Source organism: Pseudobacteroides sp., assembly GCF_036567765.1.
Lineage (GTDB): Bacteria > Bacillota > Clostridia > Acetivibrionales > DSM-2933 > Pseudobacteroides.
On record NZ_DATCTU010000095.1, the window covers coordinates 115,343 to 171,963 of the forward strand.

General features: G+C 36.1%; 48 protein-coding genes and 5 pseudogenes (1 of these 53 cut by a window edge). 10 read left to right on the top strand and 43 right to left on the bottom strand.

Annotated elements, in window-relative coordinates; translation table 11 throughout:
- From VIO64_RS15105 to VIO64_RS15200, 20 genes and pseudogenes are all read right to left on the bottom strand, one after another.
- Nucleotides 1-183: the 5' portion of a DUF2292 domain-containing protein gene (locus tag VIO64_RS15105; protein ID WP_331919695.1), read on the bottom strand. It extends 9 nt beyond the left edge of the window; only the first 183 of its 192 coding nucleotides appear in the window; the start codon lies at nucleotides 181-183; the stop codon falls past the left edge of the window.
- A 154-nt stretch (nucleotides 184-337) separates the two neighbouring features.
- The gene (gene cysK / locus VIO64_RS15110) at nucleotides 338-1,270 is read right to left on the bottom strand and encodes a cysteine synthase A (RefSeq protein ID WP_331919697.1); all 933 of its coding nucleotides are present in this window, start codon (nucleotides 1,268-1,270) and stop codon (nucleotides 338-340) included.
- A 99-nt stretch (nucleotides 1,271-1,369) separates the two neighbouring features.
- A pseudogene (locus tag VIO64_RS15115) lies at nucleotides 1,370-1,752 on the bottom strand (RrF2 family transcriptional regulator).
- A gap of 28 nt (nucleotides 1,753-1,780) precedes the next feature.
- Nucleotides 1,781-2,110, bottom strand: coding sequence for a hypothetical protein (locus tag VIO64_RS15120; protein WP_331919699.1), 330 nt, complete (start codon nucleotides 2,108-2,110; stop codon nucleotides 1,781-1,783).
- Between the two features lie 198 nt (nucleotides 2,111-2,308).
- Nucleotides 2,309-3,124, bottom strand: a complete 816-nt coding sequence (locus VIO64_RS15125) for an ABC transporter ATP-binding protein (RefSeq protein ID WP_331919701.1) — start codon at nucleotides 3,122-3,124, stop codon at nucleotides 2,309-2,311.
- Nucleotides 3,118-4,149 carry an ABC transporter permease gene (locus VIO64_RS15130; protein ID WP_331919703.1) on the bottom strand — a complete coding sequence of 344 codons (1,032 nt, stop codon included), beginning with the start codon at nucleotides 4,147-4,149 and terminating at the stop codon, nucleotides 3,118-3,120. The genes VIO64_RS15125 and VIO64_RS15130 overlap by 7 nt, the downstream gene beginning before the upstream one ends.
- 86 nt (nucleotides 4,150-4,235) lie before the next feature.
- Nucleotides 4,236-5,309 (bottom strand): ABC transporter substrate-binding protein, encoded by a 1,074-nt coding sequence (locus tag VIO64_RS15135; protein WP_331919705.1) that lies wholly within the window; start codon nucleotides 5,307-5,309, stop codon nucleotides 4,236-4,238.
- A 34-nt stretch (nucleotides 5,310-5,343) separates the two neighbouring features.
- A complete protein-coding gene (locus VIO64_RS15140) occupies nucleotides 5,344-6,639 on the bottom strand; it encodes an O-acetylhomoserine aminocarboxypropyltransferase/cysteine synthase family protein (RefSeq protein WP_331919707.1) in 1,296 nt (431 codons plus the stop codon).
- 218 nt (nucleotides 6,640-6,857) lie between these two features.
- Nucleotides 6,858-7,091 carry a hypothetical protein gene (locus tag VIO64_RS15145; RefSeq protein ID WP_331919709.1) on the bottom strand — a complete coding sequence of 78 codons (234 nt, stop codon included), beginning with the start codon at nucleotides 7,089-7,091 and terminating at the stop codon, nucleotides 6,858-6,860.
- A gap of 41 nt (nucleotides 7,092-7,132) precedes the next feature.
- Entirely contained in the window at nucleotides 7,133-8,020 is an 888-nt protein-coding gene (locus VIO64_RS15150; protein ID WP_331919711.1) for a 4Fe-4S binding protein, read from the bottom strand.
- A 63-nt stretch (nucleotides 8,021-8,083) separates the two neighbouring features.
- Entirely contained in the window at nucleotides 8,084-8,635 is a 552-nt protein-coding gene (locus VIO64_RS15155) for a hypothetical protein (RefSeq protein ID WP_331919713.1), read from the bottom strand.
- A 339-nt stretch (nucleotides 8,636-8,974) separates the two neighbouring features.
- Entirely contained in the window at nucleotides 8,975-9,286 is a 312-nt protein-coding gene (locus VIO64_RS15160; protein WP_331919792.1) for a uroporphyrinogen decarboxylase family protein, read from the bottom strand.
- A gap of 393 nt (nucleotides 9,287-9,679) precedes the next feature.
- Nucleotides 9,680-11,008, bottom strand: a complete 1,329-nt coding sequence (locus tag VIO64_RS15165) for a nitrogenase component 1 (RefSeq protein WP_331919715.1) — start codon at nucleotides 11,006-11,008, stop codon at nucleotides 9,680-9,682.
- Nucleotide 11,009: 1 nt separating this feature from the next.
- A complete protein-coding gene (locus VIO64_RS15170; RefSeq protein ID WP_331919717.1) occupies nucleotides 11,010-12,542 on the bottom strand; it encodes a nitrogenase component 1 in 1,533 nt (510 codons plus the stop codon).
- 580 nt (nucleotides 12,543-13,122) lie between these two features.
- Entirely contained in the window at nucleotides 13,123-14,091 is a 969-nt protein-coding gene (locus tag VIO64_RS15175) for an acetylxylan esterase (protein ID WP_331919719.1), read from the bottom strand.
- A 289-nt stretch (nucleotides 14,092-14,380) separates the two neighbouring features.
- A complete protein-coding gene (locus tag VIO64_RS15180; RefSeq protein ID WP_331919721.1) occupies nucleotides 14,381-14,956 on the bottom strand; it encodes a nitroreductase family protein in 576 nt (191 codons plus the stop codon).
- Between the two features lie 25 nt (nucleotides 14,957-14,981).
- Nucleotides 14,982-15,500, bottom strand: a complete 519-nt coding sequence (locus tag VIO64_RS15185) for an N-acetyltransferase family protein (protein WP_331919723.1) — start codon at nucleotides 15,498-15,500, stop codon at nucleotides 14,982-14,984.
- Nucleotides 15,501-15,566: 66 nt separating this feature from the next.
- Nucleotides 15,567-16,463: a MetQ/NlpA family ABC transporter substrate-binding protein gene (locus VIO64_RS15190; protein WP_331919725.1), complete on the bottom strand. Its 897-nt coding sequence runs from the start codon at nucleotides 16,461-16,463 to the stop codon at nucleotides 15,567-15,569.
- Between the two features lie 88 nt (nucleotides 16,464-16,551).
- Nucleotides 16,552-17,157: pseudogene (locus tag VIO64_RS15195) on the bottom strand (methionine ABC transporter permease); the annotation flags it as partial.
- Between the two features lie 2 nt (nucleotides 17,158-17,159).
- A pseudogene (locus VIO64_RS15200) lies at nucleotides 17,160-17,522 on the bottom strand (ATP-binding cassette domain-containing protein); the annotation flags it as partial.
- Between the two features lie 414 nt (nucleotides 17,523-17,936).
- On the opposite strand from VIO64_RS15200, the gene VIO64_RS15205 reads away from it, so the two are divergent.
- Nucleotides 17,937-19,220: a B12-binding domain-containing radical SAM protein gene (locus tag VIO64_RS15205; protein WP_331919728.1), complete on the top strand. Its 1,284-nt coding sequence runs from the start codon at nucleotides 17,937-17,939 to the stop codon at nucleotides 19,218-19,220.
- Between the two features lie 68 nt (nucleotides 19,221-19,288).
- Nucleotides 19,289-20,479 carry an MFS transporter gene (locus VIO64_RS15210; protein ID WP_331919730.1) on the top strand — a complete coding sequence of 397 codons (1,191 nt, stop codon included), beginning with the start codon at nucleotides 19,289-19,291 and terminating at the stop codon, nucleotides 20,477-20,479.
- A 222-nt stretch (nucleotides 20,480-20,701) separates the two neighbouring features.
- Here VIO64_RS15210 and VIO64_RS15215 read toward each other — a convergent pair whose 3' ends face one another.
- Both VIO64_RS15215 and VIO64_RS15220 read right to left on the bottom strand, forming a co-directional pair.
- Entirely contained in the window at nucleotides 20,702-22,360 is a 1,659-nt protein-coding gene (locus VIO64_RS15215) for an extracellular solute-binding protein (protein ID WP_331919732.1), read from the bottom strand.
- Between the two features lie 240 nt (nucleotides 22,361-22,600).
- Nucleotides 22,601-24,601, bottom strand: coding sequence for a glycosyl hydrolase family 18 protein (locus VIO64_RS15220; RefSeq protein ID WP_331919734.1), 2,001 nt, complete (start codon nucleotides 24,599-24,601; stop codon nucleotides 22,601-22,603).
- A gap of 321 nt (nucleotides 24,602-24,922) precedes the next feature.
- Between VIO64_RS15220 and VIO64_RS15225 the strand changes: the two genes are divergently transcribed.
- Both VIO64_RS15225 and VIO64_RS15230 read left to right on the top strand, forming a co-directional pair.
- Complete coding sequence (locus tag VIO64_RS15225; protein ID WP_331919736.1) at nucleotides 24,923-25,819, top strand: carbohydrate ABC transporter permease; 897 nt, start codon at nucleotides 24,923-24,925, stop codon at nucleotides 25,817-25,819.
- A gap of 168 nt (nucleotides 25,820-25,987) precedes the next feature.
- Nucleotides 25,988-30,640, top strand: a complete 4,653-nt coding sequence (locus VIO64_RS15230) for an endo-1,4-beta-xylanase (protein ID WP_331919738.1) — start codon at nucleotides 25,988-25,990, stop codon at nucleotides 30,638-30,640.
- A gap of 429 nt (nucleotides 30,641-31,069) precedes the next feature.
- On the opposite strand, the pseudogene VIO64_RS15235 reads toward VIO64_RS15230, so the two are convergent.
- The 6 genes and pseudogenes from VIO64_RS15235 to purR form a co-directional block, all read right to left on the bottom strand.
- Nucleotides 31,070-31,771 (bottom strand): annotated as a pseudogene (locus VIO64_RS15235) (transposase); the annotation flags it as partial.
- A 58-nt stretch (nucleotides 31,772-31,829) separates the two neighbouring features.
- Nucleotides 31,830-32,609, bottom strand: a complete 780-nt coding sequence (locus tag VIO64_RS15240; RefSeq protein WP_331919740.1) for an ISL3 family transposase — start codon at nucleotides 32,607-32,609, stop codon at nucleotides 31,830-31,832.
- Nucleotides 32,610-32,876: 267 nt separating this feature from the next.
- Nucleotides 32,877-33,836 (bottom strand): ribose-phosphate pyrophosphokinase, encoded by a 960-nt coding sequence (locus VIO64_RS15245; RefSeq protein WP_331919742.1) that lies wholly within the window; start codon nucleotides 33,834-33,836, stop codon nucleotides 32,877-32,879.
- 110 nt (nucleotides 33,837-33,946) lie between these two features.
- Entirely contained in the window at nucleotides 33,947-35,332 is a 1,386-nt protein-coding gene (glmU, locus tag VIO64_RS15250; protein ID WP_331919744.1) for a bifunctional UDP-N-acetylglucosamine diphosphorylase/glucosamine-1-phosphate N-acetyltransferase GlmU, read from the bottom strand.
- Nucleotides 35,333-35,637: 305 nt separating this feature from the next.
- Nucleotides 35,638-35,901 (bottom strand): septation regulator SpoVG, encoded by a 264-nt coding sequence (gene spoVG / locus VIO64_RS15255; protein WP_036942665.1) that lies wholly within the window; start codon nucleotides 35,899-35,901, stop codon nucleotides 35,638-35,640.
- 271 nt (nucleotides 35,902-36,172) lie between these two features.
- Nucleotides 36,173-36,982, bottom strand: a complete 810-nt coding sequence (gene purR, locus VIO64_RS15260) for a pur operon repressor (protein WP_331919747.1) — start codon at nucleotides 36,980-36,982, stop codon at nucleotides 36,173-36,175.
- A 233-nt stretch (nucleotides 36,983-37,215) separates the two neighbouring features.
- On the opposite strand from purR, the gene murC reads away from it, so the two are divergent.
- The gene (murC, locus tag VIO64_RS15265) at nucleotides 37,216-38,604 is read left to right on the top strand and encodes a UDP-N-acetylmuramate--L-alanine ligase (RefSeq protein WP_331919749.1); all 1,389 of its coding nucleotides are present in this window, start codon (nucleotides 37,216-37,218) and stop codon (nucleotides 38,602-38,604) included.
- Between the two features lie 86 nt (nucleotides 38,605-38,690).
- Here the strand turns inward: murC and fabZ are convergent, their stop codons facing one another.
- The 4 genes from fabZ to VIO64_RS15285 all read right to left on the bottom strand — a co-directional run bounded on the left by fabZ (nucleotide 38,691) and on the right by VIO64_RS15285 (nucleotide 41,195).
- Nucleotides 38,691-39,134 (bottom strand): 3-hydroxyacyl-ACP dehydratase FabZ, encoded by a 444-nt coding sequence (gene fabZ, locus VIO64_RS15270; protein ID WP_331919751.1) that lies wholly within the window; start codon nucleotides 39,132-39,134, stop codon nucleotides 38,691-38,693.
- Between the two features lie 80 nt (nucleotides 39,135-39,214).
- Entirely contained in the window at nucleotides 39,215-39,565 is a 351-nt protein-coding gene (locus tag VIO64_RS15275; RefSeq protein ID WP_331919753.1) for a rod-binding protein, read from the bottom strand.
- Nucleotides 39,566-39,600: 35 nt separating this feature from the next.
- Entirely contained in the window at nucleotides 39,601-40,401 is an 801-nt protein-coding gene (locus VIO64_RS15280; protein ID WP_331919755.1) for a flagellar hook-basal body protein, read from the bottom strand.
- Between the two features lie 14 nt (nucleotides 40,402-40,415).
- Nucleotides 40,416-41,195 carry a flagellar hook-basal body protein gene (locus VIO64_RS15285; RefSeq protein ID WP_331919757.1) on the bottom strand — a complete coding sequence of 260 codons (780 nt, stop codon included), beginning with the start codon at nucleotides 41,193-41,195 and terminating at the stop codon, nucleotides 40,416-40,418.
- A 202-nt stretch (nucleotides 41,196-41,397) separates the two neighbouring features.
- Here VIO64_RS15285 and VIO64_RS15290 point away from each other — a divergent pair, with 202 nt between their 5' ends.
- Nucleotides 41,398-42,561 (top strand): metallophosphoesterase, encoded by a 1,164-nt coding sequence (locus VIO64_RS15290; RefSeq protein ID WP_331919759.1) that lies wholly within the window; start codon nucleotides 41,398-41,400, stop codon nucleotides 42,559-42,561.
- Between the two features lie 159 nt (nucleotides 42,562-42,720).
- Nucleotides 42,721-44,745 carry a HAMP domain-containing sensor histidine kinase gene (locus VIO64_RS15295; protein ID WP_331919761.1) on the top strand — a complete coding sequence of 675 codons (2,025 nt, stop codon included), beginning with the start codon at nucleotides 42,721-42,723 and terminating at the stop codon, nucleotides 44,743-44,745.
- Here the strand turns inward: VIO64_RS15295 and VIO64_RS15300 are convergent.
- Together VIO64_RS15300 and VIO64_RS15305 are read right to left on the bottom strand one after the other, a co-directional pair.
- Entirely contained in the window at nucleotides 44,733-46,868 is a 2,136-nt protein-coding gene (locus VIO64_RS15300; protein ID WP_331919762.1) for an ATP-dependent RecD-like DNA helicase, read from the bottom strand. The genes VIO64_RS15295 and VIO64_RS15300 overlap by 13 nt on opposite strands.
- Nucleotides 46,869-47,186: 318 nt before the next feature.
- The gene (locus VIO64_RS15305) at nucleotides 47,187-48,116 is read right to left on the bottom strand and encodes a response regulator (protein WP_331919764.1); all 930 of its coding nucleotides are present in this window, start codon (nucleotides 48,114-48,116) and stop codon (nucleotides 47,187-47,189) included.
- Nucleotides 48,117-48,482: 366 nt separating this feature from the next.
- On the opposite strand from VIO64_RS15305, the gene VIO64_RS15310 reads away from it, so the two are divergent.
- A complete protein-coding gene (locus VIO64_RS15310; RefSeq protein WP_331919766.1) occupies nucleotides 48,483-48,713 on the top strand; it encodes a hypothetical protein in 231 nt (76 codons plus the stop codon).
- Between the two features lie 245 nt (nucleotides 48,714-48,958).
- Here the strand turns inward: VIO64_RS15310 and VIO64_RS15315 are convergent, their stop codons facing one another.
- The 5 genes from VIO64_RS15315 to VIO64_RS15335 all read right to left on the bottom strand — a co-directional run bounded on the left by VIO64_RS15315 (nucleotide 48,959) and on the right by VIO64_RS15335 (nucleotide 50,923).
- Nucleotides 48,959-49,399: a rhodanese-like domain-containing protein gene (locus VIO64_RS15315; RefSeq protein ID WP_331919768.1), complete on the bottom strand. Its 441-nt coding sequence runs from the start codon at nucleotides 49,397-49,399 to the stop codon at nucleotides 48,959-48,961.
- A 187-nt stretch (nucleotides 49,400-49,586) separates the two neighbouring features.
- Nucleotides 49,587-49,739, bottom strand: a complete 153-nt coding sequence (locus tag VIO64_RS15320; protein ID WP_331919770.1) for a hypothetical protein — start codon at nucleotides 49,737-49,739, stop codon at nucleotides 49,587-49,589.
- Nucleotides 49,740-49,817: 78 nt separating this feature from the next.
- Nucleotides 49,818-50,066 carry a hypothetical protein gene (locus VIO64_RS15325; protein WP_331919772.1) on the bottom strand — a complete coding sequence of 83 codons (249 nt, stop codon included), beginning with the start codon at nucleotides 50,064-50,066 and terminating at the stop codon, nucleotides 49,818-49,820.
- Complete coding sequence (locus VIO64_RS15330; RefSeq protein WP_331919774.1) at nucleotides 50,015-50,197, bottom strand: 4Fe-4S binding protein; 183 nt, start codon at nucleotides 50,195-50,197, stop codon at nucleotides 50,015-50,017. Before VIO64_RS15330 ends, VIO64_RS15325 begins: the two co-directional genes overlap by 52 nt.
- A 69-nt stretch (nucleotides 50,198-50,266) precedes the next feature.
- Nucleotides 50,267-50,923: a 4Fe-4S binding protein gene (locus VIO64_RS15335; protein ID WP_331919776.1), complete on the bottom strand. Its 657-nt coding sequence runs from the start codon at nucleotides 50,921-50,923 to the stop codon at nucleotides 50,267-50,269.
- Nucleotides 50,924-51,172: 249 nt separating this feature from the next.
- Here VIO64_RS15335 and VIO64_RS15340 point away from each other — a divergent pair, with 249 nt between their 5' ends.
- Nucleotides 51,173-51,394 (top strand): hypothetical protein, encoded by a 222-nt coding sequence (locus VIO64_RS15340; protein ID WP_331919778.1) that lies wholly within the window; start codon nucleotides 51,173-51,175, stop codon nucleotides 51,392-51,394.
- Here VIO64_RS15340 and VIO64_RS15345 read toward each other — a convergent pair.
- Nucleotides 51,391-52,272, bottom strand: a complete 882-nt coding sequence (locus tag VIO64_RS15345) for a LysR family transcriptional regulator (RefSeq protein ID WP_331919780.1) — start codon at nucleotides 52,270-52,272, stop codon at nucleotides 51,391-51,393. The two genes, VIO64_RS15340 and VIO64_RS15345, sit on opposite strands and share 4 nt — an antisense overlap.
- 169 nt (nucleotides 52,273-52,441) lie before the next feature.
- Between VIO64_RS15345 and VIO64_RS15350 the strand changes: the two genes are divergently transcribed.
- Nucleotides 52,442-53,449, top strand: a complete 1,008-nt coding sequence (locus tag VIO64_RS15350; RefSeq protein WP_331919782.1) for a YeiH family protein — start codon at nucleotides 52,442-52,444, stop codon at nucleotides 53,447-53,449.
- Between the two features lie 109 nt (nucleotides 53,450-53,558).
- Here the strand turns inward: VIO64_RS15350 and VIO64_RS15355 are convergent.
- From VIO64_RS15355 to VIO64_RS15365, 3 genes and pseudogenes are all read right to left on the bottom strand, one after another.
- Nucleotides 53,559-53,750 (bottom strand): annotated as a pseudogene (locus tag VIO64_RS15355) (class I SAM-dependent methyltransferase); the annotation flags it as partial.
- A gap of 197 nt (nucleotides 53,751-53,947) precedes the next feature.
- On the bottom strand, nucleotides 53,948-56,053 hold the full coding sequence (locus VIO64_RS15360) for a M56 family metallopeptidase (RefSeq protein ID WP_331919784.1): 2,106 nt from the start codon (nucleotides 56,051-56,053) through the stop codon (nucleotides 53,948-53,950).
- Between the two features lie 2 nt (nucleotides 56,054-56,055).
- Nucleotides 56,056-56,418 (bottom strand): BlaI/MecI/CopY family transcriptional regulator, encoded by a 363-nt coding sequence (locus tag VIO64_RS15365; protein WP_331919786.1) that lies wholly within the window; start codon nucleotides 56,416-56,418, stop codon nucleotides 56,056-56,058.
- Between the last annotated feature and the right edge of the window lie 203 nt (nucleotides 56,419-56,621).

The window sequence follows — 56,621 nt, forward strand, 5'->3', positions numbered from 1 at the left end:
GCTGCTTTTTAAAAACATTACATCATTTTCCAAAGTTATTTTTTCATTCAAATTAACCTGTATTACAGTATTATCTTGCTTGATTATTGTAACTGAGCCATTTTGAATATCTCCAACTGCTCTTACAATAATTGTACTTAAAGAAATTTTTTCAAATTGTTTACGCCTTCTAAGATTATTCATATGAACCCCTCCATATTAATCAAGTTAGATAGATTATATTTTCCTATTATTCATATTGTTTTAGTAGGTTTTGCGTTTTAATTTAAGGGGGATAATTCCCCCTAAGCTTTATGAAAAGTGTTATTAAGCCAGGTATTTGGTAAAAATATATCTATTAGTCCTGGAAAAGAACTGTAGAAAGATACCTTTCCCCTGTGTCCGGCAAAACAACAACGATTGATTTTCCCTTATTTTCAGGCCTCTTTGCAATTTGAGTAGCTGCAAACACTGCTGCACCTGAAGATATTCCCACCAAAAGGCCTTCCGACTTTGCCAGTTTTCTGGCAGTCTCAAAGGCTTCTTCATTTTTAACCTTATATATTTCATCAATTATTGATTTATTTAGAATATCGGGTACAAATCCGGGGCCAATACCTTGTATTTTATGAGGTCCTGGACTGCCGCCTGACAAGACAGGAGAATCGTTGGGCTCAACTGCTATTATCTTAACATCAAACTTTCTTTCCTTCAGAATCTCTCCTACACCTGTAATGGTTCCCCCAGTTCCAATACCTGAAACGAATATGTCAACCTGCCCTTCAGTATCTCTCAATATTTCTTCTGCTGTAGTTCTTCTATGTATTTCAGGATTTGCAGGATTTTTAAATTGATTTGGCAAAAAGGAATTTGGCGTTTGTGCTGCAATCTCTTCAGCTTTGCGGATTGCACCTTTCATTCCCTCAGACCCTGGTGTCAAAACCAATTCAGCCCCAAGTGCTTTTAAGAGATTTCTTCTTTCTATACTAAATGTGTCCGGTAAAGTTATTATAAGCTTATATCCCTTTGCAGCTGCAACAAACGCAAGTGCAATACCTGTATTCCCGCTGGTTGGCTCAATTATAACCGAGTCCTTATTAATAATACCTTTATCCTCAGCATCTTTTATCATGGAATAACCTATTCTGTCCTTTACACTGGATGCAGGATTAAAGTATTCAAGCTTCGCTATTAGCTTAGCTTCTAAATTGTGAGCTTTTGCATAACTTGCTAATTCCAACAGAGGTGTATTTCCAATCAAATCTGTTAAATTCTTAGCTATTTTTGACATTAGATCCCCTCCACCTAATTTTATTCCCACTATTCTTATATGTTTAATTGATTTTATTTTATTATATATTCTAAAATATGTCAATACAATAAAAAAATATTATTGTTTAAACATATCGGAATAGTAGCATTTATATAATGATATGTCATATAAAAAAAACATTAGACTCTCTTTAATATTTTTTTCCGAATAATTTTTATAATCATTGACAAGGTCTTCCAGAGTAATTGAGTCAACAATCTTATTTATACTCTCATTGATTTTATCCCATACATTTTGCTTAATACAATACTTTATACTATGCTTAAACTCTATACTATCGTCACTACCTTCTTAAGTACTGAGAACACCTGCTCAAGATAATTGCCTGAAACATTTTGCCTTTTTGCTATGCTGTATAATGCCACATGGTCATTATGGGAATTAATTGCCAGATCAACCATTGCTCTTAGACCATATCTTCCTTTTGTTGATAATTTCATAAACTTAGCCTTCCTTGTATATATTTAATCAAAGAAAAAAATTAAATTGAATACCCATAGCCATAGCCTTTTTTACAGCTGTATCTATTGAGCAGTCAAATAATTGAACTCCGAAAATGCCATTAATATTCAGAAGGTTTATTTCATGGTGCTCTATACATTCCGCTACAACCACATAGCAATCTGAGATCGTAATAACAACCCCATAGTACTCATCTACATTATAGCCTAGGTTTCTCGTTTCCAAGTACAGGTAATCATTATCACATACTTCATATATTATAAACTGCTTTGCCAACCGTAAATTTTTATCCAATGATTTGCCATTTATTGATGCAACCGCTATTTTATATTTCATATTTATTACCTCCTGCCTGGAGTTCCCTTTTATTATGAACTGTTATATTTAAAACAGTTTTCTATTGCCATAACTACCTCCCTATTTACTGAGGCATGATTGAAATGTTACTTCCCGTTTTGAGCGTGTGCTCACGAGTTAAGTTAACTTAGAAAGCGGAATTATACGGGAAGTTATATTTTCAACAAGCCTAATTCATCATAAATAATAATTAAGACTTTCTTCCTTTGCGAAATTCAATATCTCCAATATCTTTGATCTGATTCTGAAAAAATCAGGGTCATTCCTTCTTCTTGGCCACCCAAGTGGAACATTGATAATTTTCTGTATTTTCCCCGGCCTTGGAGTCATAACAATGATTCGCTCACTCATATAAACAGCTTCATCAATATCATGAGTAACCAGAACAACTGTAGTTTTCCTTTCTTTCCATATTCGTATTATTTCATCCTGCATATACATTCTGGTAAAGGCATCTAAAGCACCTAGAGGCTCATCCAAAAGAAGTACTTTGGGGTGATTTACAAGAACTCTTGCCAATGCAACTCGCTGAGCCATACCTCCTGATAGCTGGTGTGGAAAGGAATTCTCGAAGCCATCCAGTCCGACAAGCTTAATATAATCCATTACCTCATTATTCTTTTTGTCGTATATTTTCCTTGCAATTAACCCTGATGCAACATTGTTTTTAACACTAAGCCATGGAAAAAGTGTTGGATCTTGAAAGACAAGGCCACGAAGATAGTTCGGTCCTTCTACCACTTTGTTATCAAGTTTTAGAGTCCCTTTAGTGGGTGTATCGAGACCTGCGATAAGCCTAAGAAGTGTTGACTTTCCACAACCACTGGGTCCCACAAGTGATACAAATTCACCTTCATTAATTTCAAGGGATGCATCATTTAATGCTATCACCTCACTGGAATTTGAATCCTTAAATACCCTTGATACTCCTTGTATCTCAATATGCCCACCTGGTGCTTCTTCTGGAAATATTTTTTTTGCTGTTTCTACCATTTAATCAACCCCTTCTGCCAGATGAGAACTCTATCTCTTAGCTTAAACAATAAAGTAAGTAATGTGGAAAATATTAAAGCTATTACAAGTAAGCAAGCATAAACTTTATTATATTCCGCCCACCCTTGTGCCCAGTTTATGTACCACCCAAGACCGGCTTTTACTCCAAGCATTTCTGCTACAATAAGTGTTATGAATGAGTTCCCCATTCCCATGAACAAACCTATAAAAATCATTGGATATGCTGCAGGTATTGCAACCTTAAATATGAGATACTTGCTGTCGGCTCCAAGAGTTCTTGCTACCTCTAAGTAAGAGTTTCTGACATTACCTATTCCCGAGCTTGTCATGACTGTCACAGGAAACCATACTGATAAAACAATCAGAAATATGCTGGAACAAAATGTAGTAGGAAAAACAACCATAGCTATTGGAATCCATGCAGTTGCAGGAATTGGGCCAATTATTTTCAAAATTGGCATTACCCAATAATTTACTGTTTTATTCCATCCCATTGATATTCCGGTTATAAGTCCTAGAGTTGTTCCTATGGCATATGCAACAAACATTAATCTTAAGGAATAAAACAAGCTTTTTAGTATAAGTGACCAATCTTCCTTAAATACTCCCAAAACCTTGTCAGGTCCAGGAAAATAAGGCAATGCCAGCAATGCCAATTTAAGTGTGACAAGATCCCAGACTTCAACGGCTCCCACTACAGCTGTCAGGATTGGAATCAGATGCCTTATCTTATCATATAAGTTCTTTAATCTTACAGATATTGTTAATAAAATTGAATAGACAACTGCTGATACTACCAAAACAGATGCATAAGCATATCTTATATTCATCTCCTGATTGTTTGGAAGATTTAAATGAAGTATAATATTTGTAATCAACATTACTAAAGGTATAATAACTACAAAACTGAACTTATGAGCATTTTGATTTTCAGTTATGGTATCGCTTAATTGAGCATTTTGTACCATGCCGTTTTCGGCTAGCTCTAAATGGTTTATGGACATTGTCATTCACCTCTTTACAGTCGCTATTTATAGATACCGAACTTAGTATAACTATATAGTCCGGTATCTTGGAAGTAACCTCTTGGTTATTCACCTTTATAATCAGGTATTACTTCTGCAAAAATCTTTTCAAATAGCTGTTTTTCATCTGTTGAGGCTTCAAGAATACCTTGTTTTTTCTGTTCAGTTATAAAATATTTGATATTTTCTTTTGCCTTTATTACTGAAGGCTTCCATACATAATCCTTTAACAGCTTTTCAATCTCATTTACATCTGCAGAAACATATTTATTATCAATTTCCAACTGAGCTGTTTCTTTTTGGTTGGTCGCTATCCATCCATCTGCTTTCAATACTGCTCTTGTATAAGCTGCAGCGGTCCCCGGATCTTCCTTGACAAGTTTTTCGCTTACAACAACATAGCAGCAGTAGCCGGATTTATAAGGTTCATCATGCCCAATATTCAATAATTTTGCATACTTCTTTTCCTTTAATGCCTTTTCACCAAATGGATCCCAAACTATGAATGCGTCAATGTCTTTCTTCCCTGCGGCTGTTTCAAGCTGAGGAGGTGGAAATGCCTTCCACTGAACATCTATTTTCGGATCTATACCGAGCTTTTTAAGTTCTATTGACAAAATTATATGTGGTCCTCCGCCTATCGCATCAACACCAATTGTCTTTCCTTTCAAATCCTTTAAAGTCTTTATCCCCGAACTTTCAGGTGCAACAGCCTGAATACAACCTGCATGAAGTCCCGCAGTAAGTTTTACCTTTAGTCCCTGCTCTATTGCTTTAAACCAGGAAAAGTTTCCCACAGATGCATCGATTTTTCCTGATGCTATGCCTGTTTTTAATTCATTGAAATCTGCTTTTACGAAATCAACTTCCAATCCCTCCTCTTTGAAAAAGCCTTTATGATAAGCCACATATTCAGGTGCTTCACAGGTTCCGCCAGCGTATGATACAGTTACCTTTTTTAATTTTTTTGATTCACTAGATGCCTCGCTCGGCTTAGCCCCTTCACTTGGCTTCACACTGTCACTTGCGATCGAACTTGTTCCAGATGTAATACCTATTTTTTCACTATCTCCACAACCTATAAAAGTCGAGCTAATTAACATAGCTATTAATAAAATGACTAAAATTTTATTTTTCATCTTTACTTTCCTCCCTGGAATTGCACATATTTGATTAAATATCAATTTTATGACTCTCTAAAGCCTGATCAAGATCATTGATTAAATCTTCAACATGCTCTATACCGATTGAAACCCTTACCATATCCGGTAAGACACCGGCATTCCTTTGTTCTTCCTCCGACAGCTGTGCATGAGTACTACTTGAAGGATGAATGATTAATGATTTTGCATCGGCTACATTAGCCAGCAAAGAAAATATCTTTACATTGTCAATAAGCCTTTTCGCTGCATCGGTACCTCCTTTTACACCAAATGTAAAAATGGCACCTGGGCCACCCGGAAAATACTTCTTAGAAAGTTCGTAATACTTATTACTCTTTAAGCCTGGGTAATTCACCCATGAAACGTTAGGATGACTTTCTAAAAATCCAGCTATTCTTTGTGCATTATAAACATGTCTCTCTACTCTTAATGAAAGCGTTTCAAGTCCTTGCAGGAAAAGAAATGAGTTGAATGGACTAAGTGCAGCACCTGTATCCCTTAGTAGTTGTACCCTGGCCTTTACTATATAAGCAATTTCCTTAAACCTTTCATAGTATTTTAACCCTCCGTAGCTCCTATCAGGCTCTGTAAACTCAGGAAACTTTCCACTTGCAGACCAGTCGAATTTTCCTCCGTCAACTATAAGTCCTCCAATTGACGTACCATGTCCCCCAATGTACTTGGTAGCTGAATGTACAATGACATCGGCACCATACTCAAAGGGTCTTATTAGATATGGAGTCCCAAATGTATTATCCACTATAAGCGGAATTCCATTCTCATGGGCAATGGAAGCCACTTTCTCAATATCAATTATATTGATTCCTGGGTTTCCAATAGACTCAATATAAATAGCCTTGGTTTTGTCAGTAACTGCTTTTCTGAAATTGTCAGGGTCATCCGGATCAACGAATACAGTGTTAATCCCTAACTTAGGCAATGTCACAGAAAACAGATTATAAGTGCCCCCATACAATGTACCTGCTGCAACTATCTCGTCACCCGCCCTTGCCAGATTTAAGATTGAATATGTAACTGCTGCAGCCCCTGATCCGACAGCTAAAGCTCCCGATCCACCTTCTAAAGCAGTTATTCTCTGCTCGAGAACATCACTGGTAGGATTCACAATTCTGGTATATGTATTACCGAACTCTTTTAATGAAAATAGAATCTCTGCATGTTCCTGACTTTTCATTACATAAGTAGCTGTTTGATAAATCGGTACTGCCCTTGATCCAGTTGTGGGATCAGGTACTTGCCCTGCATGGACTTGAAGAGTCTCAAAGTGAAGCTTTTGTTCGCTCATTTTTATCACTCCTTTAAATTGAAAATCTTATAGACCTAGACATCAAAAAGGCTAAACAAATTACACGATGTGCAATCTATTTAGCCTCCAGTATGCCTAGTCAACTAATTCTTACTATTCATATACGATTTATAAGGTTTATTATAGTTAATATTTATGATGCTGTCAATAGTTTTTATACTTTATTTTAAAGATTGCTAATTTCATTCAAAGATAACTTAACTTTCTATTTTATAAGACTTTTTGCCCCAATTAATCTTGCTTTTTAAATTCTTGTAAATCAAAAAGAAAACCCCTACACCTGCAAAACCAATAATAGTTTGAGGGCAGGAAAACCCGCAGTTCCTGCATGACCCTGTGCAGCGTTCCAACCTAAAAATACTTGTAGCTGATGCTCCCAAGTTTGCTAAAAACACGCTGCTTCCGATTAAAAGTGATTTTAATGTTTTCATAAAGTCCACCCCCACTGTTTTTGCATAAACATTTCTTAAAGTTACAAAGCAGTTAAACTTTTATCCTGTTCTATTACTACATTGTCTTTTGGAACAATCCAACCACTTTTCCCTCTTCCATAGCTAATTGCACTTTTAGGGCATACCTTAGTACATTGATGGCAGGTTATGCATGTGTGTATATTATATTGAATTTCATTTTCCGCACTTTGTATTGCACCTGTCGGACAATCCCTTGCGCATAAATTACATTTCGTACATTTTTCTTTTTTATATTTTAACTTATATGTAAATGGCAGCTTCGAACCAAAATAGTGCATCAAACTTTGTACAGCACCTATGGGACATAAGTAACTGCAATACCCCCTGCCGCCCTTTGCAAATATGCCTAGGACAAATAACCAAATAAAGGCAGTCAGAATTGTTGTGGACCCCAAAACTCCTATATCCAGGTTCACACCACCTAAAACAAGCTTTTCCATTACAGAAAAATTACAAAATGAGCACACAACCGAAAGGCTTAAGGCAGGTGTAAGAAGAAAGCCTGCTAACACTCCATATCTCACGGGTGTTGGGTTCATATGTTTTTGCCAGTTCAGCTTAATCCTATCCGGCAAAATTCTGCTTAAGTACTCAGTAACAGCCCCTGTTGCACAAAATTTGCCGCAGAATATTGGTCCGAAAAAGAATGCCAAAATCAAAATTGAAATGGATATAATTGCTGAAGTAGTAAGTATTTGCACACCTTTTCCAGTAAAAATTCCTTGTACAACCATTCTAAAGCAGGAGCCATGGATATCGGCTCTTCCTTGAAGGTTCAGAATTCCAGTTAAAAGTCTTTGTATCAACGCAAAAGGTGCGTAAATTAATATAAATCCTAACAAATACCATGCTGCTCTTATTATTAAATATCTCTTTGATGTTTTCATAGTAACCTCCTGCTATATATAATTAATTTTCCTTATTTCTTCAGGTCATCTTAGTCATGATCACTATGTGTTTCGTTTAAATTTAGAATTTACAATCTTAAAAGGAACCTTTGCTAAAATTTTTCCACTTCTAGAATCAACAACCAACAAATTCCCTGAACTTATATCATACTTCTTGTTTAGTTTCTCTCTTGGAATATCAAAATTTACACTCACACTTTTTGATAGTCCAGGATTTAAAGCTTCTTTAAAACTTTGGGTCTTATTGTCATATGAAGGATCAGTTGAAACTACTTTTACATCGCTATTGAAACCTTCTGTCTTAAACTTCAGCCATAACGGCAGTTTATCCTTGTTGACTATCCCACCACCGTGTCCTGTAGAAATAGATATCCTTCCCGGCTGCAATACCCTTTTTGGTATTCCCTCATTCTGGATATCATATACAATAGCCTTGGTCTCTTTATTTTCTGCTGTTGGAAAGATACTTATCTTAAATTGACCCGTCTCTTTAGGAATAGCTTTCCTATAAAAACCTGAACCGATGATTAGAAATAAACCTACTGTAAATGCAATAAAATGCAATAAAACCCTTGTAGTATTCAGCTTTTTCATTTTTCGTCCCCTTTATTTATTAATTAAATTTCAAATAGATTTGATAATCTCTAAAAAATAGAAGCTAAGTATATACCCAATGATTGGTTTATGCTTAGCCTCTTGCTTTCAAGTCAGCTTTATTATTTTTTACAATTATTGCAATCTTTAATGTTTTCTAATTATTCCTATTGCTTTACTCGGTTTTTATCATAATATTATAAATTTATTTATTTGTCAACAATTATATATAAAAATTAATCTTCAAGTTGTCTTTTATTCTCATCATCATTTGATTTTGTATCTGTTTTCAAAAGTATTTTAATCTCTTCAATTCTACTTCTTATAGAATTTAAGTCGTCAGTCAAGGATATCGCCCCCTTTGTTATCACCTACACTTTTTATTGAATCAGTAATTTGTGTTAGATAAGGAAGGACAAATTCCTTAAACTGTTTTGAACTTATTAGGTTGCCTGATGCAGAAGTTTCACCTATTCCAATGGACACACCTTTTAGCTTCCCAGCTTCTTTAATAAAAGCAATTGTACTATCAGTTACAATTCTAAGAAGCTTATGTACAAACTGAGGATTAATGTCTCTCATTAATCTTTCTGTTCCGCACAAATTTCCAGCACTCCTAAACGACCCGCATACCCCGCATGAAGCACTCACTTCACCTTTTGACTCTTCTAAAAGTATCTCTGCCGCTTTTAGTACCGTAGGGTTTTCCACTGTAAAAAGCTTCGAGTCTGTCCTTAGAAGTCATTTGATCAGAAATAATTTGATTTGACATTTCCTCACCTCCCTTACTTACCCTCGTTATTTAAACAAAATATAAAAGACAAAGTTTCCATTGGAACTGGATATAAAAATGGATTAATGATTTATAAATAAAAAAGCCGCAACTTATTATTTTATATTAAGTCACAGCCTCTTAATCAGTCAGCTTAATATCTCCATATTTTTCGGAAAAAGTTTGATATAAATTCCCATCATTGATATTTCATACAATATCTCAGCAATAAGAAAGGTAAAAGCATGAAGAATAGAATATATGCCAGATGCTTATAGCGGACCTGCAAATTTACTGATAAAATCTTCCATTAGGCTCAAGCCACCTCTATATCCGGCATAATTACGGTCCATTATCAGCCTGTCATATACCGGAAAAGCTACACTTACTTGTATCGCTCCAAAATCTTCTCCAGCTATATGTTTTTCCAAAGAACTTGCAAATAATGCTATAAAATTTCTATCTTTTAGATTTTGGCGGATCTTATATGAGTCAACCTCGAATATGATGTCAGGCTTTACAGTGCTGTCCAAGTTTTGGGTCAATTCTTTTCTTATCACATCTCTTGCCTCTTCCGGAGGATTATCAGTAATAATTACAATATCAGCAAGATATCCTATTTCATTTGTAAGATATTTTGTAATTCCTATAGCGTTTGGACTGTCGGCTACAACTGCATAATACGCATGTGGCAGCCCTAAAATAACCATGTCACCTAAAAATTCGGTATATCTGTATGCTATTTTTTCTTGCTTATCAATAAAGTCATCTAAAAGATCTTTTGAAATATCAAGTTTATCACCTAAAATCCTAAGTAAGTCGGAAGTCTCCTTCGGCCCCACCGGAACATAAGGAAATACAGCATATGGAGTTTTAAATTTTTCTTCTAAAAGCTTAACTACACTATGTCCATTCCATGGTGATAATACAAGATTCAACTCCGCTGCAGGTATTCTTTTAAAATTATCCAATGCATTTAACTCTCCAAAAATCACATTTACTTTAAGTCCAAGTCTCTCCAATAAGTCTTTTAATACACTAAGGGTTCCTTTCCAAAATACATGCTGATATGGAACTACACCAAATATATTGATCAATCCTTTTTCCTTAGGAACCTCTTCTAATAATTGATTTATTATAGATTCCAAAAACAAATCATATCCAAGATAAGAATTACCGGAAAACCCAGGTGCTTTAACATGAAATATGGGTGCTTTGTGGCTAAACTCCTTTACAACAGAATCTACGTCATCGCCGATAAGAGACGGTACACAACCTGAAATTACAGAAAACAGCTCACCATTCATTAAATCTATACTGGATTCAACAAGATTTCTTAATTTATCATCCCCTCCAAATATTACATGCTCCTCCATAAGGCATGAACATGGCGTACTTGTTCCACCAAGAGGACCCCCCGCATTTTGTCCTCCTGCATATTGCTGACCAAATAATTGTCCTAATCCGCAACCAGCACCTGAATGTAATATCGGAACAGTCCCAAAAGCCGCTACTGCAGTAGAATATGCTCCTCCTAAAGCACACGAATATCTTGGTGCTTCGGCAGCTTCCCCATAATTTACAGAATTCTCATTTGACATTTTATTCTTCCCCCTTTTTTACATAGTATAATGAATCCGGTTGTTCAAACCACCAATCTTTAAAGCTACCTTCGGTCTTTTTCAACATGGTACTCTGAAAAGATTTATTCTTTGTGGATTGAAGTAAGAAGTTACCGCATGCAATGGCTCCGGCATAGCCGCTCTGGGCACTCCATGGCAGTGCATCTCCTCTTAATGCATGGATTCTGGTAACGCTTTTGTCTCTTTTGTATGCTCCCCCTTGAAACGGACATGTCAGGGTTATATCCGGATCCAGCCTTCTGGTAACGTGAGACTGTTCAGCCGCTTGAAATGTATTTACATGGATATTAAAATCTCCAATTCTATCTATCAGTTCTTCAACCTCATTTAGTATTAATTCATCAAAGTCCTGACACATAGCAGCTTTCGCCTCTACACCCAATTCATCAAAGAACGGCATCTGTGCAAGAAGTCTCCCTTGTCCTAAAGAGCCTAATACCTGAACCTTTTCTCCGTTTTTCTTCATGGAAAGAAATTCTTTACGGATAGCTTCCATTTTTGGCTTCCACTTTTCATGTTCTTCTCTAATAACATCTTCAACTATATCTTCCTTGCCTGTATGTTTTGCAATCTGACGCAGCCAATCATCAGTGTTTTGAATTCCCATAGGTGATGGATATAAGAAATACGGCACGCCGTATTCCTGCTCCAATCCCCTGGATAAATAATCCGTATATGTAGGGCAAAGTGGTGCAGTTACTGCAGCTTCTCCCAATTGTTCAAATTGTTCAACCGTTGCAAATTCAGGAATAAAGTTAACCCTAAGTCCCAATTTGGCAAGTAGTCTCTTAATCTCCAGCCTGTCTTGCCATGTATACGAAAGCATACTTGCTACATTAACCAAATCATGCTGCTTCTTTTCGGGCTTTTTGACGAGGTATTTTAACACTGCATGCCAAAAGGCATCATATCCGGTCTGAACTAATCTGGATCTTACTCCTTCACAATGAATAGGAACTATTTTAGCAGTTACATCAGGCTGAATTTCACTTACTGCACCTTCAATATCTTCGCCGATTATACCTGATGTGCAAGATGTCAAAACAAATATTGCCTTTGGAGAGTATCTCTTTTCTGCCTCCAAAATAGTATTTTTCAATTTTTCAGTTGCACCATAGATAGCATCCTTTTCAGTTATATTGGTAGTCATCCATTTAAGGTTGTATTGTGCCGGTCTTCCAAGCTCTACAGGTACTCCACGGTACAGCTCCCTGTAGCCAAGTGCTGATGAAGAGCAGCCAACAGGTGCATGAAATATTACTACTGCATCTCTTATAGTTGTTACTCTTACCGCAAGATAGAAATTCAAAACGCAGCCGGATGCCTGCTGAAATTTCCTTTCACAATTTCTAAGCTTTCCTTCTCTTGCATCTTTTATTATCTGACTAGCTTTTCCAGAATAGACATTAATTCCTCCTGCCCTTTGTTCCCTGTTTGGACACGTGCTACTTGTTAAATCAACTTTATAATCATTTGTCTCGCTGGTACCCATAAACATCACTCCTCTATTTTTTATTTAAACTTCTTAAATCAAATTAATTTTTTAAACCTATATGTTTTTAGATTAAAAGTAATAAAAATAAAAAGGCAGAAAAGCTCTTTATCATAATAATAAAGACTTTTCTGCCTCCAGTTTTCTAGTCGGCTATAGAATTATTTTTCATATAAGTTTAATATGAATTATACCCCTTCTCCCTCTTATTGTCAATAATAAGAAGAAGGGGTATAATATTTTTTCATTTAAGCCTATTTGTTTAGTTGGTGATTATGGACAACACCACATAATCAACAGAATTATCTGCTTTACCTGTACCGTCATCTAAACAATAATTTGACCACTAAGACAATTTATTGGTGCATAAGCTCGGAGAATCAATAAGGTTTCTGGAAAAATAGGCATCCTGAAAAAAGGCAATTTTTCCTGCCGTGATGCTACTTTCTCCAAATATAATGAAATTATTGAAATAGGAAAGGCAGGAGAAACAAATCTTATCGACTGATAGCTCTTTAACAATATATAAGGGTATTGCGACAATAGATCACAATACCCTTTTTATTTCAATATTTAAATACTAAAAATTTGAAAAAATATTATTTACAAATTCGATCATTACTTCTTCGTGAAAAGGGAGAGGTTCATGACCATGGTTGGGGTATACTTTCAGTTGCTTTTCTGAATTAATATGATTATAAGCTGCAAAAATTGTTGATGGCGGACAAACTAAATCAGCTAGACCTATTGCGAATAAAACAGGGCATTTTATATTAGGTGCAAAATTCATACCATCAAAATAGCTAAGTGTATCAAAAACCTGTTCCCTGCTCTTCAATTCAGGATCAAAGAATCTGAAATACTCATATATTTCTCCATATGGGCCTTCTTTGTAATACTCAACCCCTCTTTCAAAATGGCAAAGGTATGGATATATGGGCATGGCAAACTTAACCCTGCTATCAAGACCTGCCACAGCAAGGCTTATTCCTCCACCCTGACTAAGCCCATAAATACCTATTCGTACTTTGTCTATTTCATCTCTTTCATGCAAAAAATCAACAGCCCTCACACCATCCACATATATACTTCTATAGATATATTCATTTTTATCCAAAATACCATTTGTCATCCAACCAGCGACACTGCCCTGGCTGTATTTCCCGTTGTCCGGTGTTTTTCCGCCCTGGCCCTGCATACTGATAGCAACTACTGCATACCCTTGAATCAGCCATTTTAAATACTCATAGACATAACCTTTATTTCTTGTGTATCCGTGATAATATATAATTGCAGGATATTTTCCTCCTTCCGCTTGTTTAGAAGGTAATATATACCATCCATTGACCCTGTTTCCATTAAAACCGTCATAGTTTAAGTCGTAGACCTTAATTTCTTTTATTGGATAATCAACTGGATCAAGAGTATAATTTAAAGGTATAACAGCTGATTTTGTCAAAGTACCTGACCAAAATAAATCAAAATCATTCTTTCTAGTTAATTGAGGTTTATAGGTTTTAAGTTCTTCATAGCTAAGTTCAATCTTCAAATTAAGTCCCCCTTTGCATGCTACTTTTACACTCATATTTTTTAATATATAATTACAATACAAAAATTAATGATTATGTATATCGCACTATTCTTATCGGTTTAGTATGTTTTATATTATATCATAACCTAAATGTCCTTTTCAATAATTCAAAAGAATTTATAGGCATTATTTTCCGAAATAAATAAGGAATAGTCAAGGTGTTACCACCTCAATATTCCTCAATAAAAAATCAATATTATATATGCAAAATTAAAGTATGTATGAGGACTGTTTTTACACTAACAAATCATCTAATTATATTTACAGTTCCTTCTCTTCTTGGTGCAGGTTCAGGTATATCTCCTCCATTATATCCTAATGCGACGGATCCAAAGGGTTCATATCCTTCAGGTATTCCAAGTTCCTTAAAGAGTTTACTGCCTTCATCTGTAGTCTTAAGATGATTTACCGCATGAATCCAAACTGCACCAAGCCCTAAAGACTCCGCTGCAAGAAATATATTGCCAATGGCAAGGGATACATCATTTATAGGTGCAATAGCATTAACATCTCCTGATACGATTATGTAAGTAGGTGCGTGATAAATAAGGCTGAAATTTTCTGCTTTTGCCCTTTCCACAAACCTCTCAACTCCTGAGCTTAAAAAAAACTTTTTACCAAATTCGTTGAACTTACCAATTACTTCTTTATTCTGAATTGCAGTAAAATGCCAGGGCTGCTGCCCCATTGCACTTGGAGCATACTTAGCTGCTTCCAGTATTACCAGAAGCTCTTCATCTTTAATTTGCTCTGGTTTAAAGCTCCTGATGCTTCTTCTCTTTAAAATGGTTTTTAATGTTTCATTCTTTGCAAAGTTTGACATAATTAATCTCCTCCCGTAAATAACATTATATTAAATTTACTACTCTTTTTCCCACAATCACAAGATCTCTTTCAACACCATCAATTTCTGCTACTCCAGGAAACACACCCCAGCTTACAAATCCAAATTTATAAAACAAATTAAGGCTTGCAATGTTATGACCAAATATAAACCCAAGTAGGTTATTAATTTTGAGTCTAGGAGATTCGTCCAAAGCTTTTTTAAGGAGCAACTGGCCAATACCCTTTTTCCTGAAACCTTCTGCAATATAAATGCTAAGTTCAGCCGTCTTATTGTAAGCAGGCCTTCCATAAAATGACTGAAAACTCAACCAGCCAACTATTTCCTCGTCCTTTATAGCTACCCACAGCGGGCGGAAATCAGAACTATGTTCATAGAACCATCTCTTACGGCTTGCAATTGATACAGGCTCGGTATCTGCTGTTACAATCCTCCCAGGTACTGTGGAGTTATATATTTCAATTATAGCCTTTAAATCATTTATTTGTGCATCCCGAATAAATATTTTTTCTAATTTACTCATCACGAACTCCTAAACTAAAAGTAATTACTCATTTACATTTGTTTAATAAAATACTATATATAGTAGTTAAAATGCAGGAACCACAGCAACACCATATTTTTCTTGGATAAATTTCTTAACATCCGGTGAAGTCAGATATTCTCCAAGTTTTTTAATTTCCGGCCTGTTTTCTTCACCTTTTCTTACTACAATAATATTAGCGTATGGTGAATTGGCATCTTCTCTAAAAAGTGCAGTATTTGGGTCTAGCTTTGCTTCCAATATATAATTAGTGTTTATTACAGCCCCATCCACATCCGGCAAGGATCTTGTAAGTTGTGGACTTTCAACCTCAACAAACTTTAATCTTTTAGGATTTTCTGCAATATCCCTTGGTGTCGCTTTAAAATCACTTATTCCTTCTTTAAGCTTGATAAGTCCGTTGGCCTGAAGCAATACAAGTGCTCTAAACTCATTTGAAGGATTATTGGGTATGGCTATCTTTGCCCCTTCCTTAAGTTCCTCCTTTGATTTTAATTTCTCTGAATAAAAGCCAATGGGCTCAACATGAACTTTTGCCGCAACCTGGAATTCATATCCCTTTTCTTTTGTAACCGAGTTCAGATAAGGTACATGTTGAAAATAATTTACATCTATCTGTTTTTCATTTAGGGCAGGATTTAATTGTGCTTCATCATCCAAAGTTACTACTTCCAAATTAATTCCCTCCTGCTTAAGTTTAGGTTTTATGAAATTCAATATTTCGGCATGTGGAACCACTGCCGATCCAACTTTTATGGTAACTTCCTTCCTTGATTCACCTTTTGGTGCTTCCTTAGATGCCTCTTTTCCAGCATCGGATACAATTTCTGGCGGTGCCTCTTTTGTGGGTTTACCTGAATTTTCCTTATCACTAGTGCAGCTTACAAATACGCTAATCCCCAATAACACAGAAATAATCAATAATACAGCTCTTTTACCCATTCTTAGTATCTCCTCTCACTATGTAATATATTAAGGTATGATTATACCTAAATCACTTATTGATGAATGATTAAAGAATTACTTCCACTTAATCATACTTATACCTTTTTTTGTTAATGGACTTTGCCAGTAAATCGCCTCCTAGCTGAATAACTTGAACAAACACTACCAGGACAATAATTGTAGCGAACATTACATCATTTCTGAATCTCATATATCCAAACCTTATCGCAAGACTTCCAAGTCCCCCGGCACCAATTGCACCAGCAGAAGCTGTAAAGCCTGTAATAGTTATTATCGCCAGAGTAACTCCCCTAACCAAAGAAGGAAGGGCTTCTGGTATCAAAACCCTTAAAATTATATTAAAATTAGTTGCCCCCATAGCTAAAGCAGCTTCAATCTTTCCCCTTTCCACCTCTTTAAGACTGTTTTCAATAATCCTTGCTAGAAAGGGTGCTGAACCTATTGAAAGTGGAACAACAGCCGCCGTTGATCCAAGGCTTGTTCCAACAACAATTCTTGATAATGGGAGAAGAATTACAATGAGGATAATGAATGGAAATGATCTGAATATATTAATTATTGTCCCTAAAACTTTATTTATCTTAGGTGACTGAGCTATATGTCCCTTCTCAGTAATCACGAGAAATATACTAAGAGGCAAGCCTAAAATAAGGGCTAAAAGGGTAGAAAGTGTACTCTTTCATTGATTTTACTTTTGCCATAGCCTGCAATTTTAAGGGGAAAAGCAACATTTTGAAATACTGTCATGGAATCTAACAAGTTAAATTGTTGAAAGATCATTCCGATCCTTCTCCTTGCAATCTTTAATTCTGATTCACTCATTTTAGTAATGTCTTTACCTTCAATGATTATAGACCCGGAATCCGGCTCCTCCAGTCTATTTATACACCTTATTAATGTCGATTTTCCTGCCCCGCTAAACCCAATTATTCCATATATTTCACCTTTATCAATCTGAAGATTTACATCCTTTAGAGCTTCAATTCTCGAGTGTGGGGTAATATATGTTTTATTTAAATTCCTAATAGTAATCATGTCTCATCACCTTTTCCCAATAAACAAAAAAGACTACTGCACCAAATTTGTATTGGTTAACAATAGTCTCCATTTTTATGGTCAACTATAACGCTTCACTTATTATTCCTATTGATTTAGTATATTTTAACCCATTATAAACTCATTGTCAATAGACTTCATTATGTTTTTTGATAATCTCTTTATCAACAAATATATAAACAGATATTGAGAAAATATAATTGTTCGATTATCACAGAACTATGAAATCATTAGAATTAGTTAAAATATTCAAAGCGTTAAAAACAGATATTTAGAAAAGAAAGTTCTTGACCTGATTGGATTTTAACATGTATTCAAAAAGCCGTTTATATGTTATATTTATAGCATTACACTTATATCATTTTAATATAGATTTATTTATATAGGATACATATGAAAAATAATTTTAAACTTTTACTTATTACTGCATCAGCCGATGGAATAAAAAAGATAAGAAAATCAAGAGTTATCAGATTCCAGCAAGTCACCATGCCTTACCTTGCTGCTCTTACTCCAAGTAATTGGACAGTTTTTCATTTCGATGAAGAATGTGAAGAAATTGATTATAACTTGGGAGTTGACCTTGTGGGAATAACATTCCATACTCCCAGTGCCAATCACGCTTATGAAATATCTTCAATATTCCGCCAAAAGGGTATTCCTGTAGTATTAGGAGGTCCCCATGTTACACTTATACCTGATGAAGCAATAAATCATGCAGATACAATTATTATCGGAGAAGCAGACGATATTTGGGCACAATTTATTCATGATTTCGAAATGGAAGAATCAAAAAAGGTTTATAAGCCTGAAAATACACCGACACTTGAAAATAGGCCCTTTGCAAGAAAGGATCTTTTTCACCGTAAAGACTTTTCAAATGGAATTTTAGCTGCCACCCGTGGATGCCCAAACGCCTGTGAATTTTGTGCACTTTCAGTTATGTATAAAAACACCTTCAGGAAACGGCCAGTAGACGAAGTGGCACAAGAATACGGTTCATTCAAAGGTAAAGTGATTATTTTTTGGGATGATAATATAACATCAGATATTCAATACGCTAAAGATCTATTTAAAAAAATCACCCCCTATAAGAAATGGTGGAGCAGCCAAGTCAGCATTCATGCCGGTCAAGATGAAGAATTACTTGAGTTGGCAGCTAAAAGCGGCTGTAAACAGTTATTTATAGGTCTTGAATCAATTTCCCAAACAAGCCTTAATAACATTAATAAGTCTTTTAATAGGGTTGAAGACTATTATGAGATTATTAAAAGGATTCAGTCTTTTGGAATCTCAGTCCAAGCAGGAATAGTTTTTGGTTTTGATCATGACAATAAGAGTATCTTTAACGAAACTATAGATTTTCTTGAATCAGCGGGTGTACAGAATGCCACCTTCAACATTCTGACTCCCTATCCAGGCACACCTTTATTTAAACGTCTTGAAGCCGAGAACAGAATTTTAACCTATGACTGGGATAAATACAACGGAAGAGCAGATATAGTATATTTACCCAAAAACATGAGCTGCAAAGAGTTACTTGACGGATTTAACTTGGCCAACAAACGTTTCTATTCATTAAACAGCACAATAAAAAGATTAAGCAAGTCTAGAGCAGGACTATGGTGGACCCTTCCTCTAAATCTTGCTTATCATTTTTCCTATCGTCTCAAATAATACATTCTTTAATAAGTTTAATATTGTTAGATGAATTTTTTTATAAATAATAAGTAAGAGAGGTAAAAATGATGACAGAGACAAACTCAGTTAAAAGAGAATTACTATGGACGAGAAACTATATCATTATATTATTATCCAGTTTATTTACTTACTTGGGGTTTCAGATACTTATTCCAACTCTTCCTGTATATGTCTCCCAGCATTCAGGGAGTAGCTCAGACGTGGGATTGGTAATCGGTATTCTTACGATTTCAGCCTTAATCATTCGTCCTTTTTCGGGCACTGCCTCGGATATAGTAGGCAGAAAAAAGATTTTATATGTCGGACTAGTTATTTCTCTAATTACTATGGTTATCTATTTTTTTGCTACTACTGTTGTGTCAATTTTACTTGTCCGAATTATACATGGAGTTGGATGGGGAATTTCGACAGCAGCATTTGGGTCACTGGTATCAGATATAGTACCAACAAACCGTAGGGGGGAAGGAATCGGCTACTTTGGTTTTTCTACGCTTCTTTCCGGAGCTTTAGGGCCTACAATTGGGATTGGGTTGATGAATTCCTTTAATTTTAGTGCGGTTCTAATTTTTGCAACAATAAGTGCGTTCCTTTCTCTTTTACTAATGTTATGGGTTACACCACCTAAGGTGGAAAGAGGAGAAAGCACAAGTCAGCAAACCCCATTCATAGCAAGACTTATAGAAAAAACATCTCTTTTCCCTTCAACTTTGCTGCTGCTTTTAGGTGTGGTTTATGGTGGAATTGTAAGTTTTATTACATTATTTAGTAACGAAACAGGTATCAAAAATGTAGGATGGTTTTTCCTATTTTTTGCATTAGGCTCATTTCTGGTTCGTACTGTATCCGGGAAGCTATTTGACAAAAAAGGGCATTCCTTTGTGGTGATTCCTGGGACGTTCTTTGTCCTAGCAGGAGTCTTGTCCTTATCATATGCATCATCAACCATTCTTTTATCTATAGCAGCAATTTTATACGGAGTTGGTATGGGAGCCATCCAACCAACATTGCAAGCATGGGTTATTAACCGTGCTGCACCAAATAGACGGGGTGCTGCAAATTCAACTTTCTTCTCGGCATTTGATTTAGGAATTGGTGGAGGGTCTATGATTTTAGGAAGTATTGCAAGGGAGACTAATTACGCTATGATGTATAGAATTTCTAGTGTATTCCTGATCGCTTTTCTTATTGTATATTGTATTTATCTAGTTAAAGTTAAGACACCTAAGCAAGTCTAGAGCAGGGCTATGGTGGACCCTTCTTCTAAATCTTGCTTACCATTTTTAGCTCACTTCTCTTTTCCATAATTATATCTTCCGGTTTTTTACAGCACTCTCAACATCACTATCTAAAATCAAGTACCCACCTGTTATATTTTTAAGGTCCTCAGTCAATAATTTTGTAACCAAATCACTTCCTGTTATAAAAGGCGGTCAAGCCTGCCAATAAAACAATAATATCTATTCAACTACTATTTCAGGGTATAAAATCTGCACATCACTCTTAAATTGTTTAAAAAATTCTTCTTTTGATGATATTTTCCCATCAAGATATGCATTTATATACTGATTAAAATTATTGTTAATATTATCATCGTATTTAGTATAAATACGATAATTAACATCTTTTATTAAGGGCCCGAAAAATTCATGCATGTTGACATCAACAGTCCTATTATTTGGAATTCCTTGGCTCAATAAATATAAATTATTAGGTAAATTCTCATATTTTACTGCCCATTCCTTCATGGCATAAGTATCAATTGTCAGGAATTTCAAAAATCTCCAGGACAAGTCCTTTACCTCTGAGTTGTTACTAATCCCGTACCATGTGCCGCCACATCCAAACGGAATTGGTGGCTTAGCAATCCCCCATCTTCCACCCTCAAAGGCTTTTTTATCATTTTTGTTTATTACCCAATATATATCTGATGAAGGGCAAACAGTTGCAAGAAAATTTTCATCACCGGCTATAGCGGCATTAACGCTGCTAGTACCCTCACTATAGCCAGCCTCATATTTATTTTCTTTTATCTTTTTACTAAAATCAATAAAGTTAAGGACATTTTGGTCAATTGTCAGTTTCCCGTCAATGACCCAGCCTTCTGACCGGCCTCCCAAATACATTTTTTTAAGATCTTCCCATGAAGAAAATAACGCTACCTTTCCCTTACTTTTTACCTTTAGCTTTTTCGCAGTTTCCAGCATATTATCTTCTGAAGAAAGCATGTCTGCTATCTTATTTGAATCGCTTGTCCCCAAATATTTTTCGGCAACTGATTTTTTGTATAAGAATGCCCCCACCGACAATTGATTGGTCAGTACCTTAAGCCTTCCAGTATAGTCCGTACCAATATCAACTGTATATGGTACCATGTTTACTAGAATATCATTTGATATATCACTTAAGTCCGTATAAATTTCTTCATCATCCACAAATTTTTTTACAAAGGAAGCTTCAGACGGAAAAACGTCAGGAACACCAGAACCAGCCTTTATTGCAGAGGTCAATTTGTTTTGATATACCATATCTTTAAGAGGATTAACCGATAAATTTACTTTTACATTGGGGTATCTGTTATTAAACGCCTTAACAATACCAACTGCTTCCTCAGCATTGTAATGCCAAAAGGATATTTCTCCTTGATATTTTGCAAAATCATTTTGGTTAGTTTTTATGGAAATTTTCTTGTTTTTACCATCCCAGGATATCTCAAAACCAAGGCTTTCCGAAACGAAACGTAAAGGTACCATAGTACGCCCGCTTATACTCATAGGCGGAACATCAAAATACCTATCCTCACCGTCAACTTTCATTAGCTTTACATTAAGCCACATTTCAATTTTTCTGTCATTATATTCTATTGTAACCTTTCTGTCCTCATCATCCCAACGAACAACTCCGCCTAAAACCTCGATTACTGGTCTGATTGGCAACATACTTCTGCCGTTCACTATTACAGGGGCTGTATTTTCCCAATACTCTATATCCATTTCATCATTATCTATTACCATTTTAGGATTATTTATTTTCAGAACAAGTTCTGTAGCATTTGTATCTATACTACCCGTAATAATAATTAAAACCAATAAAAGCAATAAAAGAACTCTTCTTTTCATTATTAAATATTACACCCCTAAACAAATTAAATTTTACTTTCTTCATAATTACTAAACCTGATATTCCAAGGCTTCTAAATCCTATATTCCATTGAAATTATATCATATAAGAAACACATGTTACAACTATTTGGCAGCTTCATAATTTGCTGCTAATTTATTAAAACAATAAATGCCGGCTGCCAAATAATCATATTAATTATAGCAAACCGGCATTTTTTAAAATTATTTTATCAGTTCTTACTTATTGAGCTTTGATTTTATGGTGGTCCAGTAATTTGAGTTTTCAAGTCCCAGTCTCCAGATGCCAATACCTTTTATGTCCCTGGCAATTGCAAGATCAAGCTTATATGCTATAGTCTCCCCATCCTCAAACCATACTGTTCTTGCTTCTCCATTAGCTGTATATGTAAAGTATTTGGATTTTGTTGTATTATCAAATTTTATTACAGCACCGTATTGATTTGCTATATTGTAGCATCCATTGATTGAATATGATTTTGTTGCTGTGCCTCCCCAGTCATAACCGTAGGCTGCCAGGCCAAGAATTATTTTTTCCTTTGGAACAATTGAAAGAGCGTAATCAATTACGTTTGTAACCCAGTTTATTGAAGCTACTGCTCCTGGAGTACCGCCTGCGTAGTGTTCATCATAGGCCATAATCATCAGAAAATCTGCATACTGAGCCAGTGCCTTGTAGTCAAATGCGTAGTTCCAAGTTGCATTTGGTGAATCATAAGTTTTTGGCTGAACCGCTACCGAAACCCCGTAGCCCAACGGCTTTAATGTGCTATATATTTCACTCATGAAGGCGGTAAAGTTATTTCTGCAAGCAGCAGGAATATTTTCAATATCTATATCAACGCCTGTATAATTATATAACTTCAATAAATTAAGTATATTATTTTTTAAGGTCTGCCTGTTTACGGGGCTGTCGAGGAGCTGCCTTGCAATATTTACATCGAAGTTGTTGCTTACCATAAGTTTTGTTCTAATGCCATTATTGTTTGCATAATTCATCTGATCCATAGGGGCTGCACCTATAAGATTACCTATACCGTCAATACTGAATGTGGCTGTTGCAATCTCGTTTATAACTGCAGCGTTAGCTGAAAGGGAGTTATACGATGACACATCTGTGGAATAGTTTTTAACTGTATACCCCATTACTGTTTTTCTTATATTCATAACACCAAAGCTTGCTTCCAGACTCCAGTTACCTACCTGATCAGCTGCTCTGGCGTACACTGTTTTATTGGTGTTTACCGAAAAAGGAGCTGTATAATCCATCCAAACACCCATGTCACCAATTTTATGTTGTCTGATTGTTGAATCTGAAGAGAAATCTATTGATACAACCACAGGGTTATCGGTTAAAGCTGTTGTTGAGGCAGCTATGGCAGGCTTTTCAGGAGGATTTGTATCAATATTGCTTATGACAAAGCTCACTTCCTCCGTCCAGTTTCCGGCGTTATCAGAGGCTTTTGCATATACCGTTGTGTTTGAACCTATCAAAATTGATCCGTTATAATCCGTCCATACTCCCTCATCCCCTACCCTATACTGCTTAATATAAGAATCATGGGAATAATCAATTGTTATATCAACCCCTGCATTTGTTGGTCTAACAATGTTCGCGGTGATTATCGGTAAGCTTGGTGGGGTCTTATCAATATTTGAAACGGAATAACTTTCTACAGAAGACCAATTTCCTACACTATCCGATGCTTTCGCATAGATGATACTATTTGCTGTTAGTATAACAGGCTCGGTATAGCTTACCCATTCTGTACTTCCATCTAATTTATATTGTTTGCTTACAGAATCAGTACTGAAGTTTATAGAAATTGATACGTTTTGGTTTGTAGGTGTATTTGAGGATGCTGCAAAAGTGGGATTTTCGGGAGGGGTTTTATCTATATTCTTTATTGGATATCCGCCGAGAGGTGACCAGGCACCTGATTTATTTTGATATCGGGCATAGACATATGCATTGGAGGTCAGGACCACTGGAGCAGAATATGTGGTCCAGATACCTCCGGTACCCAACCTATACTGCTTTAAAACCGCTGTTTTGGGATAATATATTGTGACAGTTACATTTCCGTTTGTAGGAGCCATTGGTGAAAATGAAAGGGTCGGTGCCGACAGGGTTTCAGAAGATGCAAATACATTTACAATATTAATAGATAAAATGGAAATTACAATAAGGGTAAATAACCAAATTCTTTTGTTTCTCATAATTTTTCTCCTTTTGTATTAAAATGTTAATATAGATATGTTTTTAATTCAGAATGGGAGTAGTGATCATTAAGATAAAGTTTACATAATGTTTACATCTTTAATTATATATTATGAGTATTTCAAAATAAATAGTTCCATAGGTTGGTTTGTTGCTAGGTCTTCAGGTCCTATAACCCTCTATAACCCTTATAACCCTGCTATACAATTTACAGAAATCTGTTAATATGTTAACATTAAATAAAATATTCCAAAAGCACTCTTATTCATTAGTTTTATATTAATTGTTTTTCATTTTAATAATGCATGGGGGAAATAATTATGGGAAATACCATTAACGAAAGTACGCCACCTCTAAAAAATCTGCATAATCAGCAACTGAAAAGAAAGAATATGTATATGACGGGCAAAGTATTATCACATATTTTATTAATCGCAGTTTCACTTTTTTGCCTTATGCCGTTTTATTTCATGATAACCTATGCTACTCGTAGCCCTATTGATATAGCTCAAGGCATGGCATTTTTTCCTGGTAGTGAATTTCTTAATAACTTAGAAAGATTAACCACTATTGTAGATGTATTAGGGGGTCTTAAAAACAGTCTTATAGCAGCTATTCCGGCTACTTTCCTGTCAGCTTACTTTGGGGGGATAACTGCTTATGGATTTGCAAAATATAATTTTAAGGGTAAAAATTATTTGTTTGCTGTCGTTTTCTTATCACTGATCATACCTCAACAGATAGGATTTGTAGGATTCTTGAAGGTTTGCACCTTTTTAAACCTCAAAGATACCCTCTGGCCGCTGATCATACCTTACATTGCCAATTCCCTTTTCGTTTTTTTTGTTAAATATTATATTGAAAATACAATCCCTGATTCTTTAATGGATTCTGCCAGAATCGACGGCTGCAGTGAGCTTAAAATCTACCACTTTATTGTTCTGCCTGCTATAATTCCTGCTATTGCAACTATGTCCATGTTTACCTTTTTCTCGGTCTGGAACAGCTATCTTATCCCTACAACGATTTTGGAAAGTCAAAGCTTATATACGGTTCCTATAATGACTGCATTAAGCAAAGGAATTTACGGAAATGATTTTGGTGCAATGTATGCTACCCTTGCGGTATTCACTCTACCTGTTATTTTAGTTTATATCCTATGTTCAAGATTTCTAACAAACGGCGTCAGTTTAAGTTTTGGTCTTATAAAGGATTAAATTTTAATGAAAGTTCAGAAAATTTTAACAAATTTCATATTTTCACATGATACTTAATAATGTAAAATAAATGATGTACACTTTATGGAAAGGAGCAAATTTTAGTTTATTCAAAGAAACACACCATTTTAAAATGAAGAAAAATACTAGTATCAAGGGGGAGTTTTAATGATGTCCAAAAGAAGGATCAACAAGTGTATAAGTCTTACTCTATCAATCATTATGATGCTAAGCCTTATGTCAACTATGAACTTAACGGCATTTGGAGCTGGCACGCAAGACCTCGTTGTAAACGGTAATATGGAAAATGGCACAAACTACTGGCACAGCAATGGCGGTTCCCAACTGGTTTCTGTCACAGATGAAAAGCACAGCGGAAGCTCCAGTGTTAAGACTAACGGAAGAACAAATCCATGGAACGGCGTAGCACAGGTTCTTACAGATAACCCCAATGTTCCTGAAGCAGGAAGTACATATCATGCTTCTGCATGGGTTATGTTTAAGGGAGAGCCTGATACCAAAGTGACTTTTAAGATCACAGTTAAAAGACATGACGGTACTTCAGACAAGTATGATACTGCAGCAGAGCTAAATGTCACAGCAGGACAGTGGACATTACTTGAAGGTGACTATACCCTTCCTGAAGGTACCGATATTTCCAAAGGTGTACAAATTTATGTTGAAACATCCGAATCGGGTTCTTTTACTGACTTCTATGCAGATGATGTAAGCTTTTTACCTGCCGGGTCATCAAGCAATGATAAATTAGTTGCCCTGACCTTTGATGACGGACCGGATAATACGCTTACAGCATTAGTACTTGACAAACTTGATAAATATGATGTTCCAGCCACATTTTTCATGATAGGAAGTAAAATAAATGATTCAACTGCTGCTACAGTGAAGAGAGTAGCTGCATCCGGCCATGAAATAGGTAACCACTCATGGAGCTATGCTGACATGAAAACTATGACTGCAGAACAAGTTAAGAAGTCAGTTGCAGACACTACTTATGCTATAGAGCAGTATTCTGGAACAACTCCAGTGTTTTTCCGTCCACCAAACCTTTCTGTAAGTGATACGATGTTTGATGTAATAGACATGCCTTTTGCAAGCGGTATAACTGCAAATGACTGGACTCAGACAACAACCGCCGAGCAAAGAGCAAATGCCATAATAAGCAGCGCAAAGGACGGCTCAATAATATTGCTTCATGACGTTCAGCCCCTTCCTCATCCAACACCTGAAGCTCTTGATATAATAATTCCTGATCTCTTAAGCAAAGGCTACAAATTTGTAACATTAAGCGAATTATTCAAGAAGAAGGGTGTTGCGATAAACCCCAACGACAAGACCATGTATGTTACTGTAGGCGTTGATGCTCCAGTAATAGAGGGCAAAGACATAGTCAATAACGGTGATTTTGAGAATGGTAAAGAATTTTGGAATGCAAGAGGAGATGCTTCCATTGAAGCTGCCACAGATATAAAGCATGGTGGAAATTCAAGTTTAAAGGTTACAGGTAGAAAGAATGGATGGCAGGGTGCTGTTCAAAATCTTGTTGGAAACGGTAAAGGAGATCCTGTGGCAGGTAAAACTTACACTGGAACAGCTTGGGTCATGTATAATGGTGCATCTGATTCTGAAACCATGACATTTAAATTGAGTGTTCAATGGAATAATGGAGCAGAAGAAAATGGTGATAAATATGATACTGTAAGCGAGGTTACGGTTACAAAAGGTGAATGGACAAAACTCGAAGGTAGTTATACCATTCCTTCTGGTGCAATTTTTGATAAAGGTATACAGCTTTATGTAGAAACAGCAGAAACAGATAATTTACCATCATACATTGATTTCTATGTAGATGATGTAAGCTTCAAATCTCAGGAAAGCAGCGAACCTGCCGGTTATGATTATGATCCTACTCTAACTTCACTTCGCAGCGTATGGGATCAATATTTCCCGATTGGAGCAGCTATAAGACCTGATATGATCGAAGATCCTACATTAAGTCAATATCTTAAAAAACATTATGCAAGCTTAACTGCTGAAAACGTAATGAAACCGGAAGAAATTCAACTTACTGAAGGTATATTTACTTTCGAAAAATCAGATAAAATTGTTGATTTTGCACAAAAGAACAATATGCTTGTTAGAGGACACACATTTGTATGGCATAGCCAAACTCCGGACTGGTTCTTTACCGATCCTGACGATTCAAGCAAACCTGCTTCAAGAGAAAAACTTCTTGAAAGAATGAAAACTCACATTGATACCTTTATGACAAGGTATAATGGTAAATTCCATACATATGACGTAGTAAACGAAGTAATTTCTGATGGAGTAGGGCTCCGTGATTCAAAATGGAAGCAAATTATCGGTGACGTAGATAAAGACGAAGTTGATGACGACTATATCATTGCAGCATTCAAATATGCATACGATAAAGCCACCGAACTTGGCGACAATGATGTAAAACTCTGTATAAACGATTACGGAATAGAGTCCAGTTCAAGAAAATTAGATGCTTTGTATGATACCGTAAAACGCATATTGGATTCTGGAATTCCTAAAGACAGGCTTGTTGTAGGATTCCAGATGCATATAAGCAATTACACTCCATCCATGGAACAAATTAAAAATTCAATTGAGAAAATTGCTTCTTTAGGCGTAAAAGTTCAAATAACAGAACTTGACATTTCCATTTACAAAAATGATAGTGAATCAATAAAACCCGTTACTGAAGAGATATTATTGACACAGGCAAAGAGATACAAGGATTTATTTGACCTTTTAAAAGAACAAGCTGAAAAAGGTGTTATGGACTCTGTTACATTATGGGGTACAGATGACGGAATGACATGGCTTAATGACTTCCCTGTTCCTGAAAGAACAAATGCTCCGCTATTATTTAACAAAAGACTTCAGGCAAAACCTGCATACATAGCACTGACCGATCCTGATAGTTTACCTGTATACAAACAGCAGCTAAATGCTTACAAGGCTTCTCCTGTTTTAGGAAATGATGTTGATATACTTTGGAGCTCGCTAAAAGCTGTTGACGTAACTCAGTCTGTATACGGCCCTGAGAGCACAACTGCAAAGGTTAAAACAATGTGGGATAATGATAAACTCTATATTCTCGCACAGGTGGCTGACAATACTGAAAGCACAAAAGACAGTCTTGAAATATTCCTTGATAAAAACACAGCTTCAGGAAATGATAGTACTCACCTGACTATAGCTTCTGACAATACCGTAACCGGTGAAGTCTATGGCTCAGTAACAAGTGAAGTCTATAGTATTACCAAAAGGGATGAAAACGGATATATGATACAGGTTGCTGTTCCTATCTCAACACTCTCTCCTATAAAGGGTGACAAATTTGAAATTGACTTCAGAGTAAAAGACTACAACAGTGATGATGTATTATCATCAGTAGTTGTTTGGAATGACTATAAGAACAGGATTGATACCGATACAACAGGATATGGATATTTAGCTTTGCAGGGTGAATTAAAGCTCATACAGGTAAAGAAGGGTACTCCAAAAATTGACGGCAAGGTTGACAGTCTTTGGAACGGAGTCGAAGCCAACAACACCGATGTTTGGGTTGCAGGTTCATCAGGATCTACTGCAAAATTCAAGACCTTGTGGTCTGAAAACACTCTTTATGTGCTTGCAGAAGTAACTGACAGTAAACTTAGCAAAGCAAGCTCAAATGCCTATGAACAAGATTCAATAGAAATATTTATAGACCAGAATAATGGTAAAACTTCTTCTTATCAAGCAGATGACTACCAGATAAGAGTAAATTTTGATAATGATGTTTCATATAACCCTGGCCCACTAGAAGGATTCATGTCTTCTGCTAAAACAACGGAAAAAGGATATATTGTAGAGGCTGCAATACCATTTACTGCAATAAAAGCTGAAGCTGGTGACCTTTTAGGCTTTGACCTTCAGGTAAATAATGATGAAGATGATAACGGATCAAGGGATAGTGTAAGTATCTGGTGTGATGCTTCCGGAAACTCATGGCAAAACTTGTCAGGCCTTGGTAATATACTACTTACTGCTGAAGCAGCAATTCCTGTTGAAACTCCTTCACCTAGCAGCACAGTAACACCTACTGCTACAACTAACCCTGGCAATAACAACAACCCAGGCTCTCAAAGCACTGCAACACCAACACCTATTGTGACTCCTACAGTTACTGCTTCAGCATCCACGACACCTACTGCAACAGCAAAGCCAAGTGCAACAAGCATTCCAAATTCACCAAAGCCTGCTGCGGGTGATATATCAAGTCACTGGGCAAAGGAATACATAAACGATCTTATATCAAAAGGAATTATAAGCGGCTATGCAGATGGAACAATCAAGCCGGATCAAAACATTTCAAGAGCTGAACTTGCGGTTGTAATAATTAAAGCCCTAGGACTTAAGCCTTCTGCTGATGCCAAAGTTGATTTTACAGATGCAAAGAGTATCCCTTCATGGGCATTAAGCTACATTGCATTGGCAAAAGAAAAGGGAATCATTCAGGGAAATGCCGACAAGACATTCTTGCCAAATAAGGAATGCAGCAGGCAGGAAGCACTAACAATGATCATGAGAGCATTTAAGCTTGGTGAGTCCACAAAAGAGCTCAAATTCAAGGATGTTAAGGATATCCAGAAGTGGTCATACAATTTTATTGCTAAAGCCACTGAAATGGAACTTATCAAAGGTTACCCAGACAATACATTCAAACCTGGAAACAGCATCACCAGAGCTGAGTTGTTTACTGTATTGTATAAATGCATAAAGAAATAATGTAAACGATGGAACACCCTACGCATTATAAAAAAATCAGCTCAACTGGTCAAACATTTGAGCTGATTTTAAATAAAATCCTTCTTTTGCAATCTTTTTGATGATGGTCGAGTAAACCCCGGGTACTTTCACCCCAAGCTTCTCACAGAACCATACGTGACAGTTGTCCTGTCATACGGCTCTTGTTGTCCGATCGTTGGACATATTCCCATTTGCCAGTGGTAAAACAGGCGTTTTTCTGATTTTGCAAGGCAGGCTAAGCATCTAAATGCTTTCCTCGCAATCTCCTCTTCAGGACACACTTCCACCGTTTACTCTCTATACTTAATCTTGAATTACAATTTCACTACTATCAGACTGTAGATTGTCAAGTAAAATTGGGTTCTTCCGCAATTTTGGGTACCATCGGGTATAAAAAAATGGTCTTGGTATAACCTTTGCTCTCAAAAGTGGCAATTTTGCCCTCCCATACATGAGCCGCTTTATCAACTTAAGTCTATGATTATTTCCTTCTGTAACTCCATTGCTATAAGGACTAATTACAGCTTGCTCTACAGCAGAAATATCTTTAATCAAACCATTAGCAAAGGATTTTAAGTTACTTATACTACACTTTATATATTTTTCAATAAAGTTATGGAGTGAAGAAGTAGTTTTCTGTATAAACACATCACGAAAATCTTTGACACATTCTTCGATAATTAAGGTATCTGGATACTTTTCATATATAATAATTCTATCTTTCTCATCAATTTCTTTACGAGACCAGATATATTTTATTAAATCCTGTTTCTTAACAAACCTCTTGGTTACCTCAGACTTTTTATCTTTGCTAAAATTAATATCTTTCTTTAGACTACCACAGTAACGATAAAGTATTGTTTGCCCACCTGTATATCCACCACTTTTTAAAGCTTTCAAAATATCCTTGTATGGCATTTTATCTGAAAGCATTTTTTGAATTTTATCAGTATATTCATCAAGAATAGAGTATCTTTTAATATTCTTATTTCCATGTTTGCTGAGGTTTTCTGGATCGCCCTGTAAGTATTTTCTCACTCTTTTAGGCCATGTCTTTAAGATCCTAGCTATCTCCTTTTTTGAATATCCTTCTGCAAATAAGGTCTGCATCTGGATAATTTCCTCCTTCCTTCTTCCTTCACTTTCGCTAACCCTAGACTCAGCTTTTTTAGTTTTTTTTAGAGTTATCTTGAATGAAATTTTGATTTTCAGTGTTATCGCTATAGTCCGTTACATCAATTTTTTCAGGCAAAACTCCTTTTAGTGCATCCTTTACTGCTGTCAATAAATTTTGGTGAAGGTGAAACCTATCTGCAACCTGAATTGCATTAGGTAATGCTTCAGATATTGCTTTAGCATAGCTCCCAGCTCGATCCCGATTAACAGTCTTTATGTGTTTGTTACTCTGAAGCCACTTCTTCAGCTCTATCCCGTCTCTTCCATCAAGTAAAGCGACAGGTTTACCAGTTTCGCAATCACATATTATAGTTCCATATTTGCCTCTTTTTTTAAATGCCCAATCATCAACACCGATTACTTCGCCACATTTTGCTTCTATATTAACATTTCTTAATAATATTCTTATAACAGTATCTCCACTAACAGCAATTCCCATATGTTTACATATGGATGATGCGGCTTCACAACTTGTATTTAGTGCTATTGATGCAATTAAATCTTCACAACGAGACGTCATTCTTCTATATTTACCAGTGAATCCGCTTAGTTCTTCACAAAATACTTTTTGATCACACGATTCCCTTTCACAATCATACTTATATGCTGTAATGTTAAGTAATACTGCTTTGCCGAGTAATGGTAAATCAATAATTTTTCTTGTATATGTGCTATGTCTTTTTGTTGATTCACACCCGCATTTAGGGCATATTTGGCTTTTAGTTCTCGACTTCATGTTAATTATAATTTGATTGGACGTTTCAGATTTCATAGTAATTTGGATGTCCGTAGGATAGAAATTCTGCAAATCTACCATTCGTGTCAATGAGCATCACCACCATGTTTTAGTTGCTCATAGTATATCATTGTTAAGAGCAGTATTCAATATATTAGTACCCAAAATTGCGGAAGAACCTAGAATTCACCGTAATTTTTTAGACATAAAAAAACCGATAAAGGTATCAACCCTTAACGGTTTTTAATCTATCTGATATACCGGCATATAGTACATGACAATGGTATATTGAATAGTTGTAAATTATTGCTGTGTAAATAAAGTACTTATGGAGATATCTCCATAAATTCTTTCAATAGCTTCAGCAAATATTTCAGCTACAGAAATCACTTTAATCTTGTCCAATCTCTTCTCAGGCGGAAGAGCAATGGTATTTAACATTACCAATTCCTTAATTGGAGATTTCTCGATCCTTTCGATTGCAGGTCCCGATAAAACAGCATGGGTACAGCATGCATACACTTCTTTTGCACCCATATCCAGTAGTGCCTGTATGCCATTTACCATAGTTCCGGCAGTATCTATAAGGTCGTCCACCAAAACGAGGGTCTTTCCTTTTACATCGCCTATGACGTTCATAATCTCACATTCATTTGCCTTAGGCCTTCGCTTGTCTATTATGGCAATAGGTGCGTCTATCCTTTCCGCAAACTTCCTTGATCTACCCACGCTTCCTACATCAGGAGAAACAACAACAACATCCTCCTGTCCTGCAAACTTTTCTTTGAAATATTGAGCCAATAGAGGCACTCCCAGCAAGTGGTCAACAGGAATATCAAAGAAGCCTTGAAGCTGGGGTGCATGAAGGTCCATTGTTAAGACTCTGTCTGCTCCGGCAACTGTCATAAGGTTGGCTATTAGCTTCGCAGAAATGGGATCCCTCGCCTTGGCTTTCCTATCTTGCCTTGCATATCCAAAATATGGCATAACCGCCGTTATTCTCCCAGCTGAAGCCCTTTTTAAAGCATCTATCATAACCAGCAACTCTACCAAATTATCATTAACCGGATGACATGTAGATTGTACTATAAATACATCCGAACCTCTAACAACCTCATCAATATTTATGGCAGTTTCACCATCGCTAAATTTTCCTACATGAGCAGCACCGAGGGGTAAACCTATCCTCTCGGCTATTTCCTTAGCCAGCCCATAATTGGAACTCCCAGTGAAAATTTTAATATCCTTACCATGCAGATTCATTATTTTTCCCCTTTCAAAGAACAATTAAATGTACATTTAGTTGATAATCATTCACCAACTTTTTATTTTTTAAAAAAATTTATATAAAACACCGTAATATCATAAGGCGTTTATTTTTTCTTAGTCCTTTGCATACCCTTTTTAACAACCCAATCTTCCTTGTTTACCTGCCTGCTTCTGGCAATTGCCAATGAATTCTCAGGCACCTCCTCAGTAATAGTTGAACCCGCTGCGACATAAGCGTTATCTTTAACTGTAACAGGTGAAATCAGATTTACATTGCATCCTACAAACGCATTATCACCAATTATGGTCTTATTTTTATTTTTCCCGTCATAATTTACAACAACAACGCCACACCCCAGGTTTACGTTGTTTCCAACCTCCGCGTCTCCAATGTAAGTGAGGTGGGAGACCTTGGTATCATCACCTATAACAGATTTTTTAACCTCAACAAAATCCCCTATTTTTACATTATTTCCAATTTTACTTCCAGGTCTTAGATACGCAAAAGGACCTATATGAGTGTTGTTTCCAACTTTACTGTCAATAATTACAGAATTGTTAATTTCTGTAATATTACCTATGATTGAACCGACTACTCTACTGTTAGGCCCTATTATAGCTTCTTCCCCAATTATACTTCCAGTTTCTATATATGATCCTGGGTAAATAATTGTATCCATTCCTATCTTCACTCCATCATCTATATAAACGGATTTAGGGTCAATAATTGTAACCCCCGCCCTCATATGCATTTCCAATACCCTATTTCTAATTATTTCTCCTGCCTTAGAAAGCTGTACTCTGTCATTTATACCTAATATTTCTGACGGGTCAGATATTTTTACCGCTCCCACCTTCGATCCTTTTTTAAGAATTATTTCGAGGGTATCGGTCAAGTAATACTCTCCCTGTACATTGTTATTGTTTAATTCCTTGAGGCTGGTGAGAAGATCTTTTATATTAAAGCAATAAATGCCTGAGTTTATTTCCCTTATATTTTTTTCTTCTATATTTGCATCCTTATCCTCAACAATTTTTAATACATTTCCATTTGAATCACGGACAATCCTGCCATACCCTGTAGGATCTTCAAAGTCCGCTGTTATTACCGTTGCACCACATTTATTTCCGATATGAAACTTTATAGTTTTGTCAATTGTATCACTTGTAATGAGAGGTGTATCCCCGCAAAGAATGATAACATGCCCTTCTTTGCCTTCTAGGTACTTTTCTGCCTGCATTACCGCATGACCTGTACCAAGCTGTTTCTCCTGAACTGCATAGGATACACGGTCCTTTAGACAATCCCTCACCTGATCCTGCCTATGCCCCACTACAATAACACTTTCCTTTATTCCGCAACTGCCCGCTGCATCGACTACCCATTCTACAAGTGTTTTTCCACATATCTTATGTATAACCTTTGAATTTTTGGACTTCATCCTCTTTCCTTCACCTGCAGCTAAAACAACCGCCATTATATGCTCCATTTAAATACCCCTTCCATTACATACAGTCAAGAATTAAAGTTATATAATATTATAATAATCATCATGGCACTAAGACATGAATGAAAAATTACTTCCGCTTTTGAGAGGGTGTTGACGAGTTAAGTCAACACATGAGCCAAATTTATAGCGGAAGTTATTTTTTGATCATGACTAAAGGTTTATAGACCAAATATATTTTCTCACTTTTCTATCTATTTTTCAACGGTAATTAAGAACAAGAAAAAAATTTTCTGCAAAATTCCGGGCAAATAAAAAAGACACTTTTTTCAAGTGTCTTTTGCTTTTTACTCGTTTACAGTTGTAGTTTCATATTTTTCCAAAATCGCTGTTTGGATTTTTTCTCTTGTTACAGCATTTACCGGATGTGCAATGTCCCTAAATTCGCCGTCCGGCGTCTTTCTGCTTGGCATTGCGATAAACATACCGTTCTGACTTTCAATAATTTTTATATCATGCACAACAAACTCATTGTCAAAGGTCACAGACACAACCGCCTTCATCTTACCTTCAGCATCAATTTTCCTAATGCGAACATCAGTAATCTCCATTTATGCTTACCACCTTCCGTTAATATTATGGAATAATTAATTGTTTACATCTGATTATTATTTTATATTCGATATAAATTTATTTTTTCCTTCTTGTTTTAATAAATTCCTCTACCTTTTTAAATTTTTTTGACCATTTTTGAATATTTCAGAAATTTTGCCCGAACAATTATCATTCTTCAGCATAGATTAGCTCTATTTTTCAAAATTGGAATAAGGTACTGCATGTAATTATAATCCAATCATCGAAAATTGTGTAAAAAATACTCGTTTATTTGCTGGGGCTTATATTTATTATACCCTTTTCTTCATCGACAGTATCAAGGGTAAGTATTGAAAAATAATCATCTACCAGTTTTTTATCCGGCACTGCGGTCTTTATCAATACCCCTATACCTGCTACCTCGCATTCAAACTCCTTTGCCAGCTCCATGATGCCCTTTGCGGTGCCTCCGCCCTTCATGAAATCATCTATAAATAACAGCTTTGAGTTTCTTTTTAGTGCTTTCAATGATAAAACCATGGTTTGCAGCTTTTTTTTAGACCCTGACACATAGTTTATGTTAACTGAAGCTCCATCAGTGGCCTCATTATTGTGCCTTACTATAATGAGGGGCACATTGAGAAATCTTGCGGTTGCAAAAGCCAGTGGTATACCCTTGGTTTCAACAGTTATTACATAATCGACATCTTTTTTATAAAATTGTCTTGTAAAAATACGCCCAATATTTTCTGTTTTTACGGGATTATATATCACATCGAGCATATAAACAAACCCGCCTGGAAGTATCCTCTCCTTCTTGGAGAGCTCCTCACAAAGAATTCGGGTAACCGAATCAGCCTTTTCGCTGCTGATTGAAGGTATATATCTTATGCCGCCGGAAGCACCCGGTATGGATACTATCATGCCAAGATCAAATTTATCCAATATATCCTGAATTATATCAATATCTTCACTTATGGTAGACTTTGCCGAACCAGTAATTTCCATAAAGTTTCCAAGGGTAAAAATCTTTCCAGGCGAATCGGTTAATAATTTCATTAAAATTCCAATACGTTCGTTTCTTTGAAGTTTATCCATTTTCCCTCTCGTTTTACAAAACATTTTCTTTTAACAGTATTGGTTTTTATTATATAATATTATAGCGAATATTTTAATACTTTTTTTAATAATTATTCGGATTATAATACACTATACTTTCTAAGTACTAATAAAATAATAAAATAGTTCCATTTTGCATATAATAAAACCAATAATTTAAAGAATATGCAAAGTTTTTCACATAATTTATCGATTTTAAAGGAGTGTTAGCATTGACAGAAAAAAATTTACTAGACCCGAAAATCATTAAAAAAATACATTTTGTCGGTATCGGCGGTATTAGCATGAGTGGTTTGGCAGAAATTTTACTCAGCCAGGGTTACGAAATCTCAGGCTCTGATATGAAAGCTTCAAGTATAACAGATAGACTCCAGTCTATGGGAATTAAGTTTTTTAACGGGCATAGCAGCGATAATATAGAGAATCCTGATTTGGTAATTTATACCGCTGCAGTAAAAAAGGATAATCCGGAGCTTGTAAAATCACAAGGGCTTGGTATAAAAACAATTGAGAGATCGGTGCTGCTAGGCCAAATAATGAAGCAGTATCCTTTTAGTATAAACGTTTCAGGAACTCATGGAAAAACTACAACCACATCCATGGTAACTATGATAATGATGGAGGCAGGCATGGACCCGACGGTGCACATAGGCGGGGAGCTGAATGCCATCGGCGGCAATACAAAAATAGGAGGAAATAAGTACTTTATCGCTGAAGCATGTGAATATGTTGAAAGCTTTCTTAAATTCTTTCCCTTCATGGGCATAATACTAAATATCGAAGCAGATCATCTGGATTACTTTAAAGGACTTGATCACATAAAAGAATCCTTTTTAAAGTTTGCCAGACTGATTCCTAATGAAGGTTTTCTTATCGCATGTGCCGATGACAGCAATGTAAAAGATCTCTTAGATAAGATTGACTGCAATATAATAACCTATGGCATTAATTCTGAAGATGCATTATGGCAGGCAAGGGATATAAATTTTGATGAAAACGGCCTTGGATCTTATACTCTGTTTAAATCGAACGAAGAAATCGGAAGAATCAATCTTGGTGTGCCTGGCATTCATAATGTAAGCAACTCACTTGCAGCCGCCGCTGCATGTTTTACTGTGGGCTGCAGCATTGACTTCGTGAAAAGCGGTCTTCAAAAATTCTCGGGAACACATAGAAGATTTGAGTTAAAAGGATTTTCAAATGATATAAAGGTCATAGACGACTATGCACATCATCCCTCTGAAATTGTTGCAACCCTAAATGCTGCGAAAAACGTACCCCATAATAAGCTGTGGTGTATTTTCCAACCACACACTTATACCAGAACCAAAGCTTTGCTAAATGATTTTTCAAACTCTTTTAGTGATGCTGATTATGTAATTGTTTCAGATATTTATGCAGCCCGTGAACCTGATAACGGAGAAATAAACTCCTTAATTCTCAGTGAAAAGATTAACGAAGTTTCCCCAAAAGCAAAATACATAAAACATTTTGAGGATATTGCAAATTACCTTCACGAGAAGGCATCACCCGGAGATCTTATAATCACTATGGGAGCAGGGGATATTTACAAGGTAGGAGAAATCTTCCTTAAGCCATGAGTAAATAATTACAGATTTGGTACTTGTAGTATCTATTGATACTATAAGGGGCTGTTACAAAGTAACAGCCCCATTTTTAAATACTTTTACTTGTTCAGCTTGTCAGGGTCAACCATAGCAAACTTGATTTCGCCTTGTGCTGCAACTTCACCCTCTACTGTTGCAAGAACCTTTGCTTTTCCCATTCCAAGCTTGAATGCAGATAATTCCACCTCAAGCCTGAGTGTGTCACCAGGAACAACAGGTCTTCTGAATTTAATTGACTCAAAGCCGGTAAACATTCCAAGCTTGCCTTTATTCTGGTCGACTAAAAGGCCGGCTACACAGGCAGTTTGAGCAAGAGCCTCAACTATAAGTACACCCGGCATAATGGGATTTCCGGGAAAATGCCCTTGGAAGAAAGGCTCATTTACCGTAACGTTTTTAATCCCAACAGCACTTTTGCCCGGTTCAACCTCAATTATTCTATCAACCAGCAAAAATGGATATCTGTGTGGAATGATCTTTTGAATATCAACACTTGAAAGCATCTTAGCACCTCTTTATATAATTAGTTCCCAAAAACTTCTAACATTATATCACAATGCTTTCAAGTAGAAAAGTTAAAATATTATGTTTTTGCTTTCAAAAGTTTGTATAGTGCATCGCCAAGCCCTATGCCCCCGCTATTCACTGCCGAATCAACAATCTTTTCATCCAGCATTGACTCATACACTTTTTTCCCGTAGTCTTCCTGTATAAAGCCTGATTTTGGAACTGTGGCACGCATTTCCTTATACATCATCTGCAATAGCACTCCCTCAAAATCCCTGCATACCTTCTTAAGCTCCTTATCATCACTTTTCTCCAAAATACTGTTAAGCTGCTTTGCAAAATTATCATCTATCAAGTTTTCTTTGTTAAACCGGTTATTGTTATTGGTTGGTAATTCATTAATGCTTCCCGTACTTTTAATATTCATATGGCATCACCTGACTTCAATTATTTTTTAGAAACTTACTTTCTCAGGTTATTTGCAAGGCCAAGCATTTCATCTGCAGACTGAATTGCTTTGGAGTTTATTTCATATGCTCTCTGTGCAACAATGAGTTTTACCATTTCTTCGACAACTTGAACATTTGACGCTTCAAGATATCCCTGCTGAAGTGAACTCCTATCACCGAGTTCCTCATCTAGAACAGGTGCACCTGAAGCGGAGTTTTGCTTGAATAGATTGCTTCCGATAGCTTCCAAGCCTTGTCTGTTCGGAAACTTAACCATTCCGATTCTCTGTCCTAATGATGCTACTGCCCCAGTTTCATCAATATATGTCAATTCTCCGCTTGATGTAACATTTAGTTTTGACAATTCAATATTTAAAACAATAGGATTACCGGTATCATCAAGCACCTGCAGCCCGTCTGAAGTGGTCAGCATATTTCCCTCATCGCCTAACCCGATCTTGAAGCTTCCATCTTTAGAAAAGACTGTTTCCCCTGTAGGCCCCTTTATCATAAAAAATGCATCCCCATTAATGGCAAAATCAAGTGCATTATCAGTCTTTTCAAGACTTCCTGAACTAAAGTTCTTTACTGTTGCAACGGCAGCGGCACCATGGCCCACTTGAAGGTTCACAGGCTTACCTGTGCCGTTTAGCATATATGCTTTGTTAACTGTTTCATACAAAAGATCCTTGAATTCAGCCCTCTCTTTTTTGTATCCTGTAGTATTTACATTCGCAAGGTTATTGGATATCACATCAACATTAAACTGCTGTGCTGCCATTCCTCCACCTGCTGTCCATAATGCTCTCATCATAGGTTATTCCTCCTCTATCTTACACTTCCAACCTGGTTGACCACTTTTTCCAAGGTACTGTCCTGTGCCTGGAGTAGCCTTTGATTTGCTTCATATGATCTCATAACAGAAATCATATCCACCATTTCCTTCACCACATTTATGTTGGAGCCCTCAAGAAACCCCTGGGATATTATGCCCTGAAAAGGTTGTTCCTCAGTTGCTTCATCTTTTTCGACAAGGTTTGAGCCAATTTTTCTCAGAGATCTTGTGTCAGAAAATTCACTTATCTTAAGCTTATCTACAATAATCCCATCCTGTACGATAGATCCGTCATTATTCACTGTAAAATTATCATCCCTTAAGGTAATGGGTCCATTTTCACCCATTACATAAAAGCCATCCTTAGTAACCAATTGATTATTTGCATCTAATATAAATGCCCCGTCTCTGCTGTAATACTCTGTAATATTTCCATCCTCACCGGGTTTCCCTACTGTAAAAAAAGCAGATTTGGAATTCTGGATGGCAAAATCCAAATTATTTTGAGTCCTTATCATTTTACCCTGCTCATAGTTGGTAAATATTTCTCCTACATCACTTCCAAGCCGCATATTACCTACTTTTGCCGAAGGATTTGATGCACTCTTTGTGTCATTAATTCTCCTTGTCAACATTTCTGGAAAGGTTTCAAAGACAGTAATATCCTCTTTGTATCCATTTGTATCGGCATTGGCCAGATTATTTGATATAACGTCCATTTTTTTGCTGTTCGCCATCAAACTCCATCCGGAAGTATATAGCCCTCGAATCATACTTGTTCTCCTCAATTTCTTTTAAAGCTATGTAGATTTTATAGTTATCCAATTTTTATATCGACCAAATGACAATTCATCTTAATATATAAATTATGATTTTACTTAAATTACCTTAAATTATAATACACTTGAATACTTCTGGTTTTGGTTATAGAATGTATTTATCGTACTAATAATCTAACAAAGGAAGGAAGTCTCTATGATTTTTTTATCTATTATTGCAATACTGCTGGTATTGGGAATGTATACAGGTATCAATTATTATATTGGGGCTAAAGGCCTGCAACTTTTAAATAGTGTATTACCCTCAATCAGTCCTAAAATTTACTGGCCTATTTTCTTTCTCATTGCCTTCTCTTTTATAATTGAAAGGTTTATTTCAAAGTTTATGCCTGAAATTGTAAGCTATCTTTTTTCTCTGGTCGGTTCTTATTGGATAGCAGCAATGGTATACTTTGGCATTATTATACTGATCATTAAGCTTATATTCGCACTTGACAGATGGCTGTCATTCATACCTTCTCACCTTAAAACCAGCCACATGTCAAATATTGTCATAGCGTCTACTTCAGCGTTAGTTGCGTTAATTCTTATTATAGGGACCTGGCAGGCCAGAAACCCTATAACAGTCAAGTACGATATAAGCATTAATAAGGATGGAGGCAGTATAAAAAATCTTCATGCCGTCATGGTCTCGGATATCCACTTAGGTACCTTGGTAAGGAAAGGTCAGCTTGATAAAATGGTAGGTTTGATTAACGATAAAAACCCTGATATTGTATTTATTGCAGGTGATTTGATCAATGATGATATAAAGCCTTTCCTTGACCAAAACATGCCGGAAAGCTTACGTCAAGTAAAATCCAAGTATGGTGTTTATTACTGCCTCGGCAATCATGAGTATTATGGAAGCAGCAGTAACGAAATCGCCAGGGTCCTCACCGAAGCAGGTATAAAAGTTCTAAGGGATAGTTATGTAAACATACAAGACTCCATCTATATAATCGGAAGAGAAGATATGGGATCCGGAAGGCACCTTAATCAACCTCGTGCCACGCTCTCCCAAATAATTTCCGGGTTGGATAAGTCCAAGCCTCTTATCCTATTGGACCATCAACCATCCAACTTAAAGGAGCCTGCTGGAGAGGCAATAGATTTGCAGCTTTCCGGCCACACCCATAGAGGTCAATTTTTCCCATTTAATTTCATTACAAACGCCATTTTTGAAAAAGATTGGGGATATCTTAAAAAAGGGGATTTTCAGCTTATAGTTTCCTCGGGGTTGGGTACCTGGGGACCGCCTATCAGGTTTCTTAACAGCACTGAGTTGGTTGAAATTAACATTAGTTTTAATACAAAATAACAAAATAAATCAAAATAAAATCATTTTATGTAAACATATTACTATTGAGAAATATTTTTCTGCCGATATTTAATATAGGCTAATGAGTACAAAATATCCCTATATTACATTTATATCTAAAAATAAATGAATATCATTTTATTTAATAGGAGATAACCTATGAATTCAGGCAGAAAAAGATTTAATGCAAAATCAGTTATCCAAAGCTTCAACATGAGTGAACATATTTTGAACCATAGCAGGTTGTGGATTATTTTAATCCATAACCTCGTAAGTTTTATAACACTAATAATTCTAAACCGTATGCTTCCGGCTGTCCTTAATTATCCCCCTGACTATCGCGAAGCAAGCAAGATTATAAGCTCTTCCATTTTTCTAAGACAGCTAGTGTGTGTTATTATCGGTTCTTTTTTGGCAAGCGTGCTTCTTATGAAAGTGTTAAAAATTTTAAACAACTTGAGGGATGCGGTAAAAAGCTCTGACTATGAAAAAATAAAAGAAATAAGAAAAACTTGTCTAAGCGCACCAAATAAGATATATTATTTACAAATTGCAGTTGTCACAATTTCTGTAGCAATACTTGTACTGATTTTCACATTAACTAATAGAAGCACCATATATTTTAGAATAGTGTTACTGGTTTTTGCTTTTGTATCTTTGTTTTCATTATTTTCCTATATAATATCAAGTAGAGTATTCAAGCACTTGCTGATCGAAACATTTGATGGCCATGGGCTTCAAGGCATGAGGTTTAGCCTTAGAAGCAAAATATTCCTTCAAATAGTTCCTATTTTTATTTCTGCTGTTTTATTGACTAGTATGATAGGTTACTCCAGACTTATTGAAGAAAAGGGAAACATATATTCCCAGTTATTCATTGATAAGCTTAATTTTTCCTTAAATGATGTTGACAGTACTAATAGCTATGATATTATACACAAAAAACTTTTAGCGATAAATTACAGCGAAAGCAATTTTTCTACATTTCTCATCACTTCCGACAATAAAGCCTTCTCATCTGACAATGAAGAACTTAGCAAAATAAATTATTACTACATAAACAAGTCTTCTGAGGGAAGATTTTATGACGTAACCTGTGAAAATCAGGGGGTATTTAAAAAGATTCCTCTAGAGAACGGGACTGCCATTGCAGGCATAAAGTTTAAAGTAGCTTCAGAAAAGACAGTAGTTTATTTCACATTTTGCTTTGTGGTATTACTGCTTCTCTGTATAACTGTCCTCTTCTACTTTGCAAAGTCCATAGTCAGCGATATATCTGTTGTGGCAGCCAACCTTTCTAAAATCGCAGAGGACGATAAAGTTGACCTTGATAAAAAAATTCCCATTACATCCAATGATGAAATAGGAGATCTAATTGCAGCCTTTAGTAAAATTCAGGACCTTACAAAAGCAAACATTAAGTCAATCCAAGATCAGCAGGCAATGATACTTGAAAAAGAAAGGTTAGTATCCTTAGGCCAAATGATTGGCGGTATTGCCCACAACCTTAATACCCCTATAATGTCCATAGCTTGTCTTACAGACACACTGAAGAGTCTGATCAATGAGTACAGGAGTTCTATAAAAGATAAGGATGTAACCCCTGAAGACCACATAGAAATTGCCAATGAGATGCTGGATTGTGTAGATAAGCTTTCTCCACAATGCTCATATATGTCCAACATTATTAGCAATGTGAAGCTGCAAGCAGTTAAGCTTAACGAATCATCCACCGTAAGCTTTAGCATAGAGGAACTTATTAAAACACTTAATATCAAAACTTCTAATACAGTTCCCAGTAAATGCCTGATAATACCCCAGATCCATGTTGACAAAAACATAGAAATACAAGGTGATATGAACAGCCTTATCCAGGTATTGGATAACCTTTTACAGAATGCATGTGAGTCATACCATGACGATTATGGCATGGTGGAGTTTATTGTTCAAAAGGAAGATAACAATATTAAATTTACAATAAAGGATAACGGGAAAGGCATATCCTCTGAGGTAAAAAATAAGCTCTTCAGACAAATGGTAACTACTAAAGGTAAGGATGGAACCGGTATAGGGCTCTATATGTCTTATTCAACCATCAAAGGAAGATTCGGAGGCGATATTTGGTTTGAAAGCACTGCTGAAAAAGGAACCGCCTTTTATATTACGATACCTTACATGCATTGAAGCCGTTTTGACAGCTGCGTATTCCTATGCTGAATCTTATTGTTTGATACTGCTATTCCTACTGCCTTTTTTGAACCCACCAGCACAAAAACCTTCTTTGCACGGGTGATACATGTATATAAAAGATTCCTTTGAAGCATCATATAATGCTGCATCGTAAAGGGGGCGACCACTATCTTATATTCACTCCCCTGACTCTTGTGGACAGTTGTAGCATACGCAAGAACAACCTCGTCAAGCTCTGTTACATCATAATCCACATCAATACCGTCAAAGCTTATAAGAAGCACCTTATCTTCCAGATCAATTTTTGCTATTGTCCCTAAATCCCCATTAAACACATTTTTATCATAATTGTTCTTTATCTGCATTACCTTATCATTAAGCCGAAACGTCGTGCCTCCATGCTTAATAGAAATTTCAGAGGGATTTAAAGCCTCCTGCAAAATAGAGTTTAAGTTATGAGCTCCGGCCTCTCCCCTTTGCATGGGGCACAATACCTGTATATCATTTACAGGATCAATTTTATAATACTGGGGAAGCCTTTTTAGACAGAGGTTTTTGATTATCTCGGTAACCTTGAGGGGGTCATCCTCCTCAATATAGAAAAAGTCACTGCTCTTGACTGACCTTAAATTGGGTATTTCACCCTTGTTAATACGATGAGCATTTGTTATTATAGCACTGCCCTGTGCCTGCCGGAATATCCTGGTAAGACATACAACACTTACCGCACCTGAATCAATAATGTCCTTTAGGACATTTCCTGCCCCTACAGAGGGAAGCTGGTTCACATCCCCCACAAGTATAACAATCGTGTCATCCTTAACTGCCTTTAAAAGATTGTACATTAAAATTATGTCTACCATTGAGGACTCGTCAATTATAAGAACGTCGCACTCCAAAGGGTTTTCAGCATTCTTTTTATACCCTTCTGTAGGCTTATACTCCAGCAGTCTGTGAATGGTCTTAGCTTCCATCCCCGTAGCCTCGGACATCCTTTTAGAAGCTCTCCCTGTTGGTGCTGCCAAAAGGCATCCTGCTCCCATTCTTTGAAAGGCCTTTATTATCGCCAGCGTTGTTGTTGTTTTACCTGTACCCGGTCCTCCCGTAAGCACCATAAACTTAGAAGCCACAGCCTCCTTTATGGCGTCTATCTGGACCTGATCATAGGTAATTTCATATTCCAATTGGATCTCATCTATTACATTCTCAATATTGCTGTTGGCAATACTGCTCTTTACAGCTGCAATGTCCCTGATTCTTTTTGCAACTCCTGCCTCACTGTAATAAAATGGGGGGAGGTAAATTATTTCTGTTTCGTCGCTGATAACTGTCTTATCCATTACCATCATCCCAATGGTATTTCCAATCATCTCTCCATTAACTTCAAGAATTTCAGAAGCCTTAAGCATAAGCTGCTCTTTTTTGGCAAAGCAATGGCCGTCATTAGCCATCTCATTTAGTGTATAAACTATGCCTGAACGGCACCTCTCATAGGAGTCCTTGCCGATACCCATATTCTGTGCAATTTTGTCTGCAGTCTTAAAACCTATGCCCCAAATGTCGTCTGCAAGCCTGTATGGGTTTGTCTTAACCACATTGATGCTTTCATTTCCATATGTTTTATATATTTTAACGGCATAGGCAGTTGACACCCCATTGCTTTGTAAAAAGAGCATCACGTTTTTTATTTCCTTTTGCTCCTTCCAAGCCTTCTTTATTGTGTCAACACGCTTTTGTCCTATTCCCTCAACATTAATAAGATAATCAGGCGTCTCTTCAATTACCTTAAGGGTCTCCTCCTTGAAATAGTTTATAATTCTGCGAGCATAAACCGGTCCTATACCCTTTATAAGGCCGCTTCCTAAGTATTTCTCCATTCCTGCAAGGGTAGCTGGAACCGATTCTCTGTAGTCAATCGCACTAAATTGCTTACCGTACTTGCTGTCAAATTTCCATTCGCCCTTTATCCTTAAAACAGCACCTACATTGACAGCTGCCAGATTGCCCACCACAGTTACAAGATCAGGATATCCCTTTGATTTAATTTTTATTACACAAAACCCGTTTTCTTCGTTAAAAAAAGTAATTCTCTCAACAATTCCGCTGATGTATTCCATTGTTTGTCCTCTAATGGATTATTATTTTGAATTATGGTATGATTAAAAAAATACTTCCGCTGTTGAGCGGGTATTGACGAGTTAAGTCAACACATGAGCGAAATTTATAGCGGGAGTTATTTTTTGATCGTGCCTAAGGTCTTTTAATACTTCTTTTTCATGTATTATAACAGAAAATTTAAACATTTTACATATTTCCTGCACAAAAACCCCTTGCCATCTTTTCAATTTTTTATTCGATATTCAATTTGATTTTAGCGAAGCAATAGAAAACTTAAATAAGATAGGATGTGAAATTAACTTGCCATTTTGAGGCTATCACTTTCTTGTATCTTTAACATACACACTTCCAGCGATTGATTTTGCTTGTTTTTTTAACTCTGCAGCAATTTCAGCAACCTGTATATGACTTATGAGGCTGCGATTCTCATTAGATATGGCAGCTAAAGAAATAGATATGATCGGATACTGTATCATCTGCCCCTGCCTGTTGGCAGTTGAAATAAACCCCTTTTTTCGATCCTCCATGCTATAAAGCTCCACTATCTTTTCATCAAACCTTTTTATAACATTTTCACATATTATATCTGTATTCCTCGGAGAAATTACCAATATAAAGTCATCACCGCCTACATGTCCTACAAAGTCCGTAGGGGTGCCTAGTGCATGGATAGAATCCAAAAGGATATCAGCAGTCAGTTTTATGGCCCTATCCCCACTGGCAAAGCCATAAACGTCATTATAAGCCTTAAAGTTATCAAGGTCGGCATAAACCACTGAAAAGATGTCTCTTTTGAAGATTCTCCTGGTTATTTCAGCCTGAATTTCAAGGTTTCCTCTAAGCCCAGTCAATGGGTTTGCCCATCTGTTCCGGTCTATTCTCATAAGAGTATTTCTGACCCTTGCAATAAGCTCTCGTGGATTAAAAGGCTTTTTTATATAATCATCAGCACCTAACTCAAGCCCTTGAAGCTTTTGTTCCTCATCATCCTCTGCAGTCAGTATTATAATAGGCATTAAGTTGTTGCTCTCATCTGCTCTTAATATTTTACAAACCTCCAAGCCATCCATGCCATACATAATAATGTCAAGAAGTACTAGGTCAGGTTTTTCTCTTCTGACCATTTCAATACCTTCTTCACCATTATTTGCCGATATAACATCATAACCTGCAGGCACCAAAATGTCTGTTATTATTCTTACTATTAACTCTGTATCATCTACAATAAGAATTTTCTTTTTAAACATAGTTTCTCCTTATTATAACTAAATCACCCTTCTATATTTATATATCGGCTATTCTTCCTGCCTAATTGAGGTTTAAATGGTTTAGCTGTAGTAACAAGCTTTGGAAATAATAAAATATCGAACTTTTAATATTTAAAAAATGATCTGCTAAACTTTAAGACTATCAAACATGAATATTATTGAAATAAATAGCCAAGAGAATAAATTGACTATTTTTATTTAGGAATAACATATATATTATATATTATTGATTGTTATGATAAAAGCTATTTTTAAAACATTTAAATAAAATTTAAAAATTTTGCACTTAGCTATTATTATATTTGCGATTTTATGGTATATTAAGATTATAAAGGAGTGATTTAATTGTCAGAATTTTGTAAATGCGGTTCATTGATGCTTTCAGGCAATTGTACAAATAAGAACTGTACTTTTAGAACCATATCAAAGCCTTCTTCGCCCAAACAGTCATCTCGTAGCAAAGCGGCCTCTTCAGATATATCTGCTAAAGAGAAAAAGCCGCCTCGTGTAAGAAGAGCTTCAAAATGTATTACCTATAATCTATATGATATAAACAACGAAGAGGCTATGGAATAATAGCCTCTTCCTTTATTTTAAGGTAAACTTGCATACCTATGACAGCTGATATTCTTAATTGTAAACAAATTAATTTTTCCTTATTCGTTCCGTTTCGAGGGGACGCATTTTCCCTATTCCCACTAAAGAGTCACACATTGTCTATCCTTGTTGCTTCAGGTGAAACATATAATATCAAACAATATGACTAAGCCTTTGGGTGGCATGACCACAACTATTGAATATAAAACAATATAACAGCGAACTTATCTTCCTGTTTCCGTTTCATATGGCCAATCAATTATTCCTCCAAGGTTGTATACCTTTTTATATCCCATTTTGGCAAGAGCCTCAGAGGCAGTAACACTGCGTCTCCCACTCCTGCAATAAACAAAAATAGTTGTATTCTTATCAGTAAGCTTTTCAGGAGCTTCCTTCTCTATGACATCTACAGGTATCAGCAGGCTGTTAGGAATATGCTTCTCATCATATTCTTCTTGGGTTCTTACATCAAGTAATATGATTCCCTTTTCACTACTAAGACGCTTTTTGGCATCTTCAGGCTTAATGTTTGTATAACTGGAAGCTTTAGTTGAATTCACTTGTACTGGCACTTCCTTTTGATATCCCCTGTTATCTGCTGGGCTACATGCAGCAAACCCTATACTTATTAGAATCAAAACAAAAGCAATCATAGCTTTTTTCATATTATTAAAACCTCATTTCTTGTTTTTGCGAAGCGTTAAATCAAAAACTGTGTAATTGGGCATATAGTGCACCAGGTTCTTGGCCTAAAAATCCAAGCCATGCAAAGATACTACTAAGAATCCAAGAACAAGAACAATATTGTTACTATAAATAATTCTTCCAGCCTTATCTCATTTTTACCACCATTTATCCCCTTTTATTTATTGTAATATACTTGCATTTTAACACACCAGCAACCGGAAGAGCAGCATATACTGGGCCGGCTGCAGCTGATCCAAGAAGAAACGCAATTGTGATTCCAATTATTCCTGACTTTTCTCTCTTCAACAAATTCTTCATCCTAACACCACCCCTATCACAATTGCTACAGCAAACGAAAATATAAATACCAGGCCATTTCGCAGAATAGCAGCTTTTCTACCGAAATATTTTATTTCTAGGGGGTATTGTTACAATTCCAACCATCATCAGGGTCGAAATAAACACTGCAATTTGCATAAAGCCAGCTCCGCTTTTTAGAAGTGCTGCCGCCAGTAGAAAAGCTACAAAGCACGGTATTAATGTAATTGAACCGCCAATAAACAAAGCATTATTGTATACATTGAGCCCCTCCATTATTTCGCTTGAATAGCTTGCATTGGGCAGAACATCACACACTTCTTGCATTTAATGCATTTTCCATCATCAATTGTTGGCAATCCATTCCCACTTTGTTGAATTGCACCTACGGGACAAACCTTTATTGACGGACACTTATGGTTTTGTGGACATAAATTCTTATCAACTGTTATTTTCATAAAAGACACTCCCTCTCAACTATTAATATTCTTCCGAATCTGTATAACATAGTACTTTATTCACCAATTTCAAGTAATATACAGTGATTTCTTCGGGCACTTTTCAACACAAACCTTGCATTTTAAGCAGTCGGCATCAGTAACTTTACCAACACTCTTATGGCTTAAAACATCAATGCCTATTGGACAATTCTTGGTGCAGACCTTACAATTTACACACTTTTCCTTGTTAAACGCAATGTATCTGAAGTTCCCCTTTGCAAGCTTTAACTTTGCTATATAATGTGCCATAGTACCCATAGGGCAAATCATACACCAGGTTCTTTGATTATATGAAAAGCCCAAAATTATGGTAATAACAGTAGTTATAATAATCATTCTTATAAAAACAAATGATACTTCAGAAAAACTACCCCAAGCAAAAACAATCTGGACTGCAAAAGCTCCCATTAGTAATATAAGAAATGCCAGCCTAAACCATGTTGACTTTAAGAGCCTGGGCACCTTATTTTTTCGGCTGAATTTTGAAAGTATAATATCATTAAAGCTCCCTCTCGGGCAAAAGTTACCGCACCACATTCTCCCTTTGAATACCGCAACAATAGAAGGTGCCAGCATGCATATTAAAGCTACAGTCCCTATAAGTGGATAGAACACCCCAATAATACAGTAAATAATGAGCATTACCCACACCCAGTTATGAATAAATTTAATTGCCTTATCCATATAAATTCACCTCTATCTCATTTTCATATACCCCCACAGGGTACTTATATATTATACGAGGCGGACAGCATTTTTGTCAATCGTTATATTTAAATATTTAGATATAACATGAGAATTATTGAAAATCTAAGTAATTAAAGCTAGATGTCATCACATACCCTGCATAGGTATATAACGAGAAAAAACGGATTTGTTATCTGTATCTGTTTATTGTAATATGTAAATACAATTAAAAGATGGGGTGATTTTATGCTGTTTGTTGTAGCATTTGTAACATGGAGAAATGCAATATTTACAAATACCTATATTAGCAAACTGCTTTACGGTAAGACTCTTGCAGCTTGGGAAAAAATCTGTTTAAGCTGTAATAATTGCAAATATGACAGGTGTTCAATAAATGATCTTAACGTCCGCAGCAAGATGCTCTGTATGGGCAGCTTCTATAGCAATTTACATATAAAGGCACACTAGCCAATAACAAAACTCATAAAATTTTCTATAAAATCAAAAGGGCCATGCTCCATAAAAACAAAATTAAATTCTCTTTTAAACTTAGCCCCATCAATTGGAATAATTGTTAATGTGCCTGCTTCTACTTCACGCTTAACAGCTTCCCTTGATATAACTGTATACCCCAGGTTTGCTTCTACCAAGGATTTTATAGCTCCGATACTACCCACTTCCATATAAATCTTCATATCCACAATATTATACCCAAGCTCCTTAAGCTTATTTTCAAAAATCATTCTAGTTCCTGAGCCCTTCTCCCGGAGAATAAGCCTACCATCATTTAAAATTTCATTTATTCTTACTTTTTCTCTCATCGTTAAACTACTTATGGGTGCAGCTACTAAAACAAGTTCATCATCTTTCAGCTTTTTATAGTTAAATTTACTTTTATCAAAAGGCCCTTCTACAATTCCCAGGTCAAATTCCCCATTGCTTATTCTTTCTAAGACTTCTTCCAGATTATGCACATGCATAATAACGTCAATATTACTGTGAGTTCTTTTATAATCACCCAACAAATTAGGAAGCACAAATTCACCTATGGTTAAAGTTGCACCTATATTATATCTTTTAATCACTGACGACTTGTTTTTTAACTTTCTTTCCAGAAGTATAGAATTGGCTTCATATTCCTTTGCACTTTTTAAGAGCAACTCTCCTTCTTCAGTCAAAGAAATTTGCCTTCCTTTTTTCTTTATTAACTTAACTTCATAATATTCTTCAAGCTGTTTTATATGCTGTGTTACTGCCGGCTGTGTAAGGTTAAGCACTTCTGCTGCCCTAGTATAGCTTTTTAATCTTGCTATATTGATAAAAGTCTTGAGCTTTGAATCAATCATACTGTTTATCTCCTCAAAAATATCTTAATCACAAATTATTGTATAACAACTAAAAGTTTTTAGAAAGGCATACATAAATTTTTATTATAATTTTATAATAAATCATAATTTGTTTTTATGCATTGTTCATATTAAAATATTAGTAACGATAATAGATAGGAGGAAAACCATGGCGTGGCTTAGAAAAAATCTTTCAGGCATATTGATGTCTTTTGTGATTGCGTTAATAGCAACTTGGCTCGGAAATAGATATCCTATTATAGGCGGTCCTGTTTTTGGTATTGTTATTGGAATTATATTAAATAATGCCGTTGGTAAACCGGCATGGGCAGAAGCTGGAGTAAATTTTACATCCAAGAAAATCCTTCAATGGGCAATTATAATTTTAGGCGGCGGTCTTAGCCTTACACAGATATGGAAAACAGGCATTCAATCTCTATCTGTTATGCTGCTTACATTGTCTTGTGCTTTTATAGCTGCGTACGGCTTTGGAAGACTTATGAAAATTCCATCTAAGCTGACCAGTTTAATAGGTGTAGGTACTGCAATATGCGGGGGATCAGCTATAGCTGCAATATCTCCCATTATCGAGGCAGAGGAAATGGAAGTTGCTTATTCCATATCAACAATTTTCTTCTTCAACATTATCGCTGTTTTGATTTTCCCGCCGCTTGGACATATGCTTGGATTTTCAGATACAGCGTTCGGCTTATTGGCTGGCACGGCAGTAAATGATACTTCTTCAGTAGTTGCTGCGGGCTATGCTTTCAGCAGCCACGCCGGAGCTTATGCAACTATAGTAAAATTAACTCGTACGACAATGATAATTCCTATTTCGCTGATTTTCGCTTTTGCTTATTCTTATAACAGAAAAAAATCAGTTAAAGCTGGAAACTCTATAAACTATAGCTTTAAAAGAATTTTCCCATGGTTCATCTTAGGCTTTCTGGCAGCCTCCTTGTTAAATACCCTTGGAGTATTTAATGAATACATCGTTTCAATCCTGTCTATTGCAGGGAAGTTCTTCATTGTTATGGCCTTGACTGCTGTTGGGCTAAGTGCAGATTTTAGAAAAATGATAAAAACAGGTTTAAAGCCACTTCTCCTTGGTCTGATAGTCTGGGTGACAGTTACAGTGGTAAGTATAGGAGTTCAGTTTATTACAGGTCAAACTTAACCGATTCAGCACTGTGATTATCATAGATTATTTAAGAAAAATAGAATTCTGCATGCATCCCATATAATCAGCTCAGGATAAGAAAATTCCGGGTTCTCCAATATCTGACTTATATACAGGCATATTTCGATAATGTTTGTTCCCTGAGCTGTGCGTCTGCAGCATCTCCTTCAAGAAGGATTACATCATCTTTTGTATACCCATTATCAGCAATCAACTTTTTGGCCGCCATGATACATTCATAATTTTTATCAATTGCAATCACTTTATGCCCGCTATTAACAAGAGCAACGGTACTATATCCTGTGCCGCAAAGGGACTTTTGAGTTCCGGCTTCTTGTCCTAGTAACCCACAAGCCCCTTATTTACAGGCTTTTTTCTACACTCACTTGTCCGACCTTGTTATCAACATCATGCACTCCACGTGGGGTGAGAGGACAGATGTACTTGAGAACACACTTTCACTATATTGTTCCCCTTACTTTGTTAGGGATACATCTAGTAAATACTAATAACCCCTATAAATGAACGTAATTCAAAGTTCTTTTCGGTCCGAAGAAGGAATAGATAGTCTCCAGATTCCTTAGGTAGAATTATCCGATTCTCACCAGTTACTGAAAGACGTTTAAGCTCTTTGATTCCAATTTTCTTATCAACAGACTGTGGGGTCAGTTTGTAAACATGGCAATCATATAGCTCTGTTTCTGTTGAATATACTACCTCTACATTTTCTCCTACAGCGAAAGTTGCTGTCCAAGGATAACAGTTCGAAAGATAGAACGCCTTAATATCATTTGGTATTTCAGAAGAATGTACGGTTTTGAATACTGCTTGCGAGGGTCTTAAGGATACGGCATTTAAATTTCCATTTGCATCAGTACTGCCCTTAATTCCTACCTCTTCAGAACCTATTTGCATCCAATATGCAGGTGATATCATAGGTGAGTAGGTGAAAGCGGATGAATTGTATATGCTCTTATCTGTGCTTTCAAGATATTTTGGCATATAGCTTCGATTCCTGTCTATTGATGCTTGAGATAGCGATACTTTCTGTCCACCGTCAGAAACGCCTATTATATCCTCTGGCATATCCGTTTTTTTTGCAACCAATATATAACCATTGGAATTATTGATAGTCTCTATATCCTTCTCATACAAGTTAATATAAGCATAAGCATTTTTTCTAGTTTTGACCGCTTCAACCTTACCATCAAATATGGCTTCAACTTTATTAACAGATATAGTATTGTTACTGGCTTGATTTACCTCTCTTCCTGCAAGGCCGAAGAATACTTTATAGCCACTAAGTTCAGTAAAGTTCAATGCCCAACAATTGCTATGCCGGGTTAATGATGAAACTATACCATCGGAGTTTATAAGGTATAAGTTGGGATAATGCTCCCCATCTGTTATCCTGTCTGCAAGAACTAGCATATAATCATTATCAAACGGAATTTGTTCATATATAACGATTGATTCATTAGTCTGACCATAAAATTCTTTAAGAGCTTCGAGTGCTATAGTTTCTTCCACTATGCTTGCACCAGCTTTTTCATTTGAATTGTTAGCAGGGAGTTTTACTTCCGGGCTTGATACGTGGTTTGAAATATCCTTCTGAGTAGTTACAGTTGAAAAATCGGTTATTTGTTGTGATTCACCTAATCCATTTACTTTTGGATTTAATATAAGTCCAATACCAACTGTTGTCACAATAATAATTGAGATAGCAATTATCCAAAACCTTGGTCTTTTATAGTTTAACACGTTCTTAATCCTGCCTTTTACATTTCCCTCACCAAATGCAAGCGGACTACCATTTAAAATATGCTTTCCAGTAGCAAGCGACAATAATGAATTAGCATAGGGTTTTTTAGTTTCTTCATCCATTTCCGTCAGTACTCTTTCATCGCAGGATAGCTCCATATCCGTACTCATTAACATGAACGAAATCCACACAAGAGGATTAAACCAGTGGATGGACAATGTTAGGAAAGCTAATACTTTAATGATATGGTCTTTTCGATGAATGTGGGTCTGCTCATGTAGAAGAATATAGCCTCTTTCCTCAACGTTAAGTCCAACCGGTAAATATATCTTTGGTCTTATTAATCCAAGCACAAATGGTGTTTTCAAATTCCTAGCTTCAAAAATATTCTTCTCTATTAATTGTGCACTTTTAAGCTGTCTTTTTAAGATTAAAATAGATACAATGCTATAAGCAAGCAATGCTATTATGCCTAAAATCCAGATGTATGCCCCTATTTCCACATAAATCTGTAGTGGATTCACACTTGCCCCAATAGTCGGTGCAGGAAGTGATCTGCTTATAAAGGAATCAACTACTTCTATCCCACTATTAATCTGTGGATTTTGCTGGTAGATGATATCTTGGGGGATTGGTACAGCATTCGTATTCCGTGGCATAAGACTTAATATGCTTTCAAAGGAGAATGGAATTATAAGGCGAAAAGCAACCACGCCCCATAAGGCATAAGAGATAACTTTTGGAACTTTTTTGAGTAGTAACCTAATAAGTATCACAAAAAGGATTACATAACTTGCCGTAAGACTCATATTTAAAACAGTAAGAAATAGTTCATTCATTGCTACACCTCCTTGTGATCATCAATCAATCTTTTCAACTCTTCAGCCTGATGTTTACTTAATTTTTTACCACCTATAAAAGCTGTTAGAAATTTAGGCAAGGACCCTCCAAAGGTATCCTCAACAAAACGTATACTTTGATTGGCGTAATATTCATCCTTTGTAATTAGCGATGAAACTACAGCATTTTCATTTTGAAAAATGCCCTTTTCACATAACTTTTTCAGTACTGTATATGTTGTAGACTTTTTCCAATCCATTTCCTTTTCACATAGCTTCACAAGATTGCCGGAACCAATCGGCTCGTTCTGCCAGATTAATTCTGCAAACTTTTCTTCAGTTTCTGCAAGTTTATATTCCTTCATGATAAACCTCCTTGGTCTATTCAGCATCGACTTTATACTATAAATCTATATGGAATAGACCAAATTGTCAATAAGTATTTATAAATTTTTTTACAGAGTCATTGTTGTTGCATAAAAAAATTTAATAAAAATCAACTGTAATATTTACCTGTAGAAAGAAGAAAGCCCCTTTGTTAATGTCAAGTGGGTTCGCCAGCAAGCAG

Excerpts from the sequence above, each read along its gene's own strand:
- cysK (WP_331919697.1), bottom strand. The coding sequence starts at position 1,270 with ATGTCAAAAATAGCTAAGAATTTAACAGATTTGATTGGAAATACACCT.
- VIO64_RS15120 (WP_331919699.1), bottom strand. The coding sequence starts at position 2,110 with ATGAAATATAAAATAGCGGTTGCATCAATAAATGGCAAATCATTGGAT.
- VIO64_RS15125 (WP_331919701.1), bottom strand. The coding sequence starts at position 3,124 with ATGGTAGAAACAGCAAAAAAAATATTTCCAGAAGAAGCACCAGGTGGG.
- VIO64_RS15130 (WP_331919703.1), bottom strand. The coding sequence starts at position 4,149 with ATGTCCATAAACCATTTAGAGCTAGCCGAAAACGGCATGGTACAAAAT.
- VIO64_RS15135 (WP_331919705.1), bottom strand. The coding sequence starts at position 5,309 with ATGAAAAATAAAATTTTAGTCATTTTATTAATAGCTATGTTAATTAGC.
- VIO64_RS15140 (WP_331919707.1), bottom strand. The coding sequence starts at position 6,639 with ATGAGCGAACAAAAGCTTCACTTTGAGACTCTTCAAGTCCATGCAGGG.
- VIO64_RS15145 (WP_331919709.1), bottom strand. The coding sequence starts at position 7,091 with ATGAAAACATTAAAATCACTTTTAATCGGAAGCAGCGTGTTTTTAGCA.
- VIO64_RS15150 (WP_331919711.1), bottom strand. The coding sequence starts at position 8,020 with ATGAAAACATCAAAGAGATATTTAATAATAAGAGCAGCATGGTATTTG.
- VIO64_RS15155 (WP_331919713.1), bottom strand. The coding sequence starts at position 8,635 with ATGAAAAAGCTGAATACTACAAGGGTTTTATTGCATTTTATTGCATTT.
- VIO64_RS15165 (WP_331919715.1), bottom strand. The coding sequence starts at position 11,008 with ATGTCAAATGAGAATTCTGTAAATTATGGGGAAGCTGCCGAAGCACCA.
- VIO64_RS15170 (WP_331919717.1), bottom strand. The coding sequence starts at position 12,542 with ATGGGTACCAGCGAGACAAATGATTATAAAGTTGATTTAACAAGTAGC.
- VIO64_RS15180 (WP_331919721.1), bottom strand. The coding sequence starts at position 14,956 with ATGTCAAACTTTGCAAAGAATGAAACATTAAAAACCATTTTAAAGAGA.
- VIO64_RS15185 (WP_331919723.1), bottom strand. The coding sequence starts at position 15,500 with ATGAGTAAATTAGAAAAAATATTTATTCGGGATGCACAAATAAATGAT.
- VIO64_RS15190 (WP_331919725.1), bottom strand. The coding sequence starts at position 16,463 with ATGGGTAAAAGAGCTGTATTATTGATTATTTCTGTGTTATTGGGGATT.
- VIO64_RS15205 (WP_331919728.1), top strand. The coding sequence starts at position 17,937 with ATGAAAAATAATTTTAAACTTTTACTTATTACTGCATCAGCCGATGGA.
- VIO64_RS15210 (WP_331919730.1), top strand. The coding sequence starts at position 19,289 with ATGATGACAGAGACAAACTCAGTTAAAAGAGAATTACTATGGACGAGA.
- VIO64_RS15215 (WP_331919732.1), bottom strand. The coding sequence starts at position 22,360 with ATGAAAAGAAGAGTTCTTTTATTGCTTTTATTGGTTTTAATTATTATT.
- VIO64_RS15220 (WP_331919734.1), bottom strand. The coding sequence starts at position 24,601 with ATGAGAAACAAAAGAATTTGGTTATTTACCCTTATTGTAATTTCCATT.
- VIO64_RS15225 (WP_331919736.1), top strand. The coding sequence starts at position 24,923 with ATGGGAAATACCATTAACGAAAGTACGCCACCTCTAAAAAATCTGCAT.
- VIO64_RS15230 (WP_331919738.1), top strand. The coding sequence starts at position 25,988 with ATGATGTCCAAAAGAAGGATCAACAAGTGTATAAGTCTTACTCTATCA.
- VIO64_RS15240 (WP_331919740.1), bottom strand. The coding sequence starts at position 32,609 with ATGAAATCTGAAACGTCCAATCAAATTATAATTAACATGAAGTCGAGA.
- VIO64_RS15245 (WP_331919742.1), bottom strand. The coding sequence starts at position 33,836 with ATGAATCTGCATGGTAAGGATATTAAAATTTTCACTGGGAGTTCCAAT.
- glmU (WP_331919744.1), bottom strand. The coding sequence starts at position 35,332 with ATGGAGCATATAATGGCGGTTGTTTTAGCTGCAGGTGAAGGAAAGAGG.
- spoVG (WP_036942665.1), bottom strand. The coding sequence starts at position 35,901 with ATGGAGATTACTGATGTTCGCATTAGGAAAATTGATGCTGAAGGTAAG.
- purR (WP_331919747.1), bottom strand. The coding sequence starts at position 36,982 with ATGGATAAACTTCAAAGAAACGAACGTATTGGAATTTTAATGAAATTA.
- fabZ (WP_331919751.1), bottom strand. The coding sequence starts at position 39,134 with ATGCTTTCAAGTGTTGATATTCAAAAGATCATTCCACACAGATATCCA.
- VIO64_RS15275 (WP_331919753.1), bottom strand. The coding sequence starts at position 39,565 with ATGAATATTAAAAGTACGGGAAGCATTAATGAATTACCAACCAATAAC.
- VIO64_RS15280 (WP_331919755.1), bottom strand. The coding sequence starts at position 40,401 with ATGATGAGAGCATTATGGACAGCAGGTGGAGGAATGGCAGCACAGCAG.
- VIO64_RS15285 (WP_331919757.1), bottom strand. The coding sequence starts at position 41,195 with ATGATTCGAGGGCTATATACTTCCGGATGGAGTTTGATGGCGAACAGC.
- VIO64_RS15290 (WP_331919759.1), top strand. The coding sequence starts at position 41,398 with ATGATTTTTTTATCTATTATTGCAATACTGCTGGTATTGGGAATGTAT.
- VIO64_RS15295 (WP_331919761.1), top strand. The coding sequence starts at position 42,721 with ATGAATTCAGGCAGAAAAAGATTTAATGCAAAATCAGTTATCCAAAGC.
- VIO64_RS15300 (WP_331919762.1), bottom strand. The coding sequence starts at position 46,868 with ATGGAATACATCAGCGGAATTGTTGAGAGAATTACTTTTTTTAACGAA.
- VIO64_RS15305 (WP_331919764.1), bottom strand. The coding sequence starts at position 48,116 with ATGTTTAAAAAGAAAATTCTTATTGTAGATGATACAGAGTTAATAGTA.
- VIO64_RS15315 (WP_331919768.1), bottom strand. The coding sequence starts at position 49,399 with ATGAAAAAAGCTATGATTGCTTTTGTTTTGATTCTAATAAGTATAGGG.
- VIO64_RS15320 (WP_331919770.1), bottom strand. The coding sequence starts at position 49,739 with ATGAAGAATTTGTTGAAGAGAGAAAAGTCAGGAATAATTGGAATCACA.
- VIO64_RS15325 (WP_331919772.1), bottom strand. The coding sequence starts at position 50,066 with ATGCAAGAAGTGTGTGATGTTCTGCCCAATGCAAGCTATTCAAGCGAA.
- VIO64_RS15330 (WP_331919774.1), bottom strand. The coding sequence starts at position 50,197 with ATGAAAATAACAGTTGATAAGAATTTATGTCCACAAAACCATAAGTGT.
- VIO64_RS15335 (WP_331919776.1), bottom strand. The coding sequence starts at position 50,923 with ATGGATAAGGCAATTAAATTTATTCATAACTGGGTGTGGGTAATGCTC.
- VIO64_RS15340 (WP_331919778.1), top strand. The coding sequence starts at position 51,173 with ATGCTGTTTGTTGTAGCATTTGTAACATGGAGAAATGCAATATTTACA.
- VIO64_RS15345 (WP_331919780.1), bottom strand. The coding sequence starts at position 52,272 with ATGATTGATTCAAAGCTCAAGACTTTTATCAATATAGCAAGATTAAAA.
- VIO64_RS15350 (WP_331919782.1), top strand. The coding sequence starts at position 52,442 with ATGGCGTGGCTTAGAAAAAATCTTTCAGGCATATTGATGTCTTTTGTG.
- VIO64_RS15360 (WP_331919784.1), bottom strand. The coding sequence starts at position 56,053 with ATGAATGAACTATTTCTTACTGTTTTAAATATGAGTCTTACGGCAAGT.
- VIO64_RS15365 (WP_331919786.1), bottom strand. The coding sequence starts at position 56,418 with ATGAAGGAATATAAACTTGCAGAAACTGAAGAAAAGTTTGCAGAATTA.